General features: G+C 63.1%; 58 protein-coding genes (2 of these 58 cut by a window edge). 33 read left to right on the top strand and 25 right to left on the bottom strand.

Annotated elements, in window-relative coordinates; all coding sequences use genetic code 11:
* The 5 genes in view from BDK61_RS10810 to BDK61_RS10790 are tightly spaced (each overlapping or abutting the next) and all read right to left on the bottom strand, a layout consistent with a single transcriptional unit that may run on beyond the window.
* Nucleotides 1–629, bottom strand: the 5' portion of a protein-coding gene (locus BDK61_RS10810) for an AAA family ATPase (RefSeq protein ID WP_004960702.1). It extends 313 nt beyond the left edge of the window; 629 of the gene's 942 nt are visible here — the first part of the coding sequence; the start codon lies at nucleotides 627–629; its stop codon lies off the left edge, out of view.
* Entirely contained in the window at nucleotides 626–1579 is a 954-nt protein-coding gene (locus tag BDK61_RS10805; protein WP_121303236.1) for a DUF7502 family protein, read from the bottom strand. Before BDK61_RS10805 ends, BDK61_RS10810 begins: the two co-directional genes overlap by 4 nt.
* Nucleotides 1579–2241, bottom strand: a complete 663-nt coding sequence (locus BDK61_RS10800) for a DUF1664 domain-containing protein (RefSeq protein ID WP_004960708.1) — start codon at nucleotides 2239–2241, stop codon at nucleotides 1579–1581. The genes BDK61_RS10805 and BDK61_RS10800 overlap by 1 nt, the downstream gene beginning before the upstream one ends.
* A complete protein-coding gene (locus BDK61_RS10795; protein WP_121303235.1) occupies nucleotides 2238–4604 on the bottom strand; it encodes a VWA domain-containing protein in 2367 nt (788 codons plus the stop codon). The genes BDK61_RS10800 and BDK61_RS10795 overlap by 4 nt, the downstream gene beginning before the upstream one ends.
* Nucleotides 4604–6397, bottom strand: a complete 1794-nt coding sequence (locus tag BDK61_RS10790; RefSeq protein WP_121303234.1) for a vWA domain-containing protein — start codon at nucleotides 6395–6397, stop codon at nucleotides 4604–4606. Before BDK61_RS10790 ends, BDK61_RS10795 begins: the two co-directional genes overlap by 1 nt.
* A 236-nt stretch (nucleotides 6398–6633) precedes the next feature.
* Here BDK61_RS10790 and BDK61_RS10785 point away from each other — a divergent pair, with 236 nt between their 5' ends.
* The 7 genes from BDK61_RS10785 to BDK61_RS10755 all read left to right on the top strand — a co-directional run bounded on the left by BDK61_RS10785 (nucleotide 6634) and on the right by BDK61_RS10755 (nucleotide 14227).
* A complete protein-coding gene (locus tag BDK61_RS10785; RefSeq protein WP_121303233.1) occupies nucleotides 6634–7272 on the top strand; it encodes a helix-turn-helix domain-containing protein in 639 nt (212 codons plus the stop codon).
* A 252-nt stretch (nucleotides 7273–7524) separates the two neighbouring features.
* The gene (locus BDK61_RS10780; RefSeq protein WP_007190086.1) at nucleotides 7525–7767 is read left to right on the top strand and encodes a 4Fe-4S ferredoxin N-terminal domain-containing protein; all 243 of its coding nucleotides are present in this window, start codon (nucleotides 7525–7527) and stop codon (nucleotides 7765–7767) included.
* Entirely contained in the window at nucleotides 7760–10255 is a 2496-nt protein-coding gene (locus tag BDK61_RS10775; RefSeq protein WP_121303232.1) for a molybdopterin-dependent oxidoreductase, read from the top strand. The genes BDK61_RS10780 and BDK61_RS10775 overlap by 8 nt, the downstream gene beginning before the upstream one ends.
* Nucleotides 10256–10257: 2 nt before the next feature.
* Nucleotides 10258–11088, top strand: coding sequence for a sulfate reduction electron transfer complex DsrMKJOP subunit DsrO (dsrO, locus tag BDK61_RS10770; protein WP_121303231.1), 831 nt, complete (start codon nucleotides 10258–10260; stop codon nucleotides 11086–11088).
* A complete protein-coding gene (gene nrfD, locus BDK61_RS10765; RefSeq protein WP_121303230.1) occupies nucleotides 11088–12383 on the top strand; it encodes an NrfD/PsrC family molybdoenzyme membrane anchor subunit in 1296 nt (431 codons plus the stop codon). The genes dsrO and nrfD overlap by 1 nt, the downstream gene beginning before the upstream one ends.
* Nucleotides 12380–12967, top strand: a complete 588-nt coding sequence (locus tag BDK61_RS10760; RefSeq protein ID WP_121303229.1) for a TorD/DmsD family molecular chaperone — start codon at nucleotides 12380–12382, stop codon at nucleotides 12965–12967. The genes nrfD and BDK61_RS10760 overlap by 4 nt, the downstream gene beginning before the upstream one ends.
* Before the next feature lie 222 nt (nucleotides 12968–13189).
* Nucleotides 13190–14227: a YhjD/YihY/BrkB family envelope integrity protein gene (locus BDK61_RS10755; RefSeq protein WP_121303228.1), complete on the top strand. Its 1038-nt coding sequence runs from the start codon at nucleotides 13190–13192 to the stop codon at nucleotides 14225–14227.
* A gap of 7 nt (nucleotides 14228–14234) precedes the next feature.
* On the opposite strand, the gene BDK61_RS10750 is transcribed toward BDK61_RS10755, so the two are convergent.
* The 12 genes from BDK61_RS10750 to BDK61_RS10695 form a co-directional block, all read right to left on the bottom strand.
* Nucleotides 14235–14867: a trimeric intracellular cation channel family protein gene (locus BDK61_RS10750; protein ID WP_319946521.1), complete on the bottom strand. Its 633-nt coding sequence runs from the start codon at nucleotides 14865–14867 to the stop codon at nucleotides 14235–14237.
* A gap of 172 nt (nucleotides 14868–15039) precedes the next feature.
* Entirely contained in the window at nucleotides 15040–16278 is a 1239-nt protein-coding gene (locus tag BDK61_RS10745; protein ID WP_121303227.1) for a P-loop NTPase, read from the bottom strand.
* 2 nt (nucleotides 16279–16280) lie between these two features.
* Nucleotides 16281–17132 carry a HEAT repeat domain-containing protein gene (locus BDK61_RS10740; protein ID WP_121303226.1) on the bottom strand — a complete coding sequence of 284 codons (852 nt, stop codon included), beginning with the start codon at nucleotides 17130–17132 and terminating at the stop codon, nucleotides 16281–16283.
* Nucleotides 17129–17983: a phosphate ABC transporter permease gene (locus tag BDK61_RS10735; protein ID WP_121303225.1), complete on the bottom strand. Its 855-nt coding sequence runs from the start codon at nucleotides 17981–17983 to the stop codon at nucleotides 17129–17131. The genes BDK61_RS10740 and BDK61_RS10735 overlap by 4 nt, the downstream gene beginning before the upstream one ends.
* On the bottom strand, nucleotides 17980–18660 hold the full coding sequence (locus BDK61_RS10730) for a molecular chaperone TorD family protein (protein WP_121303224.1): 681 nt from the start codon (nucleotides 18658–18660) through the stop codon (nucleotides 17980–17982). Before BDK61_RS10730 ends, BDK61_RS10735 begins: the two co-directional genes overlap by 4 nt.
* Nucleotides 18660–19493 carry an ethylbenzene dehydrogenase-related protein gene (locus BDK61_RS10725; RefSeq protein WP_121303223.1) on the bottom strand — a complete coding sequence of 278 codons (834 nt, stop codon included), beginning with the start codon at nucleotides 19491–19493 and terminating at the stop codon, nucleotides 18660–18662. The genes BDK61_RS10730 and BDK61_RS10725 overlap by 1 nt, the downstream gene beginning before the upstream one ends.
* A gap of 92 nt (nucleotides 19494–19585) precedes the next feature.
* Nucleotides 19586–20662, bottom strand: a complete 1077-nt coding sequence (gene narH, locus BDK61_RS10720) for a nitrate reductase subunit beta (protein ID WP_121303222.1) — start codon at nucleotides 20660–20662, stop codon at nucleotides 19586–19588.
* Nucleotides 20659–23517 carry a nitrate reductase subunit alpha gene (locus BDK61_RS10715; RefSeq protein WP_121303221.1) on the bottom strand — a complete coding sequence of 953 codons (2859 nt, stop codon included), beginning with the start codon at nucleotides 23515–23517 and terminating at the stop codon, nucleotides 20659–20661. Before BDK61_RS10715 ends, narH begins: the two co-directional genes overlap by 4 nt.
* Nucleotides 23510–23692 (bottom strand): hypothetical protein, encoded by a 183-nt coding sequence (locus tag BDK61_RS10710; RefSeq protein WP_121303220.1) that lies wholly within the window; start codon nucleotides 23690–23692, stop codon nucleotides 23510–23512. The genes BDK61_RS10715 and BDK61_RS10710 overlap by 8 nt, the downstream gene beginning before the upstream one ends.
* Nucleotides 23689–25083: a cytochrome b gene (locus BDK61_RS10705; protein WP_121303219.1), complete on the bottom strand. Its 1395-nt coding sequence runs from the start codon at nucleotides 25081–25083 to the stop codon at nucleotides 23689–23691. The genes BDK61_RS10710 and BDK61_RS10705 overlap by 4 nt, the downstream gene beginning before the upstream one ends.
* Nucleotides 25083–25736 (bottom strand): QcrA and Rieske domain-containing protein, encoded by a 654-nt coding sequence (locus BDK61_RS10700; protein WP_121303218.1) that lies wholly within the window; start codon nucleotides 25734–25736, stop codon nucleotides 25083–25085. Before BDK61_RS10700 ends, BDK61_RS10705 begins: the two co-directional genes overlap by 1 nt.
* Nucleotides 25733–26308 carry a hypothetical protein gene (locus BDK61_RS10695; protein ID WP_121303217.1) on the bottom strand — a complete coding sequence of 192 codons (576 nt, stop codon included), beginning with the start codon at nucleotides 26306–26308 and terminating at the stop codon, nucleotides 25733–25735. The genes BDK61_RS10700 and BDK61_RS10695 overlap by 4 nt, the downstream gene beginning before the upstream one ends.
* A 179-nt stretch (nucleotides 26309–26487) precedes the next feature.
* On the opposite strand from BDK61_RS10695, the gene BDK61_RS10690 reads away from it, so the two are divergent.
* The 8 genes from BDK61_RS10690 (at nucleotide 26488) to BDK61_RS10655 (ending at nucleotide 32160) form a co-directional block, all read left to right on the top strand.
* Nucleotides 26488–27147, top strand: a complete 660-nt coding sequence (locus BDK61_RS10690; protein ID WP_011223489.1) for a helix-turn-helix domain-containing protein — start codon at nucleotides 26488–26490, stop codon at nucleotides 27145–27147.
* Nucleotides 27148–27232: 85 nt separating this feature from the next.
* Nucleotides 27233–27898, top strand: a complete 666-nt coding sequence (locus BDK61_RS10685; protein ID WP_004960772.1) for an HD domain-containing protein — start codon at nucleotides 27233–27235, stop codon at nucleotides 27896–27898.
* Nucleotides 27899–27953: 55 nt separating this feature from the next.
* Entirely contained in the window at nucleotides 27954–28271 is a 318-nt protein-coding gene (locus tag BDK61_RS10680) for a DUF5783 family protein (RefSeq protein WP_004960775.1), read from the top strand.
* Between the two features lie 111 nt (nucleotides 28272–28382).
* Nucleotides 28383–29381 (top strand): transposase, encoded by a 999-nt coding sequence (locus BDK61_RS10675; RefSeq protein ID WP_121302241.1) that lies wholly within the window; start codon nucleotides 28383–28385, stop codon nucleotides 29379–29381.
* 104 nt (nucleotides 29382–29485) lie between these two features.
* Nucleotides 29486–29998, top strand: coding sequence for a TRAM domain-containing protein (locus BDK61_RS10670; protein ID WP_007190104.1), 513 nt, complete (start codon nucleotides 29486–29488; stop codon nucleotides 29996–29998).
* Nucleotides 29999–30105: 107 nt separating this feature from the next.
* Entirely contained in the window at nucleotides 30106–30741 is a 636-nt protein-coding gene (locus BDK61_RS10665) for a MogA/MoaB family molybdenum cofactor biosynthesis protein (protein WP_007190105.1), read from the top strand.
* A 44-nt stretch (nucleotides 30742–30785) separates the two neighbouring features.
* Entirely contained in the window at nucleotides 30786–31259 is a 474-nt protein-coding gene (gene moaC, locus BDK61_RS10660; RefSeq protein ID WP_004960783.1) for a cyclic pyranopterin monophosphate synthase MoaC, read from the top strand.
* Between the two features lie 73 nt (nucleotides 31260–31332).
* The gene (locus BDK61_RS10655; RefSeq protein WP_004960787.1) at nucleotides 31333–32160 is read left to right on the top strand and encodes a molybdopterin synthase; all 828 of its coding nucleotides are present in this window, start codon (nucleotides 31333–31335) and stop codon (nucleotides 32158–32160) included.
* Nucleotides 32161–32191: 31 nt separating this feature from the next.
* Here BDK61_RS10655 and BDK61_RS10650 read toward each other — a convergent pair whose 3' ends face one another.
* Nucleotides 32192–32992, bottom strand: a complete 801-nt coding sequence (locus tag BDK61_RS10650) for an ABC transporter permease (RefSeq protein ID WP_004960789.1) — start codon at nucleotides 32990–32992, stop codon at nucleotides 32192–32194.
* The gene (locus tag BDK61_RS10645) at nucleotides 32967–33848 is read right to left on the bottom strand and encodes an extracellular solute-binding protein (protein ID WP_004960792.1); all 882 of its coding nucleotides are present in this window, start codon (nucleotides 33846–33848) and stop codon (nucleotides 32967–32969) included. The genes BDK61_RS10650 and BDK61_RS10645 overlap by 26 nt, the downstream gene beginning before the upstream one ends.
* Nucleotides 33849–33965: 117 nt before the next feature.
* Here BDK61_RS10645 and thiC point away from each other — a divergent pair, with 117 nt between their 5' ends.
* Nucleotides 33966–35408 (top strand): phosphomethylpyrimidine synthase ThiC, encoded by a 1443-nt coding sequence (gene thiC / locus BDK61_RS10640; protein WP_121303216.1) that lies wholly within the window; start codon nucleotides 33966–33968, stop codon nucleotides 35406–35408.
* A gap of 297 nt (nucleotides 35409–35705) precedes the next feature.
* The gene (locus tag BDK61_RS10635; RefSeq protein ID WP_004960799.1) at nucleotides 35706–36530 is read left to right on the top strand and encodes a hypothetical protein; all 825 of its coding nucleotides are present in this window, start codon (nucleotides 35706–35708) and stop codon (nucleotides 36528–36530) included.
* A gap of 19 nt (nucleotides 36531–36549) precedes the next feature.
* On the opposite strand, the gene BDK61_RS10630 is transcribed toward BDK61_RS10635, so the two are convergent.
* Complete coding sequence (locus BDK61_RS10630; RefSeq protein WP_004960806.1) at nucleotides 36550–37119, bottom strand: NUDIX hydrolase; 570 nt, start codon at nucleotides 37117–37119, stop codon at nucleotides 36550–36552.
* 638 nt (nucleotides 37120–37757) lie between these two features.
* On the opposite strand from BDK61_RS10630, the gene BDK61_RS10625 reads away from it, so the two are divergent.
* The 8 genes from BDK61_RS10625 (at nucleotide 37758) to BDK61_RS10590 (ending at nucleotide 43467) form a co-directional block, all read left to right on the top strand.
* Nucleotides 37758–37943, top strand: coding sequence for a hypothetical protein (locus BDK61_RS10625; protein ID WP_004515500.1), 186 nt, complete (start codon nucleotides 37758–37760; stop codon nucleotides 37941–37943).
* Between the two features lie 7 nt (nucleotides 37944–37950).
* A complete protein-coding gene (locus BDK61_RS10620; RefSeq protein WP_004960808.1) occupies nucleotides 37951–38376 on the top strand; it encodes an RNA-binding protein in 426 nt (141 codons plus the stop codon).
* Nucleotides 38376–39083: an RNase P subunit p30 family protein gene (locus BDK61_RS10615; protein ID WP_121303215.1), complete on the top strand. Its 708-nt coding sequence runs from the start codon at nucleotides 38376–38378 to the stop codon at nucleotides 39081–39083. The genes BDK61_RS10620 and BDK61_RS10615 overlap by 1 nt, the downstream gene beginning before the upstream one ends.
* A gap of 241 nt (nucleotides 39084–39324) precedes the next feature.
* Complete coding sequence (locus BDK61_RS10610) at nucleotides 39325–40659, top strand: IS4 family transposase (protein ID WP_244209691.1); 1335 nt, start codon at nucleotides 39325–39327, stop codon at nucleotides 40657–40659.
* Between the two features lie 200 nt (nucleotides 40660–40859).
* Nucleotides 40860–41276, top strand: a complete 417-nt coding sequence (locus BDK61_RS10605; protein WP_121303214.1) for a DUF2391 domain-containing protein — start codon at nucleotides 40860–40862, stop codon at nucleotides 41274–41276.
* A 110-nt stretch (nucleotides 41277–41386) separates the two neighbouring features.
* On the top strand, nucleotides 41387–41872 hold the full coding sequence (locus tag BDK61_RS10600; RefSeq protein WP_121303213.1) for an Rpp14/Pop5 family protein: 486 nt from the start codon (nucleotides 41387–41389) through the stop codon (nucleotides 41870–41872).
* 2 nt (nucleotides 41873–41874) lie between these two features.
* On the top strand, nucleotides 41875–42651 hold the full coding sequence (gene psmA / locus BDK61_RS10595; protein ID WP_121303212.1) for an archaeal proteasome endopeptidase complex subunit alpha: 777 nt from the start codon (nucleotides 41875–41877) through the stop codon (nucleotides 42649–42651).
* An 87-nt stretch (nucleotides 42652–42738) separates the two neighbouring features.
* Entirely contained in the window at nucleotides 42739–43467 is a 729-nt protein-coding gene (locus BDK61_RS10590) for a ribosome assembly factor SBDS (protein ID WP_004960822.1), read from the top strand.
* A 15-nt stretch (nucleotides 43468–43482) separates the two neighbouring features.
* Here BDK61_RS10590 and BDK61_RS10585 read toward each other — a convergent pair whose 3' ends face one another.
* Nucleotides 43483–43830, bottom strand: a complete 348-nt coding sequence (locus tag BDK61_RS10585; protein ID WP_004960824.1) for an FUN14 domain-containing protein — start codon at nucleotides 43828–43830, stop codon at nucleotides 43483–43485.
* Nucleotides 43831–44034: 204 nt separating this feature from the next.
* On the opposite strand from BDK61_RS10585, the gene katG reads away from it, so the two are divergent.
* Together katG and hflX are read left to right on the top strand one after the other, a co-directional pair.
* Entirely contained in the window at nucleotides 44035–46230 is a 2196-nt protein-coding gene (katG, locus tag BDK61_RS10580) for a catalase/peroxidase HPI (RefSeq protein ID WP_121303211.1), read from the top strand.
* Between the two features lie 184 nt (nucleotides 46231–46414).
* Nucleotides 46415–47725 carry a GTPase HflX gene (gene hflX, locus BDK61_RS10575; protein ID WP_007190114.1) on the top strand — a complete coding sequence of 437 codons (1311 nt, stop codon included), beginning with the start codon at nucleotides 46415–46417 and terminating at the stop codon, nucleotides 47723–47725.
* Between the two features lie 7 nt (nucleotides 47726–47732).
* Here the strand turns inward: hflX and BDK61_RS10570 are convergent, their stop codons facing one another.
* From BDK61_RS10570 to BDK61_RS10560, 3 genes are read right to left on the bottom strand one after another with little or no spacing between them, the layout of a single operon-like run.
* Nucleotides 47733–49175, bottom strand: coding sequence for an NAD(P)H-hydrate dehydratase (locus BDK61_RS10570; protein WP_121303210.1), 1443 nt, complete (start codon nucleotides 49173–49175; stop codon nucleotides 47733–47735).
* Nucleotides 49176–49221: 46 nt separating this feature from the next.
* Complete coding sequence (locus BDK61_RS10565; protein ID WP_079890980.1) at nucleotides 49222–49545, bottom strand: acylphosphatase; 324 nt, start codon at nucleotides 49543–49545, stop codon at nucleotides 49222–49224.
* Between the two features lie 5 nt (nucleotides 49546–49550).
* Entirely contained in the window at nucleotides 49551–50459 is a 909-nt protein-coding gene (locus tag BDK61_RS10560; RefSeq protein ID WP_007190117.1) for a DNA-3-methyladenine glycosylase family protein, read from the bottom strand.
* A gap of 250 nt (nucleotides 50460–50709) precedes the next feature.
* Between BDK61_RS10560 and BDK61_RS10555 the strand changes: the two genes are divergently transcribed.
* A complete protein-coding gene (locus tag BDK61_RS10555) occupies nucleotides 50710–51183 on the top strand; it encodes a DUF555 domain-containing protein (RefSeq protein WP_004960839.1) in 474 nt (157 codons plus the stop codon).
* 136 nt (nucleotides 51184–51319) lie between these two features.
* On the opposite strand, the gene BDK61_RS10550 is transcribed toward BDK61_RS10555, so the two are convergent.
* On the bottom strand, nucleotides 51320–51556 hold the full coding sequence (locus BDK61_RS10550) for a UPF0058 family protein (protein WP_004592453.1): 237 nt from the start codon (nucleotides 51554–51556) through the stop codon (nucleotides 51320–51322).
* Between the two features lie 555 nt (nucleotides 51557–52111).
* Here BDK61_RS10550 and BDK61_RS10540 point away from each other — a divergent pair.
* The 5 genes from BDK61_RS10540 to BDK61_RS10520 form a co-directional block, all read left to right on the top strand.
* A complete protein-coding gene (locus BDK61_RS10540) occupies nucleotides 52112–52750 on the top strand; it encodes an alpha/beta hydrolase (protein ID WP_007190118.1) in 639 nt (212 codons plus the stop codon).
* A gap of 96 nt (nucleotides 52751–52846) precedes the next feature.
* A complete protein-coding gene (locus BDK61_RS10535; RefSeq protein ID WP_208644665.1) occupies nucleotides 52847–53962 on the top strand; it encodes a DUF3179 domain-containing protein in 1116 nt (371 codons plus the stop codon).
* Nucleotides 53952–54566, top strand: a complete 615-nt coding sequence (locus tag BDK61_RS10530) for a hypothetical protein (protein WP_121303208.1) — start codon at nucleotides 53952–53954, stop codon at nucleotides 54564–54566. Before BDK61_RS10535 ends, BDK61_RS10530 begins: the two co-directional genes overlap by 11 nt.
* A 121-nt stretch (nucleotides 54567–54687) precedes the next feature.
* Nucleotides 54688–55872, top strand: coding sequence for a vWA domain-containing protein (locus tag BDK61_RS10525; protein WP_121303207.1), 1185 nt, complete (start codon nucleotides 54688–54690; stop codon nucleotides 55870–55872).
* Nucleotides 55873–55928: 56 nt separating this feature from the next.
* On the top strand, nucleotides 55929–56278 hold the 5' portion of the coding sequence (locus BDK61_RS10520; RefSeq protein WP_121303206.1) for a serine/threonine protein kinase. It continues 889 nt past the right edge of the window; the window shows 350 of its 1239 coding nt (coding positions 1–350); it begins with the start codon at nucleotides 55929–55931; the stop codon falls past the right edge of the window.

Genomic DNA, 56278 nt, shown 5'->3' with positions numbered 1-56278 from the left:
CGGGTCAGCGACCGCTCAACGGGGACCTGTTCTGCCCCAGCGGTGTACATGTCGACGATAGTCCGTTCCTCGTCGTAGTCCGGATAATCGACCAGCAGCTTCAGCATGAAGCGGTCGGTCTGGGCCTCCGGAAGCGCGTAGGTCCCCGACTGGTCAATCGGGTTCTGGGTGGCCAGAATGAAAAAGGGACGCGGCAGTTCATAGGTCTCGCCCGCGGCGGTCACCTGTTTCTCCTGCATCGCTTCCAGCAGGGCGGCCTGTGTCTTCGGCGTTGCCCGGTTGATCTCGTCGGCCAGTACGACGTTGGCGAACACCGGCCCTTTCTCGAAGACGAACTCGCGGCCGCTGTCGGTCTCGCGGATAATCTCGGTCCCAGTGATATCGGACGGCATCAGGTCCGGGGTGTTCTGAATCCGGGAGAATTGGAGGTCGGTCACCTCCGCGACGGTCCGGACCATCGTCGTCTTCCCAAGCCCTGGGTTCGATTCGAGCAGGGCGTTGCCGTCGGCCAGGATACAGATGAGCAGTTGCTCCAGTACCGCCTCCTGACCGACGATCCGCGTGCTGATCTGTTCACGTGCGTTCGCGATCTTCTGCTGTAGTTCGTCGATGTCTTGCTCTGGGCTCATGGGTCGGAGTCCTCGTCGTCTGTGTCCTGATCTCGAATCCTGAGATTGTACTCGCGGATGAGGTCCGCATCCTCGACGTCTTCCTGACCGGCGAACCCGGCCTGCTGGCTGTCGACTGTCCCACTGCCGCTCCCCGGCCCCTCGGTGTCCGACGACGGGAACGACTGACTCCGGTCGATTTCTTCGTCGCCGCCCGTCGAGTCAATCTCGGCGGTGAGGTTCTCGTCGCCCGCCTGTACGTCCTCGCTGTCGCCGAGTATCGCGTCGCCGTCTTCGAGCCCCTCGTACTGGCTTGGCCGGTCGTTTGGTGACTCCGTCTCGACCGGGTCGCGGTCGAGCAGGCCGATGTCCACGACGGCTACCTGCACTGTCGCCAGACTCAGCAGGATAACGACAACAAGCGTCCCGAGCAGTCGCCGGCTGTCGACGAGCGCGACGCTTGAACTCTGTTTCAGCCCATCGAGGACATCCTCGTAGAGCCGGGCCGCCATCCGTGTCTCGGCCTCGTCTTCCACCGCATCCCGCGCCGTTCGGAGCGCGTCGGTGACGTTCGCGTTCGCCGCCTCGAACTGCTCGACGAGCGGTTGACGGACTCGGTACAGATACTCGCCGATGAGCCAGCACACTCCGATGGCGATGCCAACGACTGCGCCTGTCGGGAACGACAGCGCAGGTACCGAGCGGCCGACAGCCGCCTCAACCGGGTCCGTCACCGCCGCCGGAACCGACACCTGTGTCGGGAGTTCGGCCGGCGAGAGGACAGTCAGGAGGATGTTCACCAGAAGAAAGAGCAACACCGCGTCAACGATGGCGTAGACGAACGCCGCCTTCTTTCCCTCGCGTCTCACCTCGGCGATGGCGGCGGCCATCCGTTCGCGTGCTTGTGCCCGTTCGCTTTCAGGCGGCTCCTCACCGCCGTTCTCTCCGATGTTTGTATCTGGTTTGTCCATCAGTAGCCCTCGCAGGTAGCTTTCTCCTGGTTCTCCGGCTGGCTACAGAGCGTCTCGATATCGTCTCGCAGCTCTTGGTTCTGGTTTTCAAGCTCCTCAATATCGTCTTCGAGCGTACTTATCCGTGATTCCAGACTGTCGATGTCGTCCTGCAGGTCTGACACCTGGTCCTCCAGTTCGGCACGCTCGTCCTCTAGATCCTCGTTTTCGCTCTCCAGATCATCGATCGTCGACTCAAGGTCGTCAACCTCGTTTTGGAGCGTGTCGCGCTCATCCTGCAGGTCATCGACCGTCCCCTCCAGTTCTTCGACGCGGTCCTCGCTATCGCGGAGCGACTGCCGAGTCTCTGCTAACTGGCTCTCTGTGGCGTTCAACTGTTCTTCTGTCTGGTTCAGATTGGTCGCGACCTGATCGACGTCCTCCGACCGCGTCTCCAGTTGGTCTTCGAGTTCGTCAACGCGGGTCTGGGTAGATTCCAAGTCATTTCTCGTGTCGTCTAGATTCTCCCGGAGTTCGGCGTTTTGCTGGCGAAGCTCCTGATTCTGCGAGCGCAGGTCGCTGGCTGAGTCCTGGTACAGCACCGTCGTTCCGCCGGTGCCAACCATCGAGAGGGCGACGAACACCACGAGTCCGAGGTTGATCCGGCGACCGATTGCGCTCACGGGAGACCACTCTCCAGAGAGGTGCGACCGCGGTACACTTGAACACGCCGGGCGACCACCTCGCCGGTGAACAGCAGGAGCGCGCCGAGCAGGGCGACCCAGTCCCAGGTGTCCTGAACGGTGCGGACCCGGGTGGACTTCTGGCGTGCCTCACTGGCTATCTGTTCGCCCTGGTCCGGAGTGAAGGTCTGTCCGCCCGTCGTTTCGACGAGCGCATCGAGGCTGTCACTTGGGCCGAAGGAAGCGTACTCGACGGGGTAGTTCGCCGCATATTCAGTGTCGAGCGCCGCCTGATACCCCGCTTCTCTGGGCGTAAACTCGCCGCGATACCGGCCGTCGCCGACCTGACGGAAGGAGATGTTTGCCGCGTCCGGGCGGCTATCGCCCTGGTAGGTCAGCGTCGTTGGCCGTCCCACGCGGGCATCGCCGACCGCTGTGACGCCGGTTTGTGTGCGCATGGGGTCACCCACCGCGTAGTTGACCGATTTTGTGACGACTAGCGAGTCCGGTCGGTCGAGCAGGCCGCCCATCGTGTTATCCGAATCGTAGGCGGTAATAGAGACCACGCGGCCCAGCCCAAACCGCCAGGAGGCGATGGCCGGCTTCCCGTCCGCGGTGGCGACCTGATAGTCCGCTCCGGGCTTGACTTGGACGTTGTTCGCCTGGCCGGGATTGGCCGTCAGCTCGACGCCGGCGGTGATGAACGTGTCTTCCGTGACGATGGTGAGGTTTTCGCCCTGGTAGCGCCGCGAGGAGCCGCCAAAGAGGAGCCGCAGGCGCTCGGTCTCGTCGGCCGCAAAGTACGAGCCGCCGGACTCGCTGGCGATCTGGCGCATCGTCGCGACGCCGACGCGCTTGCCGACGCCGACCGAGACGACGCGGGTCCCCTCGCGGCCCAGTTGGTTGGCAACGGCCGCCGGCGGGCCGAGCCGGTCCTGCCCGTCACTGAGGAGGATGATCGTCCCCTCGCGGTCGTCCAGCAGTTCGTCAGCGCCCTGAAGTCCGACGGCGATGTCCGTCGCGCCGCCGCTTTCAAGCCGCCGTATCTTATCGGCAGTCTCTGCCCGGTTCTGACCGAGCGCTTGCATCTCCGAGACGCGGTACGCGTTCTGGTTGAACGCAACGACACCCACCTGATTCTCGTCGCCGAGCTGGTCGAGCACGTCAAGCGCGACAGCTTTCTGTACCGAGAGGCCGCTCTCAGCGCTGCCGGACACGTCGACGAGGATGACAATGTTCGACTCGCCGCCGGTCGCGTTCCCGACCCGGACCGGGAGCATCGAGGCCACCGGCGACGTTTCGTAACCGCCGTTCTCGTAGGCGTTGTTGCCGCCCGCGACGACCAGCCCGCCGCCGTTGATGACGAAGTCCTGCAGGGCAGTGGTGTTCCCCATATTGCCCGACGGCGTGTCTTGCATGACGACGGCGGCGTAGTCATCAAGGTCCGCCGGGACTGACGAGGCCGTCGAGACGTTGTACAGCGAGTCGAGGTAGTTCCGCAGCGGATACTCACCCTGTGAGACGTACAGCACGTCGGGCTGTTCGACGACGCGGACGCTCTTGTAGAACACGTCGTTTCGCGCGTACTCGTCGTCGCCGGACAGTGTCGCGGTCACCCGGTGTGACCCGAGCGCCTCGAACGTGTGGTCGACGGTGAGCGTCCCGTCCGGCCGGAGTTCGCCCTCGGTGACCGTTTCTCCGTCGATGGTCACCTCCACGGGCACTGGTTCGAGGACGCTCACGCCCTCCATCGAGACGGTGTACTGCGACCGGACGCCGCGACTCACCGTCGACGGCCCGGCTATCGTCACGGCTCGCTCTGTTCGTGGCGACTGGGGAGTGACGCTGTGGACGGTCGCGTTGAGCCCGGCGGCGTCCTCGGCAGCCGTTGCAAGGCTTCGTCCCTCCGTGACACGACCGTCGGAGACGACGACGACCGTCCCGTTTTCCTGGAGGTTTGCCGCTACGCCGTCGCCGAGCCGCGAGTTCGACCCGCTACCGATCGTCGCCCGCGTCACCGGGACGCCCTCGTCCTCGATATCCCGTACCAGCTCGTCGGTCGTGTTCGGATAGATTCCCATGCTCGCGGACTCATCTGTCAGCAGTGTCACGCCCGGTTCGCCCGGCGTCTCGCGGGTCTGAACGGTGTACGGTTCCATCGCGCCGAGGACGAGCAGGCAGACGATGAGCACGCGGCTGGCAAGCAGGAGTCGGCGGCTCCGGTTCGAGGCCGACCGCGGTCCACCGTCGCCACGCCGGATGAGATACGCGAGGAGGCCGACGGCAACCGGCACAGAGAGCAGGGGCCACAGGTGCTCGACGCCGACAGTGAGTCCCTCTGTGAGGGTGTAGGAAACCGCCATCAGAGATCACCCCGCCGGCGAAGGTAGCCGACCTCGACCAGCGCGAGTACCAGCCCAGCCAGCGCGAAGTATTCGGTCAGCGGCTGTGGCACCGACCGCCGTTCGGTCCGGGTGAGGTTCCCGGCCGTCCCGGAGCGCTGGTCGAGTGCTTCGACATTGGTGTTTGACTCGCTTTCGTCCAGCAGCGACGCACTCACCTGCCGGCTCTGGCTCCGGTAGAGGCCGGCACGCTGGAGCGGGACCGAATTCCCGGAGACAGGGCCAGCCGGCCCCTCGACAGTGGTGTTTCCGAACCGGACGGTCTCGCCGGTCTCGTGGTTCAGCGCCGGGAGCGGTTCCCTGTCCGCGAGGTAGTACACTGCCCGCTTCCAGAACACGGGGTACTGGTAATTGAACTTGAAGCTGGACCGGTCCTCGATGTAGCCGTAGTACATGAGGCGGCCACCGTTCCGGTCCTCGGTCGCAATGAGCGGCGTCCCGTCGCTCAGTTGTACCTGGGCCGACCCGGAGCGCAGCGAGCCCGAAACGTACTCGTCGGGAGGCTGGAAGTCGATGCCGCGGGTGAGCTGTGTCTGTGCTGTCTGGCCCACCGTCGCGCCCGCCTTGGTCTCGCCGGGTTCGATGAGGAGGAGGTCCCGGTACCGCTGCGGGAGGTTGTCCTGTGCCAGCACCGCCACGCCGCCACCGTCTTCGACCAGTTCGCGCCCGGTTTCGACGTTCCCGGGGAGCAACGAACTCCTGTCGACGTTGCTGTACAGGATGATGTCGTAGTCGCCCTGAATCGTTGTCGGCGGCTGCCTGACTGTCACGTTCACCCGGTCAACGACCGACAGCGCGGTGGTCAGGTACCGGTTCCGGTCGTTTGTCAGCACCAGCACGTCGACGGCTGCGTCCGCCGGTGCGGCGACGTAAACGCTGTCATCCGTTGGGAAACTGTCGCCTGGGCCAAGCCGGGCCTCACTCCCACCGGCCGGGACCGGGAGCGTCACCGAACCCACGTCGTCGGGCCCAAGCTGGAGCTCTTGCTGGGCGTTCCCGAGCCGGACGGTCCGGGTCACGGTCGAGTCGCCGTAGTTTTTCACCGACAGCGTCACCGCCGAGCCGGAGAACCGCCGGTCGATGAAGCCGACGTTCCCGTCGCCCCCACCGTCGAACTGCTGGAGGTCGACGGAGAGCCCGCGCCCGCGAGCCGTCGTGACCGCGGTCGTCCACTCCTCGCCCGCGAAATCGCTCAGGACGACGACTCTGGCGTTCTCGCCGGCGAGCGAGGCTGCCTGCGAGATAGCGCCGCTGAGCGCTCCCGGCGCATCCGTCGGACTGAGTCCGTCCAGCGTTCCTTGGGCCGCTGTCGGCGTGCCACGCTGGAGTACCACCTCGCCACCGTTGGTCGTCGTGACGACAGAGGTTGTCCCAGTCACCTCATCTCGGGCGGCCGCGACGGCCTGCTGGAAGCGCGTCTGGCCGTCAGCGTCGGTCTGCATTGACGCGCTCGTGTCGACGACGATGACCGTCTCCGCTACTGTCGCCCGCTCGGAGACGGTGACGTACGGTGTCGCCAGTCCGACCGCGAGCACCAGTACAACGAGCACCTGCAACAGCAGCAGGATACTCCGTGAGATCCGTTCGAGAAACGGTGTCGCTGACTGCTGGCGTTCGCCGGCGACGAGAAACTGGAACGTCGGCAGCGTGAGTTCCTGCGGGTCCGGTCGAATGAGATACAGCACGACGATCGGCACCGTAAGGAGGAGGGCGGCCAGTCCCAGGGGGGCAAGCAAAACGTCCGAGAGGACCATTGTCGATGTATCAGGCGGAGGCGGCATTTATCTTGTGTCTCTGGTGACACCAACCTGTGAACATGGCCCCGACGCCGTCCATCTGAGACACGACGTGGCACAGTTCATATTCGGAGCCGTCGTGACGTCAGGAAGCTATTCTCTATGAACGTTCTGGACAAACCTGCCGATGTCTGTCGGTTACGATGAGAATCGACAAAACGTATTTAACTGAACGTCGGAGATGAACAGACAGAATGGACCAATCCGAAAGCGGGCTCACAGGGACAACAACGGGCACCGCTTCCGAACGGACCGTTGAGGTTCTGTTCGAAATTGAACTGCCCGATGACTGTTCGTGTCCACTTTCGGATCCGGATGCAGACATCGAGAACGTTCATAACCAGATCGACGACGGAGTCTGTCACGCGGAGATGACCGTCTCTGATGAAACTGGCACCCCGCGGGTCCTGCATTCGACAAATCAGGTCGGGGACGCCTGTCTCTGTCTGGCGTTTAGCGAGGTCGGGTGTGTACCACGAACCCGGCGCGTAGACGGTGACTCACTTTTTATCGAGACGTACGTCTCAGACCGGAGCGTCATCAGCGAGCTGGTCGAGCAGTTGCAACCAGCGGCTGAACGAGTGCGCCTGCGACGGCTGACATCCCGGCAGGACAACAAGACAGAGTCGGACCCTGCGACTGTCGACCTCGCCTGTCTCACGACAAAACAACGGGAAGCAGCGATAATCGCGGTCGACGAAGGCTACTACCAGCAGCCCAGACAGACGACTCTCGACGACCTCGCATCGACACTCGGTATCTCGAAATCTGCGCTCTCTCAGCGCCTGAACGCCGTTGAATCGAAACTCGCGACGGCCGCCTTCGACCCGTAACCTCATTTTTTCGGTCAAGACGTACTGGCGGTAGCATCGACGCCGGCGTTGTAGCGACCGAGACAAACGCGAACAGGCCGTTCCATGGGTGAAACCGCGTTTCGGTCGGCAGTCTAGCTTCTCGACACGCCATCGGCCTATCGGCTACACCGTGGGTTCAAGCTGAGTGGCGCGGTTCTCACCTGTATTTAAACCCCTTCATAATACAGCGCGTTTCCTACCGAGTTCCGAGAGAAATCGACAACTAGAGCCATGAATAACCCACAGCAACCGAGATTGACGCCGATTGAGGAGTGGGAAGATGAAGCAACAGCGATGCTCGACGGCGTCGAGTACGATACTGATCTGGGGCTACGGATGGCTCGTGACGCGATCCGCGTCTCAAATGGGGAGCTGAGCGACGCCGAATTCCACGAAAAGTACCACGAGGCGGTGCTGGCGGAGTTCGGTGCAGACGAGCGACCGACCAAACCTGAGGGATTCGACGATGACTGACAACGATGGGCTGTATCGGCGTGATGTACTGAAAGCCGGGGGAGCGGCTGCTGCCCTTGGTCTCGGCGGCGGTGAGTTCCTTCAGGGACTGGCCGAACGCGGGGACCAAACGGCGGCGTCAAAGCACAACACGGGTATCGAGAACTACGTCGGGCAAAATGACGTCATCCAGACCGTCTGTTCGCCGAACTGTCGCGGGAAGTGTCCCATCGATGTCCACGTCCGTGACGGACAGGTGAGAAAGGTCGAGCCACACCCGCCGGAAGATGAGCAGTACAAGCGGGCCTGTGTGCTCGGGCTCTCACACACCCAGCGCGTGTACGACCCGACGAGACTGAAATACCCGATGAAGCGCACCGACTGGTCGCCCGACGAGCCCAATCCCGACGGACGCGGTCCGGATGCCGAGTTCGAGCGCGTCTCGTGGGACGAGGCGCTCGACCTCGTCGCCGACAAGATGCAGTCGTTGAAAACAGACCACGGCGCAGAGAGCGTCCTCTTCCATGAGGGGTCGGGGAACTACGGCCAGACCGGCAAGGCGTTCAGCCGCCTGGCCTCTCTATTCGGCTCAACCCAGTCTGCATGGGGAATCGACGCCAACGTCGGTCGCGGATTCAACCGGGTCACTGGGACCGGCTTCTTCCTGCCACCAACGAACGAGGCCGAGGACTGGGAGAACGCGAACACCATCATCGTCTGGGGGTCGGACATCTTCTCCAGTCAGTTCCAGATGGACGCCTCAAAGGTTCTCGATGCCGTCGAGAGCGGCGCGAAGCTTGTCGTGGTGGACCCGGTATATACGACGACAGCGTCGAAAGCCGACCTGTGGCTCCCGGTCAAGCCCGGGAAAGACGTGCATCTCGCCCTTGCGATGATGCACACCGTCTTCGAAGACGAGACGTACGACGAACAGTTCCTTCGGAAGCGGACGACCGGTCCGGCGCTGGTCCGGAAAGACACTGGTGACCTGCTCAAATCGAGCACCGTCTTCGACGACGGCAGCGATGACCAGGTTGTCGCCGTCGAGCAGGGGAGCAACACGCCGGTCGAACTCGAACCTGAGACCGACGGCCCGTATGCCCTCTTTGGGGAGTTCACTGTCGACGGCATCGAATGTGAGACAGCGCTGACCAGACTCCGGGACCACGTCGCTGACTACACCCCATCGAAAGTCGCGGAGAAGACCGGCGTCGACGCGGAGAACATCCGCACTGCAGTCCGATGGCTGGCGACTCGTGGCCCCGGTGGCATCGCCCCGAGTTACGCGATCGGGCGGTACAAACACGGGCACGTCTTCGGCCAGACCTATGCGATGCTGATGGGGCTGACCGGTGACTACGGTCGGCACGGAAACATCCACGCGCACCATGCCGGCGGTGCGTCGCTCAGTACCGGTGGCTGGGGCACTCCGGAGGACGCCGACCCCGGACCGTCGCTGTTCTTCCCCGAATACCCGGACGCGATGATCGACGGTGACCCGCACAAGGTCAGGGCTGTCTACTCTATCGAGTCGAACATGATGGGGAACCAGTTCCCGGACCGCCAGCGGTTCAGAAAGGCCATCAGGAGCCTTGAAATGTACGTGGTCGCGGATATGCACCACACGGATACGGTCCAGCACGCGGACATCATCCTCCCGGCCCCACACTGGTTCGAACAGGAGGACATCACTTCTGGCTGGGGGTCCCATCCACACCTCGGGTACCGACACAAGGTGCAAGAACCGATGTGGGAGGCCAGAGACGACTACTACGCGGTTCGCGGGCTCGCGGAACGACTCGGCTTCGGCGACTACTTCCCGGAGACGAAACGCGAGATGCTTCGGGAACTCGCCAGCCGGGACGACGCCATCGATTTCGAGACGCTGTTCGAGCAGGGGACTCAAAAGAAGCAGGACGTTCCCATCGTCAAGTACACCGACGAGTTCCCCACCGACACGGGGCGCATCAAAATGTACGACGATGACGCCCCGAGCGAGGAGGGCGTGACGTTCGACGTCCCACGGCCGCTCGAAGACCGGACAGCCGACGACTACGAAAAGGCCGACGAGTACCCGCTGATGTTCATGCAGAAGCACAGTCGGTTCCGCATCCACTCACAGTACGAGATGGTGAACTGGGTGCGCGAGGTCAACCCCGAGCCGCAGCTGGACATCCATCCATCGGATGCGAAAGCTCGTGGTATCGAGGACGGCGAGTACGTCCGCGTGTACAACGACCGCGGCGAGATGATTGTGAAGGCAAAATACAACGAGGCATTCCAGCCGGGGCTGGTAAACACTGACCAGGGATGGTGGTCGCGTGACTACCTCAAGGGTCACCACAACGACCTCACGCACAACGAGGTCAGCGAAGTCGGCCAGACAATGTCGTTCTACGATGTCCGCGTCGCCGTCGAGCCGGCTCCTGACGACCTTGACACGGAGAAATACGAAACGGACAACCCGCGTGGAACTGTCGCTGAAACATCACGTGTGGGAGGTGACTAACGATGACGAACTATGGCCTCGTAATCGACCAGGAGCGGTGTATCGGCTGTCAGGCATGCGCAGTGTCATGTAAACAGGAGAACAACGTCCCGATGGGACAGTTCTGGAACCGCGTCCTCACGGAGGGCGGCGACAAGATGGACACCCCGTCCGGTGGCTACCCCGAAGACGGCGGCAGCGGGGCGCTACATATGCAGTACCAGCCGACGGCGTGCCAGCACTGCGAAAACGCGCCCTGCGTGAAGGTCTGTCCGGTCAACGCAACGTACACCCGGGACGACGGAATCGTCGAAATCGACTACGACAAATGCATCGGCTGTCGCTACTGTATGGCCGCCTGCCCGTACAACGCGCGGGTGTTCAACTGGGACGAACCCGAACACATGCCCGAGGCGGGAACGGGCGACGTTGCCGCCCGGCCACAGGGCGTCGTCGAGAAGTGTACGTTCTGTAGCCATCGCGTCGACGAGGGACTCGACCCGGCCTGTGTCGTCAACTGTCCTGCCGACGCACGCATCTTCGGTGACCTTGACGACGAGGGAAGCACCGTCTCGAAATACATCAACGAATACGAGACAGACCAGCTCCTCGAAGACCGCGGGACGAACCCGAAGACACACTACATCAGCGGCGAGATGAGCCCCGGTCGGCCACAGACGTCGGATAAAATGGAGAGCGAACTCGACGATGTCTCTCCGTGGTCCGATGGGTCAGAGGACGTGCCAGCTGAGGCCAATGAAAGCGACAGCAGTGGCTCGGGTGGAAGCCACCACTCCATCGAGAGTGATGCAGCTCCACACGTCCCAGCAGTGGGGTCCGGAGGTGATGATTGATGGCCGCTGACTCATCCCGAATCGCGATTCCGGCCTTCGGAACGAAAGGAAAGCTGTGGCTCGGCCTGCTCGCGAGCCTCATGGTCGCTGGACTGGCAGCCTGGGGCTACCAACTCACCACGGGCCTTGTGGCCACGGGGATGCGCAACGTCTTCTCGTGGGGCCTGTATATCATGATGTTCGTCCTGTTCGTCGGGCTGTCCGCCGGCGGGCTCATCATTTCGAGCGCACCGAAGTTCTTCCACTCACACCGCTACGAAGGGTTCGCGCGGCTTGGCGTGCTGGTCAGTCTCGCGTGTATCACGGTCGCGGGCCTGCTCATCCTCCCGGACATCGGGCGGCCCGAGCGGCTCTACCAGTTTTTCACCTCGCCGGACTTCCGCTCACCGATGGTGTGGGACTTCGGGATTGTCATTCTCTACGGCGTGCTAAACCTCTGGTATCTGTGGCTCCTGACTCGGCGTGACCTTGCTGCGCGGGGGTCGCCACTTGCACTGGGTGTCGATGACACCGGCCCCGGACGCGAGCGTGACCGCACGCTCATGTTCTGGACCGCGGCACTCGCACTCCCGACTGCAGTCGCCCTTCACTCGGTGACCGGGTGGATTTTCGCGACGCAGATCGGACGTGGCGACTGGTTCAGCCCCCTTGTCGCACCGGTGTTCATCGCCAAGGCACTCGTCTCCGGGCTCGGGCTGTTGCTGGTCGTGTCGATCCTCGCAGACCGGCTCACGAACTACGAAGTCAACCGCGAGGAACTCACGAGCCTCGGCAAGCTACTCGGTATCTTCCTCGCGCTTCACGTGGTGTACCTGCTTGCGGCCGAACGATTGCCCCACGCCTGGGCGGACCACTTCGGGTTCTGGGCCATCACCAGCACCTTCCTCATCGGCGAGTCCGTCTACTTCTGGCTCTGGACCGTCGTCGGCGGGGCAGTCCCACTTGTCATGCTGATGATTCCATCGCTGCGAAAGCGCGTGTCGGTCATCTTCACCGCGAGCCTTCTCGCGGTCTTTGGCACAATGTTCGAAGGCATCCGTCTGGTGTTCACGGGATACGAGGTCGCTAACATCAACCTCCCACCGGGCATCTCGCTCGGTGGCGAGTATGCCGGCATCACGACCGGCATCTGGGCGACTGCCGGAGCCTACACCCCGACGCTGGTCGAGGTGGTTGTCACCCTCGGTATTGTCGCCTTCGGCGCGCTCATCGTCACGCTCGGCATCAAGTACGTCCCGATTCAGCGAGTCGACGGACAGTATGCAACTGATGGCGGCACACAGGAACGACAATGACTGGACAGACTGACACCTCCACCACACGTGAGCGATCTCCTGAGCACGACATCGGGAGCGATGGGTTTCGGTCGGACGCCGCGGCGACCTACGCTGTCCTCGCCGAATGTTGGCGAGAACCGACCGAGCAACTGACCGAAGCCATTGAGGCCGGTGATCTGGTTCCGGTGGTCGGTGACATCGGCTCGGTCGACCGCCATCGTCTCCGGACCGAGTACACCCGACTGTTCATCGGTCCAGCGGGACCGCCATGTCCGCCCTACGAGAGCGTCTATCGTGACGGTGAGGACCCGGATGCACTCGGCCCGGTCAAGGGACCAGCCACGATGGCTGTCGTGCGCTGGTACAGAGAGTTCGGCGTCCAGCCCGCGGCTGCCTATTCGGACCTCCCGGACCATATCGCCACGGAACTGGAGTTCGCTGCCTATCTGGCAGAAGCGGGCTTCGACGACCAGCTTGACCAGTTCTTCGAGGAGCACCTCGCTGCTTGGACTGACGAGTTCCTCAGGCAAGTCGAGACAGAAACACGGGAACCGTTCTACGCGTCGCTGGCAACGACGACCCGAGAGGTCATACATCAGTAGTGACGCTTCGGGGCGCTCCCCGGATTTGTAGCGGCGAATAGACGCGTTCTCTACGGGTGGTCACCCCACAGAACTGCTATTCTCACTTGGGGTCGTGACAGACCGGTTCTGGGGTGACAAACCGCACCTATCGGCGGTTGGACCGACGCCCGCCTCGCCGGCGGCGTCGGGGAGCGTCCGCTACGGCGGCGTCTATTTGCTTCTCGGCGTCGAATTCCGCGTATGCGTTTCAGTCGCGCCCGTACGGAGGAGGTTCTGCGCGCTCTCGTTCACGAAATCAGGGCGGAACGGCTCACGTTCATGGCTGGCTCGATAGCCTACCACGCGTTCCTGTCGATTCTTCCGCTGTTATTGCTGGTGTTGACCTTCGTCCAGCGAACGGAGAACGTCACGCTACGGGCCTCCATCGTCGGCATCATGGAGGCTGTTCTGACCACACAGGCAAGCGGCATCATCCAGCAGGGACTGACCGAGGCCGACGCGTCCGTGTCGGCGCTGGGCGTGGGCTTTCTTCTCTGGGGCTCGCTGCGAATCTTCCGGGGGCTTGACACGGCCTTCTCCGACATCTACGAGACGGGCGCGTCGAACACCTTCCTCGACCAGTTCGGCGACGGGCTGGTACTGCTCGTGACCGTCGCAGTGGCGATACTCAGCGCCAGCGCGCTCGGCAGCGTCCTGCCCGAGACCGGAAGTGGCCCGCTGTGGACAGTCGCCAGCGGGCTGGTCCGGGCCGCCGGATTGTTCGTTGTCTTCTATCCAATGTACTACATTTTCCCGGACACGGACGTTTCACCGCTTGAAGTTGTTCCCGGCGTCGCGTTTGCCGCAATCGGACTTACCGTCGCGCAGGTTCTCTTCACGGCGTTCAAATCCGATTCGACGGGCGGGAACATCATCGCCAGCATCCTCGTCCTGTTGAGCTGGCTGTACATCATCGGGCTGGTGATACTGCTCGGGGCGGCCATCAACGCCGTCCTTTCGAACCGCTCTGCGGACGTGGATATCGACCCTGTCGTTGGCGAACATTCCCAGCAAAACACCATCCGGACAACGACGATGTCCCGTGAGGCGCTGCTGGCCGAACTTGAGACACTTGCCGACCGTTTTCAGCAAGGACAGGGGACAATCACCGTCGAAATCGCCGACGAGCGTACCGACATCGACTGCCCGGAAACCGCGACTGTCGACCGTTCGTCGGACGTGTTCAGTCTGGACCAGTCGGTCGCGCTCACGCTCAGATGGTGGCCGAACGAGAAATAACGCCGTCCTACTGCGCGTCGCGTCGCTCCCACGCCTGTACCGTCGGCAGCGACCACCCGCGGCCGATGCCCAGTCCTCGGGCCAGCAGCACTGCGAGTGCGCACCCGGCCGATGCTACGCTGACGCTCACGCCAATCTGTGCCAGCGCCCAGAAGGCGAGGCCGCCGATAACAGCACAGGACGCATAGAAATCCTCACGGAGGATAAAGGGCGTTCGGCCCAACAGCAGGTCCGATATCGCGCCGCCGCCGGCCGCGTTGACCGTCGCCAGCGCGACGACGGCAAACACCGGGAGGCCGGCCTGCTGACCAAGCAACGCTCCGGTGGTAGTGAACGCCGCCAACCCGATAGCGTCGGCCGTCAGGACGACCGGATGCTGGTGCCCGTCATCGAGGAAATGCACGAACAGCACAGCGGCGGTGACACCAAGCAGCGACAGGGCGACTTCGCCGGGTGACTGCAGGGAGTTCGGAACCCTGTTCAACAGCAGGTCCCGCGTCGTCCCGCCACCCAGTGCCGTCATCACGCCGACGACCGTGACGCCGAACACGTCGTAGCGCTCTTCGATGGCTTTCGCCGCGCCGACGAATGCGAACCCGACCAGTCCGATAGCGTTCATCACCGCAAACGCGTCGGTCACGTTTCCCCTCCGGCCCACCGGGACCTGACACGTATGCGACCGCGAGCGAGTCGGCCCGCCGCCACGAGTATAGCGGTCATTACCGTATTACTATGGGTGCGGACAATTATGCCTTTAGACCTGCGCTGGCGGCGTGATACTATTTGTCACTGCTTACTGCCAGCGACTATACCTACGGCTTGGCTGTCTCCAGCACCCAAGCCTCGGGCGTTTCCCGACGGACTTCGAACGGGTCGAAGGCCTCACGTGGCGCCTCCGCAAGCCGGCCCAGGAACTGCCCGACGGGGGTCGGGTCGCGGTCGCTGACGAGGACGAACGGCTCGCCGCTGTCCAGCGCGGTGAACTGTTCCCGAACCCGGTCTTTGCGTTCCTGTGGCGACAGGTCCCGGATATCAACCGTGGGGTCGACTGACACCACGCCGGCGGTGTCGAGGGCGGACTCGACGGCGTCCCCCAAACTGCCGACAGCGTCGGGCACGCTGCCGGGTGCTGGCGTCCCCTGCAGGTCGTGCGAGAACGGGAGTTCGGCCAGCACCTCGGCATCGAGGTCTCCCAGCTCGTCGCCGGTGAACAGGTCGTTCGGCTCGCCACAGCAGTCACAGACGTATTCGGCCATGTTGACGACGGTTCCCAGCACCGGCACGTCGTTGTCCCGGAACAGTTCGACGGTTCGGCTGGTGTCGCTGACGCTCGCGTGAAACGGCGTCGTGACGACGACCACACCATCGACGGGGACCTCCTGCAACGTCGTCAGCACCACGTCGCCCGTCCCCGGCGGCAGGTCCAGCACCAGTACCTCGTCATTGCGCCAGGCGGTGTTCTCGAAGAGATCGTCGAGGGCGTCGTGGGCCATCGCGCCGCGCCAGGCCAGCGGCGCGCCGCTTTCCATCAGGCCGACGCTCATCACGTCCATGTCGCCCGCCCGGACGGGGAGCGGGTCGCCCTCCTCGCTGGAGTGGACTGGGCCGCTCACCTCCAGCAGTTCGGGCACGTTCGGCCCGTGGATGTCGGCGTCGAACAGCGCCACCTCGTTGTCGGCGGCCAGCGCACAGGCCAGGTGCGTGGCGACCGTGGACTTGCCGACGCCGCCTTTCGCACTGGCGACGGCGACGACGCGGTCGAAGGACTCGACACCGGCCTGCCCCTCGCTCGATGGCGTCGTCCGTTCGACGTGGACGCTGTCGACACCGTCCACGTCGTCGACCGCGTGGAGCATCGCCTGGACGACCTGGGTGCTCGTCTGGCCGTCCAGCGCAGTCAGGTCGGCCTCGATGGTCACGTCGCCGTCGGCCGCGTCGATGTTCTCGACGAAGCCCGCGTCGAACACGGAGAGGTCGGCGTTCGGGTCGCGCACGTCTCGCAGTGCGGCTTCGATGCGGTCGGTCAGTGTAGTGGGCGTTCCGTCAGTCATCGTCAGAGGTCGGGCATCCGATTGAGTCTGTCTTCGCCGGGCAGTAGTCGCGCGTCGTTCTCCAGCGCACCACCGAACTGCCGCCGGAACCGTCCGGGGTCCACGTTGAGCGACCGCTCGGCGGTCTGGCGGACCACGGTGGCCGGGTCGTCGGTGAGTTCCTGCAGTCGCTCGCGGGCGCGGTCCTCGTCGACGCCGCCGAGCATGTGGGCGGCCCACTCGCGGACCCGCTCGCTGTCGTCGCGGCTCTGCTCCAGCAGCAAGTCGGCCATTTCCTCCCCACGGAGTTTGAATAGCGAGATGGCCGCGTTGCGCCGGACCGCGTGGTGGTCGTCGTCGATTGCGGCCGCGATATCGTCCTCGTGGGCCTCGCGGTCGACGTTATCGAGCGTGACGACGGCTTCCGCTCGGACCCACGGGTTGGGGTCGCCCAACAGTTCCACCGCCACTGCCGCGGCCCGCTCGCCGCCGTGGGCGGTCAGCGCCTCGACGGCGAACTGGCGCACGTCGCTGTCGTCGTCGGTCGTCGCAGCGCGGGCCAGCGCCGCCACGATCTCGTCGGTGGTCGCGCGGTCCTTCAGTTCGAGGGCGGCACGGCGTCGGTCGGTCTTCTCGCCGTGTTCGATATCGGACAGCAGCGACGCCACCGCGTCGCCCTCGACGGGTTCGGTGTCGCTGGCGGCCAGTTCCTCGGGTGTGGCCTCGCCGATGGTCACGTCTTCACGGCTCACCTCGATGTCCTCCAGCGCTTCAATATCGGTGTGCAGGCCCGGGCTGCGCTCGGGGTCCAGTTGCGGGTCCGGGTCCTCTTCGAGGTGCTTCTCGAACTCGTCGTCGTCGTGACACCCCGTCATTGTGTTCCCCCCTGTGCGGTGAGCGCGGCGATGCCGAGCGCGAACGGGAGCGCGCGCGGGAGCGACGCCGGGACGCCGGCGAACGCGACCAGTGCGACGCCGGCGAGTAGCGGCCACCGCCGCGTTCGACTCGCGGCGCTGGCCGTCGTCACCGCACCGGCAGCGGCCAGTGCGATGACCGGCAGACTCGTTCCGACGACGCCGGTTCCCGTGAGCGTGACCGCGCCAGTGACGAACGGGACGGCCCGACCGACGCTCAGAACGACGGCGAAGGCGGCGAGGCCGCCGATTACTGCGCCCCAGTCCGCCGTCGACAGCGAGCGCCAATCCGTCGCGGCGAACGTCGGCGTCGACGCGATGCCGAGCAGTGCCACGGTCGAGGCAACCGGACGGAGGTCCGTCCAGCCGCCGACGCCGCTCGCCAGGCCGACGCTCAGCGCCGCGACGAGCAGGGCGACCGCGGCGGCCGAAACGAGGTCCAGCCGCCGGCCCGCGACGGCGGCGACGGTCGCCGTCCCGAGGACGATTGCGGCGGCCGCCGGGAGCGCGGCTGCGCTACTGAGCAGCGACAGCAGGCCGAACACGCCGACGAACAGCAGCCCGATGCCGGTGAGCGGGTCGGCGTCGGTGACGGCGACGGCGATAGCCGCGGCGGCGACGACGGCCGTGGACACGCCTGTCGCCAGGCCGGGCGAGACCGGAAGGCCAGCGTATCCGGGCGCGTTGACGAACAGGACGGCGAGGTACTGAGCAGCGACCGCGACGGCCGCAGCGCCGACTGCGACGTCCGCCAGCGAATGGCTTCCGCCGTGTAGCAGCGGTCTGACTCGCTGCTGTAGCGCCGCCGTCATCGCTGGCCCTCCAGCCGTGCCGCGAGGTCGTTGCGGTCGGCTCGGACGAACGCCTCCAGCAGTTCGCCGAAGCCGCCGTAGATCTCCGTTCCCGGTTCGTCAGCCAGTCTGTCTGCGACGCCTGCGGCCGCGTGGCCAAGATGGCGGTCGTGGAAGTCCAGCCGAGCGAGGGCGGCGTCCTCGCCGACGGCGGCTTCCCGCCGGGCCAGGTAGCCCGCGAACTCCAGTTCGTAGGTCAGCGCGTCGTGGTTGTCCCGCTGGTCCTGGTCGATTTCGAGGCCATAGTGACTGTAGGCACGCGATAAGTCGAGGTTCACGTCGTTCCAGGAATGGTCCGGCCGGTACTTGGACTCGTACAGCGGGACCGGCGGTCCCTCCGCTTCGAGCGAGCCGTCGGTCCGGTCCGTGTACTCGCTGTAGCCGAGTTCGAAGATGTCGTTGTAGCGGGCCGCGAGCGTCTCGTAGTCGTCGTCGGTGGTCAGCGACGGGATGGGCACGTCAAGGCCCGTCCGGTCGAGGCTGGCTCCGAGGTCGGCCTCCAGCGTCCCGTCGGCCGCCGCGCTGTGGAACGACTCCTCGGGGTACTCGAACGCCTTGGCGAGCGTCGCGTACACCGCGCCACGGGCGGCCGCGTCCTCGTCGATGTCGTCCATCGGGTCAGTTGGTGTCGTTGCCATCACTCGGCCCCCCGTGTGCGGTAGATGCCGAAGCTGGTGACGCCGACGACGCCGACGATAGCGATGCCGGCGACGGTCCACAGCAGCGTCTCGTAGGGCGGGCCCTGCGGGCCGCCGCTGAACGGGTAGTAGTGCCACTCGCTGACGGCTTTCTGGCCGGAGCGCTCGCCGTTCGAGCCGTTCCAGACGGCGAAGGCCACGTCGAGGTCGCCGTCAGTTCGCAGGTCGGTCCGGTTCTCACTTGGTGCGTCAAGCTGGCGCGAGTAGACCACCGTCCAGGTGGCGTTGCCGCCGGTGCCGCTGTGACTCGCGTTCGCCTGCACGGTTGGGTTCTCGAACGCTGTCGTCGAGCCAGCGCCGCCGGCCAGCAGTTCCTGGGTTCCGGTCGCTCCGCTCCAGTACCAGACGTTGACCTGGTTGTCCGGCCCGCCCATCGCTATCGGCGGCCGGGAGCTCGTGTTCGCCGGGAACTGGACCGCGACCGCGTCGGCGAACTCCCGCGTGGCGTTGGCGTTCATGTCCCGAGTCGCGTCGTGCCACTCCAGCCGGACGTACAGTCGCTCATCAGTGCGAGCCGCCTGCACGTCAACTGTCTCGACAGACGTGTCGTCGGCGTTCGGGACGCTACTCGGGGCGCTCGCAAGCGGTATGTCCGAGGCCGGGACTTCTTCCCAGCCGTCGGCGTTCGGTTCGGCGAGGTCGGCCGTCGATACCTCCGAAACCGGGATTTCGTGTGCTGGCCGGGCGCTCACCATCGGCGCGGCCACCGTCGAGACGACGATGAGCGCCGAAAGCACCGCCGTGAGTGTGAGCGTGCGTCGGTAGTCAGTCATCGTTGACCACCCCCTGAGCACGCTCAGGGGCGGCCAACTGGGACCGCTCGCGGGCATCGCCCGCTCGCGTTTCCGAGCCGCGTAGCGGCTCGCTACTCATCGTCAAAGACCTCCAGTCGGTACTGTTTGGCCGGGTTCTTGTCCTGAAGCAGTTCCATGAGCTCGCTGTCACCACCCTGTCGGACGCGCTGCCGGTGTGCGTCGATAGTGTCCAGCGCCTCGTCGACGCCGTCGCCGAACAGGTCCCGGAGGTACTGACGGGGAATCCGGTCGATGTCAACAGTCTCGCCGTCCTCCGTGTGCTGGCCGGGCGCAAAGGGTGGAATGTAGTAGACGTTGGGCTGCGTGCGGAACTCTGGATGGAGTGGTAGTGCGACTTCGTACTCATTGACGAGCTTGTGGATCGGACCCCCCTCGTCGTCGAGGAAGCCGACCAGCCGGAGCTGTGGCGGGCACTCCTCGGCACAGGCCGGGGCGAACGTCTCCCCGTCGGGGCCCTCCCCTTCGATGCGGGGGTAACAGAAGATGCACTTCTCGGATTTCTTCGAGACGGTGTTGTAGTACACCTTCTTGTACGGACACCCCTCGACGCAGTAGCGGTAGCCCCGGCAGCGGTCCTGGTCGACGAGGACGATGCCATCCTCCTGACGCTTGTACAGCGCCGAGCGCGGGCAGGCCTCGACACAGGAGGGGTGTGTGCAGTGGTTGCAGATGCGCGGGAGGTAGAAATAATAGCTGTTGGGGTACTCGCCGGCCCCCTGGTCCTCGTCCCAGTTGGGCCCCCACTCCGCGCCGTCGCGGGGCCGCAGCGGCTCGTCGCTGCCCTCGTACATGATCTCGCTGTGGTTGAACTCCCAGGCGCGGCCGTAGTCCTCCTCGTCGGGGATCTCGCCGGGCGAGCGGTCCGAGTGCTCGCTCGACTCCCAGCCGCCCCCGGAGTCCTCCCAGCCCCGCGGGTAGCCCTCGCCGGGCTTGGTCTCGACGTTGTTCCAGTGCATATACTCGCTGCCGCCGTCCTCCGTCCAGAGGTTCTTGCAGGCGATCGTACACGTCTGGCAGCCGATGCACTTGTTCAGGTCCATCACCATCGCGACCTGGTGGTCGACGCCGTCAGCGACGTTGACCAGCGTGTCCTCTTCGCCTTGGTCGTCCTGTTCGTCGGTACTCATTCGGTGTCACCTCCGCTCGGTCGGACATCGACACGCACGTCGCTGTTGACCCCGGTCGGCCCCCAGTAGTTCGGGAAGAAGTGCAGGTGTTCCCCGGTGTCTTCCGGGTACTGGACCAGCTGGGTCGGCTTCATGTACATCGGGACGAGCGTGTTGAAGTTGTCCCGGTCGGGGTACTGGAACTTCTCCCAGGAGAAGAAGTGCCGGACGGTCCCCGGTTCGCTGGAGGGGTAGATCTTCGCCTGCACCTCGACGCTCCCGAGGTCATTGTACACCTCCACGGTGTCACCGTCCTCGATGTCGCGTTCTTCGGCGTCCTCAGGGTTCAGATACACCACGGGCTCGCCGCGCTGGAGCCTGAGCATCTTGGTGTCGTCGCGCCACGTCGAGTGGATGGACCACCGGCCGTGGGGCGTGTTGTACGACAGCGGATAGTCCCCGCCGGTGTTCTCTGGCCCTTCCTTGTGGGTCGGCAGCTCTTCACCGAGTTCCAGATACCAGTCGTGGTCGATATAGTACTGCTGGCGGCCGGTGAAGGTCGGCCAGGGGTTCTTGTCGTGGACGTAGTCCTGCCACGGGACGTAGGCCTCGCCGTCCTTGATATCGGAGCTCCAGTGGTCGCCGGCCGTGAGGAACCGCTGTGGTTGCTCGTCGATGTCGTCGAAGGTTATCTGCTCGTCGCTGTCCTCGGGGTTGGTCTCCTCAGAGTGTTCGAGGATGAACTCCGCCGCGGCTTTGTCTTCGACGAGCCCTTGTTCTTCGCCGGTCTCCCAGTCCCGGACGTAGTCGTCGTAGATGGTCGTCAGGTCGATGGTCCGGTCGAACTTGCGGTCCTCGACCGGCTCGACGCCGCGTTCCCGGGCGCGCTCCTGTATCTTCTCGGCGAGGAGGCGGAATATCTCCCAGTCGGTCTTGGCCTCGCCGAGCGGTTCGACGGCCGGCGTGAACGGGTGCACGTAGGTGTGCATGTCCGTCTCCGAGAGGTCGTGTTTCTCGTAGTGGCTGGCCGCCGGTAGCACGATGTCTGAGTACATCGCCGTCGAGTCCATCCGGAAGTTGATGTCGACGACGAGGTCGAGTTTCGGCCAGAGCTGTTCTTCGAGGGCGACGTTGCCCTTGGCCTGGTTGAAGTAGTTCCCGCGCCAGACGAACATCGTGGACGGGTCCGGTCGGCTCCCGTCGTCCCGTTCCTCGGGATAGACCGGCATCCATCCCTTGTCGATGGACTCGCGTATCTTCTCGGCGGTGTCCGGATCCGTGTTGTCGAGGATACCTGCGTGGAAGTAGGTCCACAGCGTCGTCGGGACGCCGCGGACGTTCCCGGTCGGGAACGAGAGCACCTTCCAGCCGTGGAACGACCAGATCTTCTCCTGACCCACGTAGTGGTCCAGCCCGGTTCCGGGGTCGCCGAGATTGCCTGTCAGCGTCACGAGCAGCTGGATTGCGCGGTTACCCAGGTCGTTGTGGTACCAGTCGTTGACGCCCTTGCCGTGGATGATTTTCGCGGCGTCGGCCTCGGCGAACTCACGTGCGACTCGCTGGTAGGTGTTCTCGCCGACGCCGGTCTCTTCGTGGACAAGGTCGGGCGTATACTGGCTGAGTTCGTCAGTGAGGTTCTCCCAGACCGACCGGACCGCGACGCTGCCCTCGTCGGTGTCGACGCTGCGCTCGACCGACAGTTGCGGGTCGAAGTCGAGTTCGATACTCGCGGAGTAATCCTTCTGGCCGTCCCGCTCGCCGAGCGAACCGGGTGCACGACGGAGGGTGCCGTCGGCGTCGACCATGACGAATACCTTGTCCGGGTCGTCGGCGTCCTCGGCGAGGCCGACCTCGCTCGCCCGGAGGAACTTCCCGGTGTCCTCCCGGACGAGCAGCGGCATGTCGGTCTGCTCTTTGAGGTGTTCCTCGTCGTGCAGTCCCTCGTCGACGATGGTCTGGGCCATGCCCAGCGCGAGCGCGGTGTCGCTGCCGCCGTGGGGCGAGAGCCACTCGTCGGTGTGGATGGCCGTCTGGGAGTAGTCGGTGAAGATACCGACCCGCTTTGCGCCCTCGTAGCCGGCGTCGAGGAAGTACTTCGCGTCGGGGATGCGCGTGACGTTGATGTTCGACCCCCAGGCGACGATGTAATCGGCGTTGTGCCAGTCGGCGGACTCGGCGTTGTCCGTCTGGGTGCCCCACGTAATCGGCTGGCCCGGCGGCAGGTCCGAGTACCAGTCGTAGAAGCTATGGGAGACACCGCCGAGCAGATTGACCAGCCGGGAGCCGGAGGCGAAGCTTACTGGGGACATGGCCGGAATGGGGGTAAAGCCCGAAATCGCGTCGTACCGGCCCGCCTGCACCTCGTCGATGACGTGGTCGGCGATTTCGGTCAGCGCCTCGTCCCAGCTAATCCGCTCCCACTGGCCGTCGCCGCGCTCGCCCGTGCGACGGAGCGGGTGGAGCACGCGCTGGTCGGCGTTGACGTAGTCGGTGTAACACGCCCCCTTCTGGCAGCCCCGTGGATTGGGGTCCGGGAGACTCTCGTCGAACGTCGGGTAATCGCCGGCCTGTTCCTCGCGCCAGACCTGGCCGTCCTTGACGTAGACGTTCCACGAACAGGAGCCGGTGCAGTTGACGCTGTGGGTCGAGCGGGCGACGGAGTCCCAGTCCCACTCGTCGCGGTACAGGTCCTCCCAGTCCCGATACGGATACGACCCGATGGGGTCGTCGACCGCTTCGAGGCCGTCCATGCCGTCGTCGGCGAAGGACAGCCCCGTCGCGCCAAGCAGCGATGCGGCTCCGAGGCCACGAACGAAGTCGCGGCGACTGATTCCAGCACTGTCCCCCTCGTCGTCGGTCAGGTCGTTTCTACTCATTGGTGATGAACACTGTCGCAGTCGCGCAGGCAGTGCCGGCCACGGCTAAGGCGATGCCAGCGAGCGTGCTACCGCCGACTTCGAGGCCGGCGGCGACCAGCACGAGGCCGACCAGCTTGCTCGTCGTATCCAGCAGGCGATACTGTCGCTCAGTCAGTCCAACGCTCGCAGTCATCTGTCTCCCTCCGAGTCAGTGCTATCCGTTTCGCCATCGACGGAGCCGCCGTCGGCAGCCACGTCGCCCTCTTGTGACGGCGTGGGCTCACCGTCGCGCAACAGCAGGTACGTAATGCCGCCGAAGACGGGTGGGACGACGAGCAGCGCCGCCGTCAGGATGGGGTTGACCACGTTCGTCGTCGTTCCGAGCACCTGGTCCGCGAGGATGTTGTTCATCCCCGCAATCGAGGCGATCATGATGAACGCAACGGCGGCCACGCCCACACCGGTCTGCCAGGCCCGGTCCAGCGGGTCCGCGGTGAAGTGGGTCGGTTCCGTCCGGTCAATAAACGGCCAGACGGCGACCGCGGCAAACACCAGTCCCGGGAGGACGATGCCGCCGACAAACTCCCCGTTGATGTGGGCCGGGCCGACGTTGAAGCTGATCTGTGGCAGGAGTTTCAGGAAGCCGTACACCCACATCAGGAACCAGTCCGGCATGATGAGGGCTGGCGTAGATGCGGGGTCGTTCGGGCCGTATTCGGCGACGTTGTGGACCGGCAGCAGGCCCGCAAGCGCCGACAGCGTCGCCGCGGTGACGAAAAACACCACCGCGGAGACGGCGGCCTGATTCGGGAACGCGGGCAGGCCGATGATGATGTCGTCGTCGTCCTCGTCGACAGTCTGGCGACCGGCCGTCACGTTGCCGTCCCGCGGGGCCTCGGTGTGTTTCTGTCTGATGAGGATGGCCATGTGGACGGCCAGGCCCACGGCGATGGCCGCCGGTATCACGAGGACGTGCAGGAAGTACAGCCGCGGGATGGTGGCGCTGCTGGGGAACTCACCCCCGAACACCACTTGGCCGAGGAAATCACCTAACAGGGGGATGGATATCGTGAGGTTGTAGCCAATACTCGTGGCTGTGGCAGCGAACTCATCGAACGGCAGGGCGTAGCCGGTGTAGGCCGCACCCATCGAGAGAGCCGCCAGGCCGGTGCCGACGACCCAGTTCGGCTCCCGCGGGTTGCGGTACGCGCCGGTGAAGAACACCCGTAACATATGCAACCCTATCGAGGCGACAAAGAGGTGGGCCGCCCAGTGGTGGAGCCGGCGGATGAACATCCCGAAGGGAACGTCGTAGGTGATGTGCAACACCGAGACGAACGCTTCGGGCATCTCCTCGCCCTGGAACTTCTGGACGCTGCCGTCGTACTCCACGTCGGAGGTTGAGGGTTCGAAGAAGAACCCGAGGAAGACCCCCGACAGAATCAGGAGGAGGAAACAGAACAGCGCCACCTCGCCCAGCAGGAACGAGTCCTCGGCCGGGAACGCCTTGCCGAGGAACGTCTGGCCGTTCTCCAGGTCGAGGCGCGTGTCGAACCAGTCGTAGACGGCTTTGGCGCGGGACATTATCCACCTCCGGGGCCGACTGGCCCCTCAAAGTCACCGGTGGCGACGAGGAATCCGTCGCTGGTCACCGTAATCGGAAGCTGTGGGAGCGGTCGCCCCGGCGGGCCGCCACTGACCGCCGCCCCTTCAAGCACGTTGAACTTCCCGAAGTGACAGGGGCAGACGACGAGGTCGTCCTCCCGGTCCGACACCATACAGCCGGCGTGGGTACACACTTTCGAGAAGGCAGCGTACCCGCTGACGGTGAACCCTTCCGAGATGTCGCTGCCGTAGTCGGACTCGGCGTAGCGCACCAGCAGTGTGGGCGCGTCCTCGATGCCGGGTCGTGGCTCCGGGAACACAGTCATGTGTTCGCCCTCGGAGAGCCGGCCCTCGGTGATACGCTCGCCTTCGCCGTCGACGAGGTGGATGCCGTCGGAGTACACCGGCCCCTCGTACCCCCGCTCGAACACCTGGGTGGTGCTGGCAAGCGGCGCTGTGAGGCTGGTGACGGCGGTCAGGCCGCCGACGGTCGCGAGGAACTTCGCGAAGTCACGCCGGCGGAGTTCCGCACGGGCGTCCCCGTACAGCGTTGGAGATGTACCGGTGGCCCCGTCACACGAGCAGTCGTCGCCCTGTTCCTCGTCGTCATCGGGTTTCGGATACTCTATCATTCGTGCCCCCTGATTTCGGCGACCTCGACGTGTGGCATGAACCAGGCGTAGTACGCGACCGTCGAGAGCGCGAGCGAGAGGAACATCCCAGTCGCGTACAGCCCGAAGTACTGGGTGCGGGCGAGCGTGAGGTACTCGCCGGTGAACAGCGCCGCGAAGACGATAGACAGGACCGTCAGCCCGCTCATGGCGACGAGTCCCTCTATGGCGTCCGAGGCGTCGTGGTACTCGACGACCCAGCGGTGGTCCGTGTTGAGCCACGGTAACGAGACGGTCCCGCCGTCGGTGACCGTCTCGGCCTCGTCAGGCGGCCGGACCGCCCTGTTCATAAACTGGTGGGCGGCCGTCAGCACGCCCACGAGACCGAACAGGGCGACCCAGACAACGACACCGACCTGGCTCGGTGACAGCTTGTTCGGCGTCTCTACTGGGCTCTCGAGCGGCCGGATGTCGCTGACGCTCTCGTCGATAGCGATTTCCTCCGACGGTGGTTCGCCGTGCAAGGCGACGTACCACATCGGCAGCAACACCGCTGTTATCAACAGACCGATGAGTATCGTGTTGCGTCTCATAATCTTGTGTTATCTCGGTTCGCCAGCGATTCGAACGGCTATCTGTGTCGCTGTGTTCAGGCTTTGTTCCAGCACCCCGATGAACTGCCAGCCCGACATCTTAGGCCCATTATATGGCGGTTTTTTATACGAACATGTTCGCACAGACCTTCTTATGTCAGCCGGGGCATCCCCCAGACATGTCGGGCCGAATACTCGCCGAGGTCGAAGTGTTCGGTCCTCGGTCCTGTCACGTACAGCCCCACGCTGATGAGGAGTGGTCAGTGTCGTCGGTCTCCCGAAGTGTAACGAGTGCCGCTGCTGACCCCGTCATCGAAGAGTTTACCCTCAAAGGTGGTGACGGGCCGCCGTCAGTGCTACAGACCGATGGTCTGAACGTTGACCACGTGTTCGCCTACGAGCAGCGACACGTCTTCCAACTGTCCAGAGCGGCCGGGCAGGGCTGCGTGTGTGAACGTATCGAAGCAGCCGGCTGCGTCGTTCATGAGTTCACGGCGGACACCGAATCCCTCGTCGTCACCTTCCTCGTTGACGATGTTCCGACCCTGCGAGAGATTGTCGCTGACCTCCAGTCGGAAGGCGAGGCCGTCAAACTCCGGCGGCTACTGGAAGACACCCCCACCGAGGCGGACCGGCCGGTCGTGCTTGACCGCGCGAAACTGACTAGCCGCCAGCGCGAGGTGCTGGCTCGGGCCCACGAGATGGGCTATTTCGAACATCCGCGCGATGCGACCGCCGGTGACGTGGCCGACGCGCTGGATATCTCCACTTCGACGTTTACCGAGCACCTCGCTGCGGCCCAGCGAAAACTCCTTGATGACCTGCTTGACTCCTGCTGAGTGGCTCCACTCTGTGTCATGTCAGTGAGGCTGGCACATTCCATAGCAATTATTCCAGCCGGCACGCGAGGTGCCACTGCCGCTAATGACACAGGAACTGGGTCCCCTCGCTCGAACACTGTCGATGCCGTACTACGACGACGCCCTCCCAGCCCACGACCAGTTTCACGCCAAGCGAGTTCGAGACATCGCGCTTCGGCTCGCGGGCGACTGCAATGGATCGGTCGACCGGGATGTCCTTGCCGCATCAGCGTGGCTCCACGATATCGGTCGGCCCCGGGAGCGGGCCGGTGAAATTGATGACCACGACGACTGGGCCACGGCGGAAGCCGCACAGCTACTCGCGGCCGAAGGCGTGAAACCCGACCGAATCGGCCGTATCAAACACTGCATTCAAGCACACAGTATCCGCACGAGTTCGCCGGAGCCAAGAACGCTGGAGGCGAAACTCCTCTTCGATGCGGACAAGCTGGACGCTGCCGGGGCACGCGGACTCGTCCGACTGGCCTGTATCGTCGGCGAGCGGTCTGGGCGGACGGGTGAGAAATACGCGGTCATCGATGACACGTCAGCTACCGACCTCGGAACGTCGAATTCTCCGGATATCGAACTGCTTCGAGACTGGGCGCAGGAACGATTAGATACGCTGTACACCCAACCCGGCCGGCGTCTCGGTCAGACACGCCGGGAATTCATGGACGAGTTTTTCACGCACTTTGCCGGTGAAATCGGGGTTTCGGGGGAGTGGTAAACGACGTCCACGGAGTCACAGAACCTTTTCCCCTCGCCGCGGCGACACTGCATCTATGACCGAGTTCGACGCCGAGAAGTTCGACGAGAAATACGTCCACTACTTCGAAGAGCTCGAAACGGCGTACTCGAACGCGTATCAGGAACTGCACGGGCAGTACGACTCCGAGGTCCTTCGTGGGATCGACCGGCAGATTCTCAGCGAGAGCGAGCCGGTGTACGAGGGCAACGGGACGTTTAGCATCCGGCTCCCCGACGACACTGCAGCGCGTGCGCAGTCGTTGCCGGGCGACGAAGCGACGTTCGACACAGTGCTATCGGCGTTCACTGACGCTATCGAGCGCGAACTCCGTCGGCTGTTCGAATTCGAGTAATCGCCCCACGCTGCTCGACGGCTCGCTCGATAGCAGGCGTGCACAGCCTGTTTGCCACTCCTGAGCGTGTCATAGAAAGGGTCACATACGAAGCAGCAGGGTGCGGAAAGTGTGTCCAGCACAACCGCAACCCTGCAAGATTTGGATTCGGTAGACGCCTTCTTGAATGTCGCGGCTACCGAGACAGTACCGCTGTTTGAGCATCTTGAGTTCGAGTTTCTGCTAGAGTACGACGTGTTCGCCCCCGCTTCGAGGGGGCGAACACGGGTGCATCAGCCACCAGACCTCTTTCGCGGCTTTCTGCACTGCTACTACGAGGATGTCTACGGTACACGCCCGGTTGCACGAGAACTTCAGCACGGCCTCGTCTGGTACTATTGCGGGCTCGACAAACCGCCATCCAGAGACACAATCGACCGGTTTCTCACCGACCTAGAACACGTCATCGATGATGTTTTCCAGAGGCTCGTCGAGCAGGCCGCCGCCCGCGGCCTGCTCAACTCAACGTACTCTATCGATTCGACGCACGTTGAAGCGATCCAGTACAACGACGATGCGTCGTGGAACTACGATTCAACGGCCGAAGAGCACTACTACGGGTTCGGCTGTACGATCGTTTCGACCGGTTCAAAGATCCCGATTGCAGCAGAATTCACCCAACGCAAGCAGGCAGACGCTGAGACGGCGATGCGCGTCACAAAAGACGCGCTCGCCGTCGGGACACCGATCTGGATGCTTGGAGACAGTGCCTACGACATTCTTGAGTGGCACGACTTCCTGCTGGAAGTAGGGATTGTACCAGTCGCCCCGTACAACCCACGAAACACTGATGACCCGCTCGATATCGAATACAGGGTCGAAGACCGTATCAAGGAACACAGTGAGGAGGTTCAGCTCAAGCAATCAGTCTTGGATGAGACGTACAACCGCCGTACAGGAGTCGAACGCACCAACGATGCGGTGAAGGACTGCGGCCTCGGGCACGTTCGCGCCCGAGGCCGCGTCCACGCACGAACAGAGGTGTTCATTGCGCTGTGTCTCCGCATCGTTGTCGCAATCACAAATTTCGAGCGAGGAGACGACCCGGGTCGTGAGAAGCTCACACTATGAGGAGGATTCTATGACACGCTCACTCCTTCTAGCAGCGTTCGGCCCGGCGGATCGAAAACACCAGAATCAATGCAGTTCCGGTGCTAGTCCAACCAATTATACTAATGGCGACCGATTCAGATCTTCACTGTCTCTTTACCGCACCCGTTGAGGAGCAGCACGACTCGTACGTGATCGAGATTCCAAAACAGGAGGTCGAGCTGGGAACGCTGGCCCCCGAGACGCTGTACCGGATCGCACTGTTCCAGTCGGCGGCTGAGGCACCCGCGTCCCAGTCAGAGTCCCACTCCAAGCAAGAGCCGCAGTCTGGTTCCGACTCCAGGCAGGAGCCGCAATCCAGTTCTCAATCCGGACTGCAGTCCGATTCACAGTCCGACGAGCGGAGCAGGGAACCGGAGTTTGGACCGTCGTCCCCGCCCGTTGCCGAGGGTGAGACGCGTGTGGTCGAAATCGAGAACATCGGGGACAAAGGCGACGGCGTCGCGCGCATTGACGGCGGGTACGTCGTCATCGTCTCCAATGCGGATGTCGGGGAGCGCCTCCGCGTCGAGATGGATCAGGTCCGCGAGAACGTGGCCTTCGCGGAGATCGTCGAACGGCTCCCCTACTACGAGTAAGCCACCGGCTCTCTCGGCTGGTTCCTACTTTTGCACTCTGTCAGAGTTGGCCCGACCACTGGCCACGCAGCCGAGGGTATATTTTGCCGCCGCCTATCATCTCCGGTATGGGGCACGACCACGACGAAGCGACCGGCCACGACGAGGCGGGTCACAGCCACAGCGAGGATGAACACGGAGAGCATAGCCACGACCACGGAGAGCACGAACACGACAGTGACCACGACCATAGCCACGAGGAACACACCCATGACGACCATCACGCCCACGACGCCGAAGGGGTTGACATAGGGGTTCTCACAGTTTCTACCTCCAGAACACTCGATGATGACCCGGCGGGGGACATCATCGCCACGGCCTGCGAAGACGCGGGCCACAAAATCGCCGAGCGCCGCCTCGTCGCGGACGAGATGGACGCTATCGAGGACGCTGTCGCTTCCCTGCTAGATGACGGCGTCGACGTGGTTCTGACGACCGGCGGGACTGGGCTCACGCCCGACGACGTGACTGTCGACGCCATCGAACCGCTGTTCGACCGGCCGGTTCCCGGCTTCGGTGAACTGTTCCGCTGGCTCTCCTACGAGGAAGTCGGGCCGATGGCGATGGCCTCGCGCGCGACCGCCGGCGTCGTCGACGACCGCCTGGTGTTTTGCCTCCCCGGCAGTGAGAACGCCGCCCGGACGGGCGCGGAGAAACTCGTCGCGCCAGCCGTGGGCCACCTGCTTGGGCTCGTCCGCCGGTAACGCGGACCCGCACGGTTTTGGGCCGGCGTCGGCTACGGATAGCTATGTCCGAGGAGTTCACGCACGTCGATGAGGAGGGGGACGCACAGATGGTCGATGTGGGCGACAAGGCCGAGAGCCAGCGCCGCGCAGTCGCACGCGGACAGATTCGACTCACCGAGTCCACGCTGGCGGCCATCGACGCCGACGAGGTGGAGAAAGGCGACGTGCTGGCGACAGCCCGTATCGGCGCAATTCAGGCGGTAAAACACACCTGGGAGACGGTGCCAATGTGCCACCAGATCCCCATCACGAACGTCGACATCGAGTTCACCGTTGGCGATGAGGCCGTCGAAATCGTCGTGGCCGTCGAGACGGTTGGCAAGACTGGCTGCGAGATGGAGGCGCTGGAGGGCGTGACGACCGGCCTCAACGTCGTCTGGGATATGGTGAAAGCAAACGAGAAAGACGATGACGGCGAGTATCCCACGACAGCTATCGAAGATATCCGTGTGGTCGAGAAAACTGTCGACCGCTGAGGAAGGGCTACTGGCGACAGCCGCGACGCCGCTATGAAAAAGGTCTATCTACGTCGCCCTGCTACTGGCGCGTATGCAAGTCCTCGGTATCGTCGGCCACTCCGACTCGGGGAAGACCACGCTGGTCGAGCGGTTGACACAGCGGCTCTCCGGGACCGGCCGTGTCGCGACGGTGAAACACTGCACGCACGCACCGGATGTTGACACGGACGGAAAAGACACGGTTCGCCACCGCGACGCTGGAGCGGCCGAGACCGTCGCGCTCACCGACGACGGCGAGTGGTACGCGACGGGGCAGTCGCGGACGCTCGACGAGACGCTGGACGACCTTTCGCCCGACTACGACTACGTACTCGTAGAGGGGTATTCGGACGCGAACATCCCGAAAGTTGTCCTCGGCGACCGCGAGGCCGCCGACCCCGTCATCCATCGCACGCCCCACGGTGCAGACGCTGACCTTGACGACATCCTCACCGCGATGGAGGAGCGAGACCCCTACATCACGCTGGAAACACTTGTCGCGGACGTAAAGCGGGACCCGGACGAGGTGTACTCGGGTGCAATAGCGACGTTTACCGGGCGCGTTCGTGCACAGGAGGGGCCGGAGGACCCGCCAACGGAGCTGCTGGAGTTCGAACGCTACGACGAGGTCGCCGCGGAAAAGATGGCCGCACTTCGGCGGGATCTTGAAGCACGCGACGGCGTCTACGCGGTTCGACTACACCACAAAACCGGTGTGGTCGATGCTGGCGAGGACATCGTTTTCGTCGTCATTCTGGCCGGCCACCGAACTGAGGCGTTCCGCGCCGTTGAAGACGGCATCAACCGGCTGAAAGAGGAGGTGCCGCTGTTCAAGAAGGAAGTCACCGTCGACGAGGAGTTCTGGGCACACGAGCGGTAAGCTGGTGGTGCGACTTTTCCTGCAGTAACCGCTACCGCCACGGCGTCGCCCGCAGTGCATGGACCACCAGCAGCGTCCCGAGCGCGACGCCGAGCAGCACTACTGCCACGGGCAGTGCCGCATCCAGTCCGTCAGAGATGAACGAGGCCCAGATCTGGACAGGGAGCGTCCGCGGATAGTACGCCAGCATCATCGTCGCGCCGAACTCGCCCATCGCGCGGGCGAAGGTCAGTACGAGTCCGGCGAGCAGCCCGGGCTTTGCGAGCGGGACCGTCACCGAACGCATCGTCCCGACCCAGTCGCGTCCGAGCGACCGTGAGGCTTCTTCGAGCCGGTCGTCAATGCCATCGAAGGCAGCCTTGGCAGTGACGACGAAAAACGGCGACGCGACGAACGTCTGGGCGGCGATGACGCCAAGCAGCGACCGTGTCAGCGTCAGGTCGGTAAGACCGCCGAGTCCGTTCGGGCCGACGACGGTCAACAACAACATCCCGCTGACAACCGGTGGGAGGACGAGCGGGAGGACGACGGCACCCATCGCTGCGGTCGCCAGCACGCTGGTGTTTCGCGAGAGCCAGTAGGCAAGCGGGAGGCCAAATACGACAGCGATGGTCGTACTGCCGAGTGCGGCAACGAGAGATGTGACTGCGGCGTTGATGACGTACGTCTCTGTCAGACTCGTCAGCAGCGCCGCCGGGGAGTACGTGATAACGAGCACCAGCACCGGAACGACAAAATACAGGAGTAGCACCGCTCCCAGCGCGGGAACGAGCTCGCGCACGCCGACCGTGTGGCCGGCACTGGTCTCACCGCGTGACAGTGTTCGGGACATCTCCCACTAGTCGAGGATAGGCCTGACGGAGGGTAAATCCGTGTGATGCGAGCCAGTCTCCGGACAGGACTGCCTCGAAGGCTGTACGTGTCGCTTCCTGGGTATTGCGGCGGATAGCCCCGTACTCGATAGGGCTGCCAGTGATTGTCGAGCCGTTCGGCAGCTCGTAGCTGGTGGTCTGATACTGCTCGGCGTATGCGGGGTCGCCAAGATGTATCTCCGGCGGGAACTCCCGGAAGGGGTAGTCCCGTTCGACCGCCATACTCCGGTAGACGAAGGCGGCGTCGACGGCTCCCGTCTCGAACTGCGCGAGCAGTTGTGTCTCGGGGTACGTCTGGTCCGGCGAGAGGATAGCATCTGGTAGGCCGGGTTCGTCGTAGTAGTCCGCCGCGAGGGCCAGCACGAACAGCGTTCGATAGCCAAGCGGGTCAAGCGCCGGGTCAGTACGGCCGAGCGAGACGCTGTCACGTCTGAGCGGCACGTACCACGGCTCTGCGTCCGTGATACGGGTCCCGGCGCTTGTCTCTGGGTTGTACGCAAGTACCATCTCGTTGCTGGCGATCACGGCGTGCCAGGCGGTGTCCATGACCCGGTTGAACAGGGTGGGGTCCGCCAGCGCGACAATAGCCGGGTCGCGCTTCCCGTCAGCGACCAGGCGGGCGGCCTGCACTGAACCGCGGGCTTCGACGGCGATTTCGACGTCTGTCTGGGTCTGGAGCGTCTCGCTGGCTGCCTTCTGTAAACTCCCTGCCACCAGCACGTCTACCCGTTCCTGCCCGAATGCCCCACAGCCAGCGGTTGCGGCGATACCACTCCCCAGTGCCGCAAGTACTGCACGCCGGGTTTGTCGGGCCATTATTCGCTCATTTCTCGTTCGGGTACATCGGTGTTGGGGTTGTTCCCAGTATTGACGGGGTGTCTTTCACGCGTTCGACCATAGTGTTTTATAACTTGGTAGTATAACCTAGTGATTATGACGCAGATGGCAGCAGCGCGGAACGGAACCGTCACCGAGGAGATGGAGCGAGTCGCAGAGCGCGAAGGTGTCGACCCGGCGTTCGTTCGACAGCAAGTCGCTGACGGACAGGCGGTGATTCCCGCGAATGTCGGCCACGACTCGCTGGACCCGATGATTATCGGCCGGGAGTTTGCGACGAAGGTCAACGCAAACATCGGCAACAGCGAGGAGACGAGCGATATCGAGGGCGAACTGGAGAAGCTTCACACCGCTGTCCACTACGGCGCGGACACGGTGATGGATCTCTCGACAGGGAGTAACCTCGACGAGATACGGTCGGCCAACGTCCGGCACTCGCCGGTCCCGATCGGAACAGTCCCGATCTACGAAGCGGTCAAGCGCGCCAGCGACCCGAGCGACATCACGCACGAACTACTGCTGGATACCATCGAGAAACAGGCGAAACAAGGTGTCGACTACATGACTATCCACGCCGGCGTCCGGATGGAACACCTGCCGCTGACTGACGGCCGCAAAACGGGGATTGTCTCTCGCGGCGGGTCCATCCTCGCCAAGTGGATCGAGGAGAACGGCATGGAGAACCCGCTGTACACGAAATTCGAAGCCATCTGCGAGATATTCCGCGAGTACGACGTGACTTTCAGCCTCGGCGATGGCCTCCGGCCGGGCTGTCTCGCCGATGCCGGCGACGACGCACAGTTCGCCGAACTGGACACGCTCGGGGAACTCACGCGGACCGCCTGGAAACACGACGTGCAGGTGATGGTCGAGGGACCGGGCCACGTCCCGATGGATCAGGTCGCTGAGCAAGTCGAACGTCAGCAGGAGGTCTGTGACGGCGCACCGTTCTACGTTCTCGGCCCGCTCGTGACCGACGTTGCGCCGGGCTACGACCACATCACGAGCGCCATCGGTGCGACGGAGGCAGGCCGTGCCGGTGCGGCGATGCTCTGTTACGTCACTCCAAAGGAACACTTGGGCCTCCCGGAGCAGTCCGACGTGCGGGACGGGCTTGCGGCCTATCGCATCGCCGCCCACGCCGCCGACGTGGCAAACGGTCGCGAGGGGGCGCGGGACTGGGACGACGCCCTCTCGGAAGCCCGGTACGCCTTCGACTGGCGCGAGCAGTTCGACCTGGCGCTGGACCCCGACCGCGCCCGCGAGTACCACGACCAGACGCTCCCCGGTGACAACTACAAGGAGGCACGTTTTTGCTCGATGTGTGGCGTGGAGTTCTGTTCGATGCGCATCGATCAGGATGCACGGTCTGACGGCGACATGGAATCGATCGAGGCCGACGCTGACGACCGGACTCCCCTCGAAGACTCGTCAGCGGCAGCGGTAAACCGACCGCCGGTCGGTACCCACGACGGGGCCGATATCCCCGGCCCTGACGCCGATATGCCCGCTGATACAGAGGGGAGTGCTGACGATTAGCACGGCGGTAGTTCTTTATAATCGGTGTTCGTTTATTGAAACGATGTCAAAGAAAGTCATCGCCCTCGTCGCGGTCATGGCACTTGCCCTCGTGTACGTCGTCAAGCGGTAACGCTGCGCGAATCGGCTGTATCACCCTCTGAACCTACTGCCGGCCGCCCTGCCTACTGGTCCTCAACGGCGTTGTATTGGGTCGGGTACTATGACGGCCGGCAGTATTCTCTCGGCTTCTGCGCTGTCAGCGGCAGCGCCGTCGCTTTCCGAACCCTTACCCGGCGAACCGCCGTACCAGCGTGTATGTACGGCGTCGTCACCCGTAACGAGGAGGAGACGGAGTGGTCCGAGTTCGACCGGGCGTTCTACGAGGTCAAGGACGTGACCGGCCGCGCTGTCGAACCGATTGCGGGCGCGGTAAACATGGTATCCTGTTTCGGCGACAACGCGGTCGAGAGCGAGGAGGACCTGCTCGCGTTCGACGACGAGGGAACGCCGGCAACGCGGAACCAGCCGTACTTCGACTGGACGTACGTCTGCCCGACCCACGACCGCTACCGCGAGGGCCTGCTCGACATCATCGAGGAGGCCGCCGCCGTCAACGAGGACGTCCGCCTCGATGACGTGGGCTTTCCACGGGACGAGTACTGCCACTGTGACCGCTGCGAGCAGCGCTTCGCCGACAGCGAGTTCGAGGACTGGTCGGCCTGGCGCAGCAACGTCATCACGGAGTTTGTCGCCGAGGCTCGCGAGCGCGTGCCCGGGAAGATGTACCTCACGCTGTATCCAGACCCCTACCCCGGCCACCTCGAGGCCCGCTCGGGTGTCGCGGTTGACGACATCGCCGAGTACGTCGACGAGTTCGTCGTCCCGATCTACGACATGGCGTACTCGACAACCTACTGGCTGGAGATTCTCGCAAAAGGCTGGCAGGACCGACTCTCGACACCCTTTAGCATCGAACTGTATGCCGTCGACGTGGACGTTGACGATCTCTCAAAGGCCGTCGAGGTGGCCGATGAGTACGCCGAAACCGTGCTGTTCGGCTACGACGCGAGTAACGCCCGCGCGACCATCCGCCGGATGAACGCCGACGCCCGCGACGGGCAGTCGTTCGGGCCGGAGTAATCGACCCGACTTCGGCGGCTCACGCTCTGCCGCTGAACCGCTGTCCGCGCCACTGCAGGATCTCTTCGCGGTCGCGCGTATCGGCCGGTAGTTTGTCAAACCACTGGGCCTCGCTGATTTCGTGGTCCGGGTCGTCGACGGCGATGTCGGTCGTCTCTGCTTGCGCCTCGTACACTGGCAGCACGCCCCAGGCCATATTACCGTCGCAGTAAAACTCGACCCGTCCGAGCATCCCCAGTCCCTCGATGGTTGCTTCGATGCCGCTCTCCTCGCCTAATTCCCGCAGTGCGGCCTCTTGGAAGGACTCGCCTCTGTCGAGCTCGCCGCCGGGTAGAACCCACATGTCGACGCCTTCGTGGCGGACGAGCAGGAGTTCACCGCTGGGTCGGTAGGCGAGCGTGTGCGCGCCGTAGGGTGCGCCGTGATCCCGGGCGCCGGTCGCCACATCTCGGAACCGACTCCGCGGGACGTTGCGGTGGCGCGTGAACTCGACGAAATCCGTGTAGCGCTTCCGGAGGTCGTGATACGTCTGTTCGGCCGTCTGACAGGCCTTATCAGAGAGGAACCACAGGTCGTCGACGCTCGTCATCTGTGTCCTATCTGTGTCTGACACCTCGACGAAACAGCCGTCTCGATGGGGGAAAGCGGTGGATTGATCATGTCGATGGTTAGTTTAGAGAGTCCCATAACAGTTGTTGTGACAGATCGGCTGTCGTGGCGAATCTCGGGCGGCTTCGCTATCGAACCCATTGCGTTGCTGACACTGGTGGGGAAGTGTGGATGGGGATACACGCTGGGCTGGCTCATTCGAAACGAAACACGGGAAGGTGTCCGAACAAGGAAAGCCACGCTCCCGTGTAGCAGGAACTCTTTGGTTTTGCGACGACCTGACGGTTCGTTCTACCCACTCGATCTATACGCCTTTACGTTCCGTGGTTGACAGAACGCACGTGACTGTGGAGCTCCCCGGCACTTAATTCTATTTATCTAAGCAAATATTTAGATAGGTCTAATTAGTGTCGGACCTTCCACAACCGAAGTGATAGAGAACATGGGAACGGTCATCGCTGGCCGGCGCACCGCTCGGTCTACGCTGATCGGGGTTTATCGCTGTCCCGATTGGTCAATACAGGACGTGTCACCGCTCCATTTACTGACCACGTCCACGGTTAGGCCGAGCAAACCCGAATCAGTCCCTTTTTGACGAGCCACCGAGTACCGCCGGGTATGGCATTCGAAGAGGACGACAGCGTTATTCTCCACGACGAGCACAGCGACTACGACGGCGAAGAAGGCACCATCACGCAGGTCGTTGAGACGATGTTCGGCGACGCCAACTACACGGTTTCCTTCGAGGACGGCCAAGAACAGGGCGTCCCCGAGGACAACCTCGAAGCCGCTGAGGACGAGTAGGGCCGCAATGTCGTCGGTTCCGTTCCACTACGTTGACCTCCGGACTTTCTGCTACGCAACAGAGGACGACAAGCGCGTTGAGGACGCGCTCCGGACGTTCCTCCCTGAGGACTACCCTGTCGAGCGCGCACAGAGCGAGGGGCACTACGGCGACCGGATCATCGTCCTTTCGGCTCGCGTCGAAAACGCCGACGACATCCGGCACGTGCTCACGCAAGTAGCGTCAGCGCCGGAGATCGACGCGGTGCGTGCGGAACTTGACGACCGGGTTGACGACAACTGCTCGTTTTTCCTCACGTTCGGCAAACAGGCCGCGTTCGGCGGGAACGTGGAACGCGGCGACGGCATCACGCTCCGGGCGAAAGTCGAGGCCTACCCTGCAAAGCGGGAGAAGGCCGTCGAGAACGCCCGCGAACTCCTAGAGGAGTTGTGATGTACGAGGCCGTCTACGCTCATCCTGACGGCGACAGCACCGTTGCCCGACACGCGCTGACGGCCGCTGATTCAGAGTACGACGGTATCGTCGTCAGGAACCACGGCGACGAACAGGCGGACTACGACGCCGATGCTATCAGCGACGCCTATGGGGTTGATGTCGCGGCCGGCATCGAGGTCCGAGCGGACGACCCCTCACGGGCGAGTGGCTTCGTCGGGAACTACCGAAGTGACCGGACGGTCGTCGTCGTCCACGGCGGCGACCGCCGCATCAATCGGTTCGCGGTCGAGCAACCGACTGTCGACGTGCTCGCCCATCCGATGCGTGATGACGGTGATTTCAACCACGTGCTGGCGAACGCGGCGGCTGACAACGGCGTCCGCGTCGAGTTCGACTTCGGCCCGGTGCTCCGGGCCTCCGGCGGCAGTCGCGTCCGGGCCATCAAGGAACTCCGGAAGCTCCGGGAACTGGTCGAGAACGCCGGCGCGCCCTTCGTCGTCTCGGCGTCGCCGAACACTCATCTCCAGATTCGGGCACCGCGAGATATCATCGCGGTCGGGGAGACCATCGGCTTCGACGCTGACACCGTCCGCGAGGGCCTGACGGAGTGGGGTCAGATCGTGGAACGCAACCGTGAGCGCCAGAGCGGTGCCGTCATCGAACCCGGCGTCCGGCTGGAAGACGACGCAGACGATGCCGAGTAACTAGCGCTGATACCACTCTCACTGGACGGTATCGGTTCTGTGCAGGATGTAGTGCGTTGCAGCCCGATTCCGCTTTTTTCTACGGCACGTCAGCCGACTGACTTGACCCGAATGCGTTTGCATCTGACCGGAGTACACGAGACGTATGAAAGAACGACAGAAACACATCCGTTCTAGGCTAAGGCTGAGTTAGCAGGAAAACCACCAGATGTTACCGGGATGAGAAACCGGTGGAAAGTGAATGAAACTACCACCGGATGAGGTAATCGAAGAGCGGTTGGTGAATACTTTTCCAAACAGCCGGCTGCGCGAGCTGGCTCGCGCAACCGGACTGGTGCAGCGCGACGGCGGGAAGTTGGAAGCTGACGCTCTGTTCTGGGCGCTTGCGCTCGGATTTCTCTCAGCCGGGCACAGAACAATCGAAGCGTTCCGCCAAACCTACATCGATACCTTTGGTGGCACGATCAGGTACTCATCCTTCTACGAGTGGTTCACGCCTGAACTGTGTACATTCCTTCGAGAGGTCCTCAAGGAGGCCCTTGAGGACCTCGATCACGAGAGCGACCGTCTCCAAGGACGGTTTGAGGAGTTCCGTGAAGTCTTCATCGTGGATATGACAGTCATTACGCTGTTCCAGGAGCTGTTTGATGAGTTCCCTGGCTTTGGTGACGACCACGCTGGAGCGAAGCTCCACGTGGTCGAATCAACCAGTACAGGCCTCCCTACCGAGTTTTCTATCACAGACGCTCGCACGCACGAGTCAACGCAGTTGTCGACTGGACCATGGCTGGAGAACGCACTGCTGCTGTACGATCAGGCGTACTTCGAGTACCGGACGATGGACTTGATCGACACTAACGGCGGCTGGTTCCTGACGCGGTTGAAGCCAAACGCACAACCGAAGATCGTCGACGAACTCAGGGAATGGCGTGGCAACGCCATTTCTCTGGAGGGAGAAAAAGTTCAGGATATTCTGGACGATCTGCATCGTGACGTGATTGATGCCAAGAGCGAGGTCGAGTTCAAGCGACGCGTCTACAACGGCACGCGCAGCCGTGCCGTTGAGACGTTTCGCGTCGTTGGTGTCTGGAACGAGGACCAACAGCAGTACCACCTCTACATCACGAATCTTCCAGCTGACGACTACGCTGCCTCAGATATCGCAAAGCTCTACCAAGCTAGATGGGAAGTAGAGCTTCTCTTCCGTGAACTCAAGACTACATACGCCCTTGACAAGATGGATACAACCAAACCAGAGGTCGTTGAAGCGCTCATTCTGATCAGCCTCATTTCACTCATTGTGAGCCGGACACTTCGAGAACTGTTCATCGAGATTCTCGAAGACAACTGCAGTGACGACGACATTGAGCCGTCGTCACTGCTGCCACGAGAGCGCTGGGCAAAGGCTGTGAGCCGCCGGAATGATCGGATACTCCGCCGAGTCGCTCGGCGACTCGGCTATGAGACGCCAAGTCTCGTCAAATCGCTGATGAACGACGGATTGAACCCGAACGCTCACCGTACCTTATTGCTTGAGGAGGTACAGTACAACTCGTTTGACGCCAAGCTCGCGTAATCCAGCGAGAACGCTGGATTCGCGTCGCTGGTTAGCTGCGCTACTCGGTCCAGATGGGCAATTCAGTGCTTCTTCCTCCTGAGAGAAGTTCAGGCTGTCACACACGAGCAGATCGAATCTTCAGCGCCAGTTATTCACCGTAGATGTATCACCAGCTCTGGCACAATCTCTGTCAGCCGAATCAAGTTAGACTAGAACGGATGCGACAGAAACACAAACTCGCGGACACGGCTCAACAGATCGTCGGCGGATTCCTGTTGTCCGGACCGTTCGTCGTGACCCAAGAGGTGTGGGCGCTCGCGCTGAACATGACCGTCTTCCACAACGTATTTCTCGTCTGTATTGTCGCAGCCATCGGATACGGCGGGCTGTACGGCGCTGACAACGACCGTAACCCCAGACGCGAAGCCGCGGTCGCCGGTGTCCCAGTCAGGTTCATTTCTGTCCTGCTTGTCGTGTTCGGCTCCGTCGGAACGCTCGCAATCGCGGTCACCGCTCCTGACCAGTTCCTGGGTGAGCTTCCCCTGGCTGACCAGATGATCGTCACTTTCCGCGCCATCAGCGTCGGGGCTGTGTTCAGTGTCGTCGGCGCGGTGACGACCGACAGCCTGTTCTGACCCGACGCCGGACCGCTCTACTTCTCGGGGCACTGTGCTGTGTGTCTGAGACAGACTACCGCCGACTCCCACACCACACCGCTCATTGTCCTCCGTTCCAACGCTTGTGTATGAAACACCTCCCGAAGCATCTCCGGCCCCGGTGGCGTTATCTTGCCGTCGGCATCGAGACGTGGCCGAACGCCTCCTTTGGCCGCCGGGCGTTCCAGCGCGAGGTGTGGTACGCCGCCCAGAACCTGCTTGGCGACACCGGCAGCGCCGAGACGGACATGATGGTCCTCCAGTTCCACGACTACGACGGCACGGCTGAGGCTATCGTCCGGACCAGACGCGGCCAGACGAACCCGGCACGGGCCGCGCTGACCTGTCTGGACAGCGTCGATGACGATGACGTTCGGGTCCGTGTCCGGGGGATTAGCGGCACCGTGCGTGCCTGTGAAGAAAAGTATATACGCGGGCCGCCGGAATCCACTGAACAGAGACACGTCGTGTTCGAGAACGCAGACCGGAGCGCTACTGTTCGGCCGCCGCGCTACGATGTCGAAACGGCCTCCGACGGTGCGTTCGTCGGCGCGACAGCACTCGATTTCCGATAACTATGCAGGGACAAAACCAACAGCAGGCCTACGACCGCGGGATCACTATCTTCTCGCCGGACGGACGCCTCTACCAGGTCGAGTACGCCCGCGAAGCGGTCAAACGCGGCACAGCAAGCATCGGCGTCAGAACGAGCGACGGCGTCGTTCTCGCCGTGGACAAGCGCATCCGGTCGCCGCTGATGGAGCGCTCCTCGGTCGAGAAGATCCACAAGGCCGACGACCACATCGGTATCGCCTCGGCCGGCCACGTCGCTGACGCCCGACAGCTCATCGACTTCGCCCGCCGACAGGCGCAGGTGAACCAGCTCCGCTACGGCGAGCCGGTCGGCGTCGAGACCCTCACCAAGGAAATCACCGACTACATTCAGCAGTACACGCAGGTTGGTGGCGCGCGCCCATTCGGCGTTGCCCTCATCATCGGCGGCATCGTGAACGGCGAGCCGCGCCTGTTCGAGACCGACCCCTCCGGGACGCCCTACGAGTGGAAGGCCCTCGCTGTCGGGGCCGACCGCGGCGACATCCGAGACTACCTCGAAGAGCACTACGACGAGGGGATGGACCTTGACGAGGGTGTCGACCTCGCGCTGGCCGCTCTCGCGTCAGTCAACGACGACGAACTCTCGCCGGAAGGCATCGGCGTCGCTACGGTCGACGTCGAAACGGAGACCTTCGGCCAGCTGACCGACGAGGAGAAGGAGGCCCACCTCGCGGAGGCCGACCTGCTTGACACCGGCGAAGACGCGGACGACGAAGCCGAAGACGCCACCGAAGAGTAACCCTTCCGACAGCCCTCGCGGGCGACTGGACTTTTTCTGTTCGACCACGCAGTAAGGCCTTTAACTGGCCCACTGCTACCGACGGGTATGATATCGCTTGACGAGGCGGTGACGGCGCGCCTCGAATCCCACGGCCAGCGGTTCGAGGTACTGGTGGATCCGGACGCTGCGCTGGCGATAAAACGTGATGACTTCGACGACGACCTCGAGGACGTTATCGCAGCGGAGGACGTGTTCGAGGACGCCTCGCGGGGGGACCGGCCGCCCGAGAATATGCTCGAAGAGGTGTTTGACACGACTGAGCCGATGGCTATCATCCCCGAAGTCATCAAACGGGGTGAGATCCAGATCACGGCCGACCAGCGCCGCGAGATGCAGGAACAAAAGCACAAACAGCTCATCCAGCGGATTACGCGCAACGCGGTCAACCCGCAGATGGATGATGCGCCACACCCGCCGGAGCGAATCGAATCTGCCCTCGAAGAAACGGATTTCAGAGTTGACCCGATGGAGCCCGTCGAGGCGCAGGTCGACGACGCCCTCGATGCGCTCCGGCCAGTCATCCCAATCCGGTTTGATGAGGTCACTGTTGCCGTGCAGGTCCCTGCGGACTACGCCGGGAGCGCCCAGGCACAGATCCGGCAGTTCGGAGACCTCGAACGCGAGGAATGGCAGTCTGATGGCTCGTGGGTCGGCGTCATGACGTTCCCAGCCGGTCTGCAGAACGACTTCTATGACGTGGTGAACGAACACACCAGCGGCGAGGCGGAAACCCAGATAATCAAAGACGAAGACGACATCAGTACACGCGGCTGACGCCGCGGCGTCGCGTTATCCCTTCTTGAATCCGACGAGGAAGCCGGCCGTGAAACCAGCGCTGACCGGCAGGGCCGAAAGCAGCGACGTGACCCAGGACGGCGGTTGCGTCGCCGCCGCGTTCCCGGCGGTGCCAGTCGCGTTCTGTGCGGCCCCGCCTATCGCGTTCCAGTTCACCTCGAGAATCCCGCGCGTCTCAAGGAACTTGAACAGCGCCAGCTCGATGCCGACGATGACGGCGATGAGCTTTGCAACCTTCTTTGCGGCGAACCCGATGATACCGCCGATAAGGCCGCCGCCACCGAATTCGAGGCCCATCTGCTGGAGGCCCAACCCATCTAGTTGGAGTACGAACTCACCCATACCGCGTACCTGACCGCCTGTTTTTAAATCCTTTGTGCTCCCCCTGGGGCGCTCCTTTTACACACAGCTTCTGCTACAGAGGTTTGAGATCGCTGCTCCCCGGACGTCCCACAGAATTCAGGGAGAATGTTTTTCACACGATGCTATTTCTTTACTCATATCCAAAGATTTGTATGCTGCCGACGAATCTTACTTACTGTTAAGATGGCAGAAACACCGAACTCTGATATGAGCGGCGCCACAGGCGGACGGTCGAAGCGACCAAAATCTAACCAGGACTGGTGGCCAAGTAAGCTGAACCTCGAGATTCTCGACCAGAACGCTCGGGATGTCGGCCCGGTGGAGGACGACTTTGATTATGCGGAGGAGTTCCAGAAACTCGACCTCGAAGCGGTGAAGTCGGACCTTGAAGAGCTGATGACGTCCTCGCAGGACTGGTGGCCGGCCGACTACGGCCACTACGGCCCGCTGTTCATCCGGATGGCCTGGCACAGCGCCGGGACGTACCGAACCGCCGACGGCCGCGGCGGCGCGGCGGGCGGTCGACAGCGTTTTGCACCGATCAACAGCTGGCCTGATAACGCGAACCTCGACAAGGCGCGACGGCTGCTCCTGCCGATCAAGCAGAAGTACGGCCGCAAGATCTCCTGGGCCGACCTGATGATTCTCGCAGGGAACGTCGCCATCGAGTCGATGGGATTCAAAACGTTCGGCTACGCCGGCGGCCGCGAGGACGCCTTCGAGGAAGATAAGGCTGTCAACTGGGGGCCGGAAGACGAGTTCGAGACCCAGGAGCGGTTCGACGAGCCGGGCGAGATACAGGAGGGCCTCGGTGCCTCCGTGATGGGCCTCATCTACGTGAATCCGGAAGGGCCGGACGGCAACCCGGACCCGGAAGCATCGGCGAAGAACATCCGGCAGACGTTCGACCGCATGGCGATGAACGACAAGGAGACGGCCGCACTCATCGCCGGCGGACACACGTTCGGGAAAGTCCACGGCGCTGACGACCCCGAAGAGAACCTCGGTCCCGAGCCGGAAGCGGCTCCAATCGAGCAGCAGGGCCTCGGGTGGCAGAACAAGAACGGGAACAGCAAGGGCGGCGAGATGATCACAAGCGGTATCGAAGGGCCGTGGACCCAGTCGCCGACCGAGTGGGACATGGGATATATCAACAACCTGCTCGACTACGAGTGGGAACCGGAGAAGGGTCCCGGCGGCGCGTGGCAGTGGGCACCCAAGAGCGAAGAGCTGAAAAACAGCGTCCCGGACGCCCACGACCCGGACGAGAAGCAGACGCCGATGATGCTGACGACGGACATCGCCCTGAAGCGAGACCCGGACTACCGAGAGGTCATGGAGACCTTCCAGGAGAACCCGATGGAGTTCGGGATGAACTTCGCGAAGGCCTGGTACAAGCTGACTCACCGCGACATGGGGCCGCCGGAGCGGTTCCTTGGTCCGGAAGTCCCTGACGAGGAGATGATCTGGCAGGACCCGCTCCCGGACGCCGACTACGACCTGATCGGGGACGAGGAGATCGCCGAGCTCAAGGAAGAAATCCTCGACTCGGACCTCTCTGTCTCCCAGCTCGTCAAGACCGCGTGGGCGTCGGCTTCGACCTACCGCGACAGCGACAAGCGCGGCGGCGCCAACGGCGCACGCCTCCGGCTCGAACCCCAGAAGAACTGGGAGGTCAACGAGCCGGAGCAGCTAGAGACGGTTCTGGGGACGCTCGAAAACATTCAGGCGGAGTTCAACGACTCGCGCTCCGACGGGACGCAGGTCTCGCTTGCTGACCTGATCGTGCTGGGCGGCAACGCGGCCGTCGAGCAGGCGGCAGCGAACGCCGGCTACGACGTCGAGATCCCGTTCGAACCCGGCCGCGTCGATGCGGGACCGGAACACACCGACGCCCCTTCCTTCGACGCTCTCAAGCCGAAGGTCGACGGGGTCCGGAACTACATTCAGGACGACATCACGCGACCGGCGGAGGAAGTGCTGGTCGACAACGCGGACCTGCTGAACCTGACGGCCTCGGAACTGACGGCCCTGATCGGTGGGATGCGCTCGATCGGTGCGAACTATCAGGACACCGACCTCGGCGTCTTCACCGACGAGCCGGAGACGCTGACCAACGACTTCTTCGTGAACCTGCTCGACATGGGCACGAAGTGGGAGCCGGCAGCGGACTCAGAACACCGGTATAAGGGTCTCGACCGCGACACCGGCGAGGTCAAGTGGGAAGCCACACGCATCGACCTCATCTTCGGCTCGAACGACCGGCTCCGGGCCATCTCTGAAGTCTACGGCTCTGCCGACGCGGAAGAGAAGCTCGTCCACGACTTCGTGGATACGTGGAGCAAGGTCATGAAGCTCGACCGCTTCGACCTCGAATAAGCCGGAGCGAACGCCACTGCCGTGGTGGCTGTCTCAGACATCGCGAGACAGAACGGGCAACGGTTAGCAATCGACCGCCGCTACCCGCGGCATCTGCCATTTTACCGCCTTTCTGCCAGCGCACTGGGCGACGCTGTGAGCCGCCCGGGGGGTTAAATAATCGGACGCCGTATCTCCATAACGAGTGACGGCGACACACACCACGAAACGAGCGGTTATCGCGAAGCGCGTCGACAGTGGCACCGCCGACACGACGGAAATCCGGGACCTTGCCCGGGCGGCCGGGTACGACGTTGTCGGCGAAGTGACACAGACCAGAACGGAGGACCCGGCGTACCACCTCGGCGAGGGGAAGGTAACGCGACTGAGCAACGCGGTCGCCCGCGAAGGGGCCGCTGTCGTCATCTTCGACAATCAGCTCGGCCCGTACCAGACGTACAACATCGGGAACGAACTCCCAGAGCGGGTGCGCGTCATCGACCGCTTCCGGCTCATCCTCGAAATCTTCGGCCAGCGAGCCCGGACGCGGAAAGCCCAGCTTCAGGTCGAACTCGCGGAGCTTCGCTACGAACTCCCGCGTGCCGAAGCCAAGGCCAGCCTGGCCAAACGCGACGAGCGGCCGGGGTTCATGGGGCTCGGCGAGTACGACGAGTCCCGCGAAGAGGACATCAAAAAGCAGATCTCCAACATCCGGGACGAACTGGAATCCATCGAGGAGACCGAGCGCCATCGGCGGGAACAGCGCCGGGAGTCCGGCTTCGACCTCGTTGCACTTGCCGGCTACACTAACGCCGGAAAGTCGACGCTCCTGCGCCGCCTCGCCGACGACCTCGACGTTGACGAGAACGACGACCTCCACCCCGACCTCGACACGACGGCCGAGAGCGAGGACCGTCTGTTCACAACGCTCGGGACAACCACTCGCCGCGCCGAGGTCGGCAAACGCGAGGTACTGGTCACCGATACGGTAGGGTTCATTCAAGACCTCCCACACTGGCTCGTCGAATCGTTCAAGTCGACGCTGGGGTCGGTGTACCACGCCGACCTCGTCTTGCTCGTCGTCGATGTCTCCGAGTCGGTCGAGGAAATCCGGGAGAAACTGGTGACGAGCCACGACACGCTGTACGAGCGCAACGAAGCCCCCATCGTCACGGTCCTCAACAAGACCGACATGGTCGACGACGAGGAGGTCCGTCGAAAGCGAGACGCGCTCTCGTCGCTAGCCCCGAACCCTGTCGCCGTCAGCGCCGAGCAGGGGCTCAACATCGACGACCTGGCTGAGCGAATCGACCACGAACTGCCGGACTACGAACGGGAGCGGCTCGTGCTCCCGATGACCGACGACACGATGAGTCTCGTCTCGTGGATTCACGACCACGCCAGCGTCGAAACGGTCGATTATGGCGACCAAGTTGTCATCGAGTTCGAAGCGCGGCCGGCCATCATCGAGCAGTCCCGGGCGAAAGCGGGGGACTTGGTCGGTGCGTCGGCTTGACTACGGCCTACGGCTCTGCGTCTCGCTGCCACAGAACGCTCGGTATCTCGTCTAGCAGGTCCGTCGCGACCAGCCCGTAGCCGCGGTCGTCGACGACGCGGTCGCCGACGCTGCCGACAGTGTAGGCGGCAATAGCGGCCGCGTCAAGTGGGTCCTGCACGGAGGCGAGTGCGCCCGTCACGCCCGCGAGCACGTCACCGGTTCCGCCGACTGTCATCCCCGGATTGCCCGTCCGACCGACGCGGGTCCGCTCACCGTTGGAGACGATGTCGTACGGGCCTTTGACAAGCAGTGTCTGGCCGACCTCCGCTGCGAAGGACTCCACGAGGTCCGCTCGCTCCCGCCAGTCCTCGGCTGTCTCCCCACCCATATCGAGCAGTTCGCCTTGGTGAGGCGTGCAGACGAGGTCCGCGTCCGTTTCGATGTCCGGGACCACTGACAGGGCGTTAGCGTCGACGACGGCCGTCCCCGCAAATCCGGACAGCAGGTCCGCGACAGCATCCAGCGTCGCGTCGGCGTTCCCGAGCCCCGGCCCGACAATCAAGGTATCGTGGTCCGCCGCCACCTCGGCGAGGCGGTCGACGTGGTGCGGCGCGAGGTGGTCCCCGTCGAACGGCCGCATGATGAGGTTCTCGCTGTAGGACTGGATTTCGCGCGCGACGACGGCCGGGCAGGCGACCCGGACGAGGTCGGCCCCGCTTCTGAGGGCGGCCTGGGCCGTGAGCGCCGGCGCACCGGTGTACGGGCCGCCACCGACGACTAGCACCTCGCCGTTGTCGCCCTTGTGGCTCGCTGGGTCCCGTTCGAGGCGGGTGAGGTCGCCCCGCTCGATGAACAACTCCGCAGCGTCGGGGATGCCGATGTCGGCGACGGTAACCGGTGCGTCGAGGTCCGGAAGGCCGGGCTTGGTGTCGTGAAACGTGACGACGTGGTCGGCGTCGACGGCGTTGTCGGCCAGCCGCCCCGTTTCGGCGTCAAGGCCGGACGGGACGTCTACAGAGAGGACGGTCGCATCGCTCTCGTTCATCGCTGTGGCAGCTGTCGCCGCTGGTTCCCGGAGGTCGCCGGTGATACCCGTGCCCAGCATCGCGTCGATGACGACATCAGGGGTCCCGAGGTCCAGTGCCGAGGAATCCCTGACCGTCTCTGTCGGATACTCGGCGTGCTGGAGGGCATCCCAGTTCTCTCTGGCAATCGTCGTCGAGATGGCGCCCGGGCGGCCCAGCAGCAGGACGCGAAGGTCGTACTCGTCGAGGAACCGGGCAGCGACGAGCGCGTCCCCACCGTTGTTTCCCCGTCCGGCGACGATGGTGACCTGTTCGCCGGGGTCAGCGATGGGACGGACTGCCCGTGCGACGGCGTGGCCGGACGACTCCATCAACTGCTTGCGCGGGACACCGAGCGCGGCAGCGTTCTCATCGACGACACCCATTTCGGAGCCGGTGAGCATACCCGCGGGTTCGCCCGCCAGTGAAGTAACTCTACGGGACGGCGCCTTACCAGCGGACTTCGAAGCCGTCGACACCCTCCGGGTCCTCGTACTCGACTTCGACGTCGGTCACGTTCGCGCGTTCGCTCCCCTCGTGACAGAACTCGACCATCGCTTCTACGTCGGCGTCGGGGCCTTCGAACACCGCTTCGACGCGGCCATCGTCGAGGTTACGGACCCATCCGTTGACTCCCTGATCTTGTGCGCGCTCCCGCGTGGTCGCTCTGTAATAGACGCCCTGAACACGACCGGAGACGAACACGTGTGCTCGCGTGTGAGCCATATCCGAGGATTTGCCGGCGGCCTTCGTTATACTGTCGCCTTCCGCCACGCGTGTCAGTCCTCGTTGCTGCCCGTTCGGAGGTAATGAAACAGATACGTTTGCGTGTAGCCGGCGTACTCACCACCCAGTGCGCCCCGGATAGCCCGCGACGTGTCGGCGTAGTTCCCCCGCTCACATTCTGGATAATACTCCTCGATTGTCGTCCGGATCCAGGTGTCTAGCGGGACCGCTTCGAGGTAGTCAAGCGAGAACAGCAACACGCAATCTGCGACCTTATCGCCGACGCCGACAAAGCGGGTGAGCGATTCTCTGGCGTCCTCGTAGTCGAGGCCGACGGCTTCTTCGGGGTCGGCCTCGCCGCCTGCGACCATCTCCGCAGTGCGCTGGACGTACGGCGCACGATAGCCCAGCCCGAGGTCCCGGAGTCGTTCTTCTGTCGTTTCGGCCAGCGCCGATGGCGTCGGATAGGCACTGTACGTTCGCCCGCCGAACTCGACCTCCTCGCCGAATGCGTCACGGAGTGCCTGCTGCATACTGTGGATTCTGGCGACACGCATCTGGGCCGAACAGATGAACGAGATGAGGGACCCAAACGGAGGGTCCTGAACCAGTCGCATCCCCCAGAACGTCTCATAGGCCGACTGGACCACGTCGTCGTCCGGTGCTGTCGAGCGAATTGCAGCGAGGTCGTCGTCAAGCCGAAGGAGTCGCCTGAGGTCCGCTTCGGCGTCGACTGTCGATTCCCATTCGAGCATTCCATCTTGCTGTCGGACGCGGATGACCTCCGGTGACCCATCGCGGCGGACTGTTGTCCAGTACCATGCGTCCCCACCAGTTGCCCCATCGCGCTGATACATTTTGCCGTCATCGCGGTCCCAGAGGTAGGACTGCCCGCTCTCGACAGTTGCCTGCAAATCGATACCGCCTGCCAGCGACCCGACATCGATGACGCCCTGTTCCATTGTCTACGTGTACGGACCCGGAGGTAATGGCGTTACGAGTTCCACTCGCACTGGCGTTGCACGTGTACCAGCAGTTCAGGAACTGCAGTTGTCTTACCTGTCACTGGTTTTGTCGTCGTGACGTTTTGGCGTGCTCGTGTGTGTCCCGCTCGATTGGGCGCTCCGTCTCTCTGACACCCGATATACGTCGCGTGTGGTACACTCTGGTTCAGGGCTAACCTTCATTATATTGGGAAACAAACATACTGGCATGAATTGCCGAGTTGTTGTCGAGGCCGCAGTCCCAGTGTACGACGTGGCATCTGCGGACGAGGCAGTTCGTATCGCCATCTCGAAAACGGGGGAGATGCTGAACCCTGACCTCAACTACGTCGAGATCAACATGGGGGATCGGCACTGTCCACACTGCGGTGAGACACTGGAACCCGCGTTTCTCGCAGCTGATGAGAGTCTCGTCGCACTCGAACTGGAGATGACCGTGTTCAACGTCGAACGAGACGAACATGCCGCCCGAATTGCACGCAAGGAGATCGGGCAACGGCTCGAGAATATCCCGCTCGACGTGCTCGAAATCGAGGAGATTCCAGAGGAGTCCGACGAGACGACAGAAGACGAGTCCTCGTCCGCAGAGTCGGAAGCTGACGCCGATGACCCGCCGTCGGACCAATCCGCGGACGAATCGGACGACGTGTTACCCGAGTTCGAGGAATTAATCGACGAGTAGCCAGGCTACCGAGCAGCAAGGGCATATCTAACTATACGCTCGACGTATAGAAATTCTAATATAAGTCTAAGAGCTGTTATACGGTCACTAATGGCATTGCTTGGCGGGAGAACTGCGTAGAAACTACTGAGAACCGTTAGTCCGCGGCGGCAGAAACAGGCTCTTTAGTCTCGTCGGCCATCTCGGAGGCAATACCGTCAGCAATCGCAAAGACAGCGGCTTTGTGGTCTGTTTTCGACTTGTGAATCGATGTCGGCTTGACGCCCAGTTCCTCGTATTCGTCGTGGTCCACTTCTGTCCCGGATTCGGCTTCGTAGTGGTTCTGTACCTGTGCAAGCAGGCCGTGAAGGTGGATGAGCTCCTGCTTTTTCATAGTCAACCCAAGGTAACAACTCGAAGGTTATAGTACTACTCTGATGAAGGTTAACACACGTCTCTGCTAGTACTACGTAATAGTTTATGAATAATTCTCGCCACGAAGTATATTTTGAGTATTTTACACTAAATTTTACCATTTCTCCAAAGTTGTAGGCGTATGCTAGCAAAGCACGCTTTTCGGCGATGGACCACAACGAGCCGAACACTGCCGTCGCAAACTCACCGCGGGTGTCTGCGACTGGCACTCAGGGTTATGGACTGTCTACGCCTACTATCGGTATGGATTAGGCGGCGCTTCCATCGGACACCGAGATTGGCCGGGTAGGCCTAACTGTTGCTGACTTACTATCGCCCGTCGATTTTGAACTCCGCCTGCGAACCCGTACACGGGATATTTCGACCGATTGACTGATGTGCCAAGTCAAGTGTCTTCGCGCGCTATCTGGGATATGCACACGATACGACGGCTGGCTTCGGCAGGTGGACGAACGGAAGCAGAGACTGACTGTGTGGGCGTGATAGGACCCAGCCGACGACCGGGAGGGGAGCAATGAGCGACCCGCATCAGAGCCAGCAGCTCGTGACTGCGGGAACCGCGCTGTCGGAGGCGAGCGCGGCAGCGGTGCTGGTCCACGGTCGGGGCGCGACGGCTCGGAGCATCGTCCAGATGGGGGCGGAATTCCAGCAGGACGGGCTGGCTCTTCTTGCACCTCAGGCCGCGCGAAACACCTGGTATCCCAACTCGTTCCTCTCGCCGGTCGAGCAGAATGAACCCGGACGGTCATCGGGGCTGCAGGCTATCGAAGACGCCGTCACGAAGGCAGCAGAAGCCGGGATTCCGACTGATCACGTGCTCATCTTGGGCTTTTCACAGGGAGCCTGTCTTGCGAGCGAGTTCGTGGCTCGCAACCCACAGCGCTACGGCGGTCTCGTGGCCCTCAGCGGCGGTCTCATCGGTGAGTCTATCGACGAAAGCGAGTACGAGGGCGACATCGAGGAGACGCCGGTGTTTCTGGGCTGTAGCAATGTCGACCCACACATTCCCGAAGAACGCGTACACGTCACAGCCTCGGTCTTCGAGCGTCTGAACGGGGACGTGGAGGAACGCATCTACGAGGGGATGGGCCACGGCGTGAACGAAGATGAACTGGCGTACGTCTCGTCGCTGACCGCTGGCCTCGTCAATTAGGTGGTCCGGTCACCGGGATCCGCTCGATGAGCGGCCGAACAGGAAGTTACCGGCACCTCACCGCGAGGTTTAGTGGTTGGAAAAATCACACATAACATGAGGATTTCCCGCCGACGATTTCTTGCGACAGTTGGGGCCGGTGTGACGCTCGGCGGCGCAGGCTGTGTTGGGGATGAGGGTGCTACCGCTGGAGGTGGTTCGGAACCCGACTCCAGCACTGGAACCAGCACGGCGTCGATTGCAACTGATCGGAACGACGGCTCAGAACCACCCACAACTGATAGCCGCCTGCATCTGGACTACGAGATCGGGACACTCGAAGAGAATATCGTCAGCGGCGGTGTTCCCAAAGACGGGATTCCAGCCATCGACGACCCGACGTTTGCGGATACGCCCCCGGACGGATTAGCCCCGGACGACCCGGTGTTCGGCGTGGTCCGCAACGGGGAGGCGAAAGCCTACCCGCAGTACATTCTCGTTCACCACGAGATCGTGAACGACACCATCGCCGGCGACCCCGTCGCCGTGACGTACTGTCCGCTGACGGGCACCGCACAGGGGTTCGAGCGTGGTCCAGTGGAGTTCGGCGTCTCAGGGCGGCTTGTGAACTCGAATTTGACGATGTACGAGCGGGGCACCGATAGCTGGTGGCCACAGATGCTGGCGACAGCGATTACGGGCCCATTAACTGGCGAGTCGCTGCGGGAGTTCCAGGTCATCTGGACGACATGGAGCCGCTGGTCCAGCGCGTACCCGGAGACACGCATCCTCACCGAAGACACTGGCTTCTCGCGGCGCTACGGTGTCGACCCGTACGGCCAGTACAACGAGAAGCGCGGCTATTATTCGAGCACCCGGACACTGTTCGAACCCCTGCACAGCGACAGTCGCGCTCACTCGAAGGCTGTCGTCATCGGGACCCGGACTGAAACCGGGGGACTCGCGTTCGACAAGGAAACACTGCTGCGTCAGCGCGTGCTGACCGGCCGTATCGACGACACACCGTACGTCGCGGTCGCCGATACCGACCTCGCCAGCGGGTACGTGTACGCGAACCCAGAATCGATGTCAGTTGCAGCGTCGGACGACGGCTACATGATCGACGGGACGGCATATGATGCCGATTCGCTCCCGCTGGACCGCACGCTGTCTTTCGACGCGATGTGGTTCGCCTGGGCCGGCTTCTATCCGGAGAGTGGGTATGTCAACTGACAGCCCGACCGACGGGGCAGGTGCAGCTGCCAGCGTCCAACGCTTGTTTCGGAACACTGTAGTTGCGGTCAGCGGGGCGCTCAGCCGCCGTGACGGACGGGTGTCTCTGAGTGTGTCCGGACTGGCGTACTTCCTGCTGTATCTCGCTGGCCTCAGACATCTCGGCTTCGGCCCGTCCGGATACGAGGTGTCTGTCGTCAGTAACCCGCTTGTCCGTGCGTTCCGGCAGGTTGGCCCGTTCCAGTGGGAACCGATCGCACTGGTGGTCGTCGGCCCGGTCGAACTGCTCGTCGCGCCGCTGAATATGCTTCTCGGGGCAGTTCTGGCAGTGCTGGTCGGACTCAACCTCGCTGTCTCCATCGTCGCGTGGCGCGGCCCATCGGCCTGCCGTCTCGGCCCGGGTGCAGGGGCTATGTCGGGACTACCAGGACTGCTTTCCGGGTTTGCCTGCTGTGGCCCCACTATCCTGCTCGTTGTCGGTATTCAGGCAAGCGCTGGGCTTCTCTCGCTGTTCCAGTGGCTCCTCCCCCTCACTGTCGTGGCACTACTCGGAACCCTTCTCTGGGTGGGGAGTCGAGTCGAGACGGCGCAACAGGTAGCGTAGATAGTACCTACTACTGGGGGACAAATAGTAGCAACAGGCTACCGGCTCAGATAGTGGGTGGACCTTTTTTCCCTCGATTTGAGGGAAACATATAACTACTCCGTACGACCCATCTACCAGTATGACCGCTACTGTCGTGAGCGAGGTCAACCGACCCTACGTGCCGACGGGCGGGGCGAAACTGACTGCTGAAATCGAAGTCGAGCCCGGACGGCTGGAGGAACCACCCACGCGACAGATTGCCCTCTGTATCGACGCCAGTGGGTCGATGGCTGGTAACGACATCGAGCAGGCACGTGCCGGCGCTGAGTGGGTGTTCGGACTCCTCAACGAGGACGACTACGTCTCGATCATCGCCTTCGACAACGAGGTTACGACAGTACTTGCGCCGACGCGGTGGGGCACTATTTCGCGCGAAACGGCAGTAGACGCAGTCGCTGACATCTCTGCTGGCGGGGGCACTGATATGTACAGCGGCCTGCTGGAAGCGAAGGCGTCCCTGCAGGATTTACCGACCGACGACAACACGGCCCGGCGGGTCCTGCTCCTCTCTGACGGGAAGGACAACTCCCACGACCCGGAAGCGTTCGGGACGCTAGCTCGCGAAATCGACACTGAGGGTATCAGAATCAAGGCGGCCGGCATCGGGAGCGACTACCGCGAGGAGACGATCCGGACGCTCGGGACCGTTGCCCGCGGCGAATGGACACATCTGGATGCTGCCGGTGACATCGAGTCGTTCTTCGGCGACGCAGTCGAGGAGGCCGGGACCGTTGTCGCTCCCGACGCTCGTCTCGAACTCGACGTGGCTGACGGCGTTGAGGTGAGCGAGGTGTACCGCTCGCTCCCACAGACGCAGTCCGTGAACCCCGACTGGGAGGACAACACGGCCGTCGTGCCGCTGCCCGACCTGCTTGACCGGGAGACCCAGCGGGTCGTGCTAAAGATACACGCTCCGGCTAACGACCCGCAAGACGCTGTGTCCCTGGCGGATGTCACACTGCACGCCGGCGGCGAGACGACGCGGGAATCAATCACCGTCGACTACACCGACGACGAGTCGAAACTGGCCGAACACAACGAACAGGTCGATGTGGACCACCGGCAGACCGTTATCAAGACGGAACTCGGCAAGGGCAACGTCGCCGAAGCCCAGACACAACTGGAGCGGATGACGCGCATCCACGGCGAGGACACCGAGGCCGTCCAGACAGCAGAGCGAGAGACGCGTATCGTGATAGAAGGCGGGCGCAAGGAGCAAAACAGGGCGACGAAAATTGTCACTGACGAGGGCATCCAGAAGTGACTGTCCCAATCTGCGGTGTCGGCAGGGCCGCTACTGGCCGGAGAAACGGGTAATTCATGACCTGGGAACCTGAGAGCGGTGATGTCATCGCCGGCCAGTACAAACTCGAGGAGTTCCTCGGCAAAGGGGGGTTCGCAAAGGCGTTCCGTGCTACGGACATCGACAGCGGCGAATCGGTCGCCGTCAAATACCCCAACTACACCGAATCCCAGAACGACCCCGACATCATCGAGGAGTATTTTAAAAAGGAGGTCGGCTCGCTGGAACGTATCCGCCGGGCCGGCGGCCACGAGAACGTGATGGACTACTACGACCAGGTTACAGAGCGTGACGTTCCATTTCTGGTCGTCCAGCTAATTGTCGACGGGATCGAACTCGACGAAGTCATCGACCAGCACGGTCCAAT

The sequence above is a fragment of the Haloarcula quadrata genome (assembly GCF_003634715.1).
Classification (GTDB): domain Archaea; phylum Halobacteriota; class Halobacteria; order Halobacteriales; family Haloarculaceae; genus Haloarcula; species Haloarcula marismortui.
Note: the sequence above shows the minus strand (reverse complement) of the source record. Positions and strands in the feature narration are given on the sequence as shown.

Coding starts and splice junctions, on each gene's coding strand:
- BDK61_RS10805 (WP_121303236.1), bottom strand. CDS start 1,579: ATGGACAAACCAGATACAAACATCGGAGAGAACGGCGGTGAGGAGCCG.
- BDK61_RS10795 (WP_121303235.1), bottom strand. CDS start 4,604: ATGGCGGTTTCCTACACCCTCACAGAGGGACTCACTGTCGGCGTCGAG.
- BDK61_RS10790 (WP_121303234.1), bottom strand. CDS start 6,397: ATGGTCCTCTCGGACGTTTTGCTTGCCCCCCTGGGACTGGCCGCCCTC.
- BDK61_RS10785 (WP_121303233.1), top strand. CDS start 6,634: ATGGACCAATCCGAAAGCGGGCTCACAGGGACAACAACGGGCACCGCT.
- BDK61_RS10780 (WP_007190086.1), top strand. CDS start 7,525: ATGAATAACCCACAGCAACCGAGATTGACGCCGATTGAGGAGTGGGAA.
- BDK61_RS10775 (WP_121303232.1), top strand. CDS start 7,760: ATGACTGACAACGATGGGCTGTATCGGCGTGATGTACTGAAAGCCGGG.
- dsrO (WP_121303231.1), top strand. CDS start 10,258: ATGACGAACTATGGCCTCGTAATCGACCAGGAGCGGTGTATCGGCTGT.
- nrfD (WP_121303230.1), top strand. CDS start 11,088: ATGGCCGCTGACTCATCCCGAATCGCGATTCCGGCCTTCGGAACGAAA.
- BDK61_RS10760 (WP_121303229.1), top strand. CDS start 12,380: ATGACTGGACAGACTGACACCTCCACCACACGTGAGCGATCTCCTGAG.
- BDK61_RS10755 (WP_121303228.1), top strand. CDS start 13,190: ATGCGTTTCAGTCGCGCCCGTACGGAGGAGGTTCTGCGCGCTCTCGTT.
- BDK61_RS10745 (WP_121303227.1), bottom strand. CDS start 16,278: ATGACTGACGGAACGCCCACTACACTGACCGACCGCATCGAAGCCGCA.
- BDK61_RS10740 (WP_121303226.1), bottom strand. CDS start 17,132: ATGACGGGGTGTCACGACGACGACGAGTTCGAGAAGCACCTCGAAGAG.
- BDK61_RS10735 (WP_121303225.1), bottom strand. CDS start 17,983: ATGACGGCGGCGCTACAGCAGCGAGTCAGACCGCTGCTACACGGCGGA.
- BDK61_RS10730 (WP_121303224.1), bottom strand. CDS start 18,660: ATGGCAACGACACCAACTGACCCGATGGACGACATCGACGAGGACGCG.
- BDK61_RS10725 (WP_121303223.1), bottom strand. CDS start 19,493: ATGACTGACTACCGACGCACGCTCACACTCACGGCGGTGCTTTCGGCG.
- narH (WP_121303222.1), bottom strand. CDS start 20,662: ATGAGTACCGACGAACAGGACGACCAAGGCGAAGAGGACACGCTGGTC.
- BDK61_RS10715 (WP_121303221.1), bottom strand. CDS start 23,517: ATGAGTAGAAACGACCTGACCGACGACGAGGGGGACAGTGCTGGAATC.
- BDK61_RS10710 (WP_121303220.1), bottom strand. CDS start 23,692: ATGACTGCGAGCGTTGGACTGACTGAGCGACAGTATCGCCTGCTGGAT.
- BDK61_RS10705 (WP_121303219.1), bottom strand. CDS start 25,083: ATGTCCCGCGCCAAAGCCGTCTACGACTGGTTCGACACGCGCCTCGAC.
- BDK61_RS10700 (WP_121303218.1), bottom strand. CDS start 25,736: ATGATAGAGTATCCGAAACCCGATGACGACGAGGAACAGGGCGACGAC.
- BDK61_RS10695 (WP_121303217.1), bottom strand. CDS start 26,308: ATGAGACGCAACACGATACTCATCGGTCTGTTGATAACAGCGGTGTTG.
- BDK61_RS10690 (WP_011223489.1), top strand. CDS start 26,488: ATGTCGGGCCGAATACTCGCCGAGGTCGAAGTGTTCGGTCCTCGGTCC.
- BDK61_RS10685 (WP_004960772.1), top strand. CDS start 27,233: ATGACACAGGAACTGGGTCCCCTCGCTCGAACACTGTCGATGCCGTAC.
- BDK61_RS10680 (WP_004960775.1), top strand. CDS start 27,954: ATGACCGAGTTCGACGCCGAGAAGTTCGACGAGAAATACGTCCACTAC.
- BDK61_RS10670 (WP_007190104.1), top strand. CDS start 29,486: ATGGCGACCGATTCAGATCTTCACTGTCTCTTTACCGCACCCGTTGAG.
- BDK61_RS10665 (WP_007190105.1), top strand. CDS start 30,106: ATGGGGCACGACCACGACGAAGCGACCGGCCACGACGAGGCGGGTCAC.
- moaC (WP_004960783.1), top strand. CDS start 30,786: ATGTCCGAGGAGTTCACGCACGTCGATGAGGAGGGGGACGCACAGATG.
- BDK61_RS10655 (WP_004960787.1), top strand. CDS start 31,333: ATGCAAGTCCTCGGTATCGTCGGCCACTCCGACTCGGGGAAGACCACG.
- BDK61_RS10650 (WP_004960789.1), bottom strand. CDS start 32,992: ATGTCCCGAACACTGTCACGCGGTGAGACCAGTGCCGGCCACACGGTC.
- BDK61_RS10645 (WP_004960792.1), bottom strand. CDS start 33,848: ATGGCCCGACAAACCCGGCGTGCAGTACTTGCGGCACTGGGGAGTGGT.
- thiC (WP_121303216.1), top strand. CDS start 33,966: ATGACGCAGATGGCAGCAGCGCGGAACGGAACCGTCACCGAGGAGATG.
- BDK61_RS10635 (WP_004960799.1), top strand. CDS start 35,706: ATGTACGGCGTCGTCACCCGTAACGAGGAGGAGACGGAGTGGTCCGAG.
- BDK61_RS10630 (WP_004960806.1), bottom strand. CDS start 37,119: ATGACGAGCGTCGACGACCTGTGGTTCCTCTCTGATAAGGCCTGTCAG.
- BDK61_RS10625 (WP_004515500.1), top strand. CDS start 37,758: ATGGCATTCGAAGAGGACGACAGCGTTATTCTCCACGACGAGCACAGC.
- BDK61_RS10620 (WP_004960808.1), top strand. CDS start 37,951: ATGTCGTCGGTTCCGTTCCACTACGTTGACCTCCGGACTTTCTGCTAC.
- BDK61_RS10615 (WP_121303215.1), top strand. CDS start 38,376: ATGTACGAGGCCGTCTACGCTCATCCTGACGGCGACAGCACCGTTGCC.
- BDK61_RS10610 (WP_244209691.1), top strand. CDS start 39,325: ATGAAACTACCACCGGATGAGGTAATCGAAGAGCGGTTGGTGAATACT.
- BDK61_RS10605 (WP_121303214.1), top strand. CDS start 40,860: ATGCGACAGAAACACAAACTCGCGGACACGGCTCAACAGATCGTCGGC.
- BDK61_RS10600 (WP_121303213.1), top strand. CDS start 41,387: ATGAAACACCTCCCGAAGCATCTCCGGCCCCGGTGGCGTTATCTTGCC.
- psmA (WP_121303212.1), top strand. CDS start 41,875: ATGCAGGGACAAAACCAACAGCAGGCCTACGACCGCGGGATCACTATC.
- BDK61_RS10590 (WP_004960822.1), top strand. CDS start 42,739: ATGATATCGCTTGACGAGGCGGTGACGGCGCGCCTCGAATCCCACGGC.
- BDK61_RS10585 (WP_004960824.1), bottom strand. CDS start 43,830: ATGGGTGAGTTCGTACTCCAACTAGATGGGTTGGGCCTCCAGCAGATG.
- katG (WP_121303211.1), top strand. CDS start 44,035: ATGGCAGAAACACCGAACTCTGATATGAGCGGCGCCACAGGCGGACGG.
- BDK61_RS10570 (WP_121303210.1), bottom strand. CDS start 49,175: ATGCTCACCGGCTCCGAAATGGGTGTCGTCGATGAGAACGCTGCCGCG.
- BDK61_RS10560 (WP_007190117.1), bottom strand. CDS start 50,459: ATGGAACAGGGCGTCATCGATGTCGGGTCGCTGGCAGGCGGTATCGAT.
- BDK61_RS10555 (WP_004960839.1), top strand. CDS start 50,710: ATGAATTGCCGAGTTGTTGTCGAGGCCGCAGTCCCAGTGTACGACGTG.
- BDK61_RS10550 (WP_004592453.1), bottom strand. CDS start 51,556: ATGAAAAAGCAGGAGCTCATCCACCTTCACGGCCTGCTTGCACAGGTA.
- BDK61_RS10540 (WP_007190118.1), top strand. CDS start 52,112: ATGAGCGACCCGCATCAGAGCCAGCAGCTCGTGACTGCGGGAACCGCG.
- BDK61_RS10535 (WP_208644665.1), top strand. CDS start 52,847: ATGAGGATTTCCCGCCGACGATTTCTTGCGACAGTTGGGGCCGGTGTG.
- BDK61_RS10530 (WP_121303208.1), top strand. CDS start 53,952: ATGTCAACTGACAGCCCGACCGACGGGGCAGGTGCAGCTGCCAGCGTC.
- BDK61_RS10525 (WP_121303207.1), top strand. CDS start 54,688: ATGACCGCTACTGTCGTGAGCGAGGTCAACCGACCCTACGTGCCGACG.